The sequence below is a fragment of the Rhizobium sp. AG855 genome (genome assembly GCF_003610655.1).
Taxonomy (GTDB): domain Bacteria; phylum Pseudomonadota; class Alphaproteobacteria; order Rhizobiales; family Rhizobiaceae; genus Allorhizobium; species Allorhizobium wuzhouense.
In genome coordinates this window covers 288,358-344,719 of the sequence record NZ_RAQG01000005.1, presented here as the reverse complement: position 1 = coordinate 344,719, position 56,362 = coordinate 288,358, and the positions used below count along the sequence as shown (strand labels likewise).

At 61.5% G+C, this 56,362-nt stretch carries 54 protein-coding genes and 1 riboswitch (2 of these 55 running past the window's edge); of the genes, 37 read left to right on the top strand and 17 right to left on the bottom strand.

What is annotated here, in order from left to right; genetic code table 11:
* A riboswitch (guanidine-I (ykkC/yxkD leader) is annotated at positions 1 to 72 on the bottom strand; it reaches 36 nt to the left of the window's first position.
* A 340-nt stretch (positions 73 to 412) separates the two neighbouring features.
* From DFO46_RS20830 to DFO46_RS20815, 4 genes are all read right to left on the bottom strand, one after another.
* The gene (locus tag DFO46_RS20830; RefSeq protein ID WP_120278904.1) at positions 413 to 1,372 is read right to left on the bottom strand and encodes an ABC transporter permease; all 960 of its coding nucleotides are present in this window, start codon (positions 1,370 to 1,372) and stop codon (positions 413 to 415) included.
* 8 nt (positions 1,373 to 1,380) lie between these two features.
* Complete coding sequence (locus DFO46_RS20825; protein ID WP_120278903.1) at positions 1,381 to 2,430, bottom strand: ABC transporter permease; 1,050 nt, start codon at positions 2,428 to 2,430, stop codon at positions 1,381 to 1,383.
* An 8-nt stretch (positions 2,431 to 2,438) separates the two neighbouring features.
* Entirely contained in the window at positions 2,439 to 3,935 is a 1,497-nt protein-coding gene (locus DFO46_RS20820; RefSeq protein WP_120278983.1) for a sugar ABC transporter ATP-binding protein, read from the bottom strand.
* A 152-nt stretch (positions 3,936 to 4,087) separates the two neighbouring features.
* Positions 4,088 to 5,224, bottom strand: a complete 1,137-nt coding sequence (locus tag DFO46_RS20815) for a sugar ABC transporter substrate-binding protein (protein ID WP_120278902.1) — start codon at positions 5,222 to 5,224, stop codon at positions 4,088 to 4,090.
* Between the two features lie 660 nt (positions 5,225 to 5,884).
* Between DFO46_RS20815 and DFO46_RS20810 the strand changes: the two genes are divergently transcribed.
* From DFO46_RS20810 to ugpC (DFO46_RS20785), 6 genes are all read left to right on the top strand, one after another.
* Positions 5,885 to 6,616, top strand: coding sequence for a FadR/GntR family transcriptional regulator (locus DFO46_RS20810; RefSeq protein ID WP_120278901.1), 732 nt, complete (start codon positions 5,885 to 5,887; stop codon positions 6,614 to 6,616).
* On the top strand, positions 6,613 to 7,785 hold the full coding sequence (locus DFO46_RS20805; protein ID WP_120278900.1) for a PLP-dependent transferase: 1,173 nt from the start codon (positions 6,613 to 6,615) through the stop codon (positions 7,783 to 7,785). Before DFO46_RS20810 ends, DFO46_RS20805 begins: the two co-directional genes overlap by 4 nt.
* Before the next feature lie 42 nt (positions 7,786 to 7,827).
* Positions 7,828 to 9,087 (top strand): sugar ABC transporter substrate-binding protein, encoded by a 1,260-nt coding sequence (locus DFO46_RS20800; RefSeq protein ID WP_120278899.1) that lies wholly within the window; start codon positions 7,828 to 7,830, stop codon positions 9,085 to 9,087.
* A gap of 73 nt (positions 9,088 to 9,160) precedes the next feature.
* Positions 9,161 to 10,084 (top strand): sugar ABC transporter permease, encoded by a 924-nt coding sequence (locus tag DFO46_RS20795; protein ID WP_120278898.1) that lies wholly within the window; start codon positions 9,161 to 9,163, stop codon positions 10,082 to 10,084.
* A gap of 4 nt (positions 10,085 to 10,088) precedes the next feature.
* On the top strand, positions 10,089 to 10,922 hold the full coding sequence (locus tag DFO46_RS20790; RefSeq protein ID WP_110792857.1) for a carbohydrate ABC transporter permease: 834 nt from the start codon (positions 10,089 to 10,091) through the stop codon (positions 10,920 to 10,922).
* Between the two features lie 13 nt (positions 10,923 to 10,935).
* Complete coding sequence (gene ugpC, locus DFO46_RS20785) at positions 10,936 to 12,003, top strand: sn-glycerol-3-phosphate ABC transporter ATP-binding protein UgpC (RefSeq protein ID WP_120278897.1); 1,068 nt, start codon at positions 10,936 to 10,938, stop codon at positions 12,001 to 12,003.
* 199 nt (positions 12,004 to 12,202) lie between these two features.
* Here the strand turns inward: ugpC (DFO46_RS20785) and DFO46_RS20780 are convergent, their stop codons facing one another.
* Complete coding sequence (locus tag DFO46_RS20780; protein ID WP_120278982.1) at positions 12,203 to 12,982, bottom strand: DeoR/GlpR family DNA-binding transcription regulator; 780 nt, start codon at positions 12,980 to 12,982, stop codon at positions 12,203 to 12,205.
* A 290-nt stretch (positions 12,983 to 13,272) separates the two neighbouring features.
* On the opposite strand from DFO46_RS20780, the gene DFO46_RS20775 reads away from it, so the two are divergent.
* The 16 genes from DFO46_RS20775 (at position 13,273) to DFO46_RS20700 (ending at position 33,709) form a co-directional block, all read left to right on the top strand.
* On the top strand, positions 13,273 to 14,175 hold the full coding sequence (locus DFO46_RS20775; protein ID WP_120278896.1) for a phosphotransferase: 903 nt from the start codon (positions 13,273 to 13,275) through the stop codon (positions 14,173 to 14,175).
* Complete coding sequence (locus DFO46_RS20770) at positions 14,172 to 16,613, top strand: FAD-dependent oxidoreductase (protein WP_120278895.1); 2,442 nt, start codon at positions 14,172 to 14,174, stop codon at positions 16,611 to 16,613. Before DFO46_RS20775 ends, DFO46_RS20770 begins: the two co-directional genes overlap by 4 nt.
* A 146-nt stretch (positions 16,614 to 16,759) precedes the next feature.
* Positions 16,760 to 17,821, top strand: coding sequence for a LacI family DNA-binding transcriptional regulator (locus DFO46_RS20765; protein ID WP_120278894.1), 1,062 nt, complete (start codon positions 16,760 to 16,762; stop codon positions 17,819 to 17,821).
* A gap of 147 nt (positions 17,822 to 17,968) precedes the next feature.
* The gene (locus DFO46_RS20760; protein ID WP_120278893.1) at positions 17,969 to 19,237 is read left to right on the top strand and encodes an extracellular solute-binding protein; all 1,269 of its coding nucleotides are present in this window, start codon (positions 17,969 to 17,971) and stop codon (positions 19,235 to 19,237) included.
* A 129-nt stretch (positions 19,238 to 19,366) separates the two neighbouring features.
* The gene (locus DFO46_RS20755) at positions 19,367 to 20,263 is read left to right on the top strand and encodes a sugar ABC transporter permease (RefSeq protein WP_120278892.1); all 897 of its coding nucleotides are present in this window, start codon (positions 19,367 to 19,369) and stop codon (positions 20,261 to 20,263) included.
* Positions 20,260 to 21,081 (top strand): carbohydrate ABC transporter permease, encoded by an 822-nt coding sequence (locus tag DFO46_RS20750; protein ID WP_120278891.1) that lies wholly within the window; start codon positions 20,260 to 20,262, stop codon positions 21,079 to 21,081. Before DFO46_RS20755 ends, DFO46_RS20750 begins: the two co-directional genes overlap by 4 nt.
* A gap of 9 nt (positions 21,082 to 21,090) precedes the next feature.
* A complete protein-coding gene (locus tag DFO46_RS20745; RefSeq protein ID WP_120278890.1) occupies positions 21,091 to 23,334 on the top strand; it encodes a glycoside hydrolase family 2 TIM barrel-domain containing protein in 2,244 nt (747 codons plus the stop codon).
* An 11-nt stretch (positions 23,335 to 23,345) separates the two neighbouring features.
* Positions 23,346 to 24,434: a sn-glycerol-3-phosphate ABC transporter ATP-binding protein UgpC gene (gene ugpC, locus DFO46_RS20740; RefSeq protein WP_120278889.1), complete on the top strand. Its 1,089-nt coding sequence runs from the start codon at positions 23,346 to 23,348 to the stop codon at positions 24,432 to 24,434.
* A gap of 250 nt (positions 24,435 to 24,684) precedes the next feature.
* Positions 24,685 to 25,821, top strand: coding sequence for a transporter substrate-binding protein (locus DFO46_RS20735; protein WP_120278888.1), 1,137 nt, complete (start codon positions 24,685 to 24,687; stop codon positions 25,819 to 25,821).
* On the top strand, positions 25,821 to 26,402 hold the full coding sequence (locus tag DFO46_RS20730; RefSeq protein ID WP_120278981.1) for an ANTAR domain-containing protein: 582 nt from the start codon (positions 25,821 to 25,823) through the stop codon (positions 26,400 to 26,402). The genes DFO46_RS20735 and DFO46_RS20730 overlap by 1 nt, the downstream gene beginning before the upstream one ends.
* A complete protein-coding gene (locus DFO46_RS20725) occupies positions 26,402 to 27,250 on the top strand; it encodes an ABC transporter permease (RefSeq protein ID WP_110792845.1) in 849 nt (282 codons plus the stop codon). Before DFO46_RS20730 ends, DFO46_RS20725 begins: the two co-directional genes overlap by 1 nt.
* Positions 27,250 to 28,170 carry an ABC transporter permease gene (locus DFO46_RS20720; protein ID WP_120278887.1) on the top strand — a complete coding sequence of 307 codons (921 nt, stop codon included), beginning with the start codon at positions 27,250 to 27,252 and terminating at the stop codon, positions 28,168 to 28,170. Before DFO46_RS20725 ends, DFO46_RS20720 begins: the two co-directional genes overlap by 1 nt.
* A gap of 24 nt (positions 28,171 to 28,194) precedes the next feature.
* A complete protein-coding gene (locus tag DFO46_RS20715; protein ID WP_120278886.1) occupies positions 28,195 to 29,814 on the top strand; it encodes an ABC transporter substrate-binding protein in 1,620 nt (539 codons plus the stop codon).
* Between the two features lie 86 nt (positions 29,815 to 29,900).
* Positions 29,901 to 30,845 carry an acetamidase/formamidase family protein gene (locus DFO46_RS20710; protein ID WP_110792842.1) on the top strand — a complete coding sequence of 315 codons (945 nt, stop codon included), beginning with the start codon at positions 29,901 to 29,903 and terminating at the stop codon, positions 30,843 to 30,845.
* Positions 30,842 to 32,527, top strand: coding sequence for an ABC transporter ATP-binding protein (locus DFO46_RS20705; RefSeq protein ID WP_120278885.1), 1,686 nt, complete (start codon positions 30,842 to 30,844; stop codon positions 32,525 to 32,527). The genes DFO46_RS20710 and DFO46_RS20705 overlap by 4 nt, the downstream gene beginning before the upstream one ends.
* A 69-nt stretch (positions 32,528 to 32,596) precedes the next feature.
* Complete coding sequence (locus tag DFO46_RS20700; RefSeq protein ID WP_120278884.1) at positions 32,597 to 33,709, top strand: Fic family protein; 1,113 nt, start codon at positions 32,597 to 32,599, stop codon at positions 33,707 to 33,709.
* Between the two features lie 45 nt (positions 33,710 to 33,754).
* On the opposite strand, the gene DFO46_RS20695 is transcribed toward DFO46_RS20700, so the two are convergent.
* The 3 genes from DFO46_RS20695 to DFO46_RS20685 form a co-directional block, all read right to left on the bottom strand.
* On the bottom strand, positions 33,755 to 34,846 hold the full coding sequence (locus DFO46_RS20695) for a metallophosphoesterase (RefSeq protein ID WP_348627763.1): 1,092 nt from the start codon (positions 34,844 to 34,846) through the stop codon (positions 33,755 to 33,757).
* A 137-nt stretch (positions 34,847 to 34,983) separates the two neighbouring features.
* On the bottom strand, positions 34,984 to 36,324 hold the full coding sequence (locus DFO46_RS20690; protein WP_120278882.1) for a HAMP domain-containing sensor histidine kinase: 1,341 nt from the start codon (positions 36,322 to 36,324) through the stop codon (positions 34,984 to 34,986).
* 1 nt (position 36,325) lies between these two features.
* Positions 36,326 to 36,982 carry a response regulator transcription factor gene (locus DFO46_RS20685; protein WP_120278881.1) on the bottom strand — a complete coding sequence of 219 codons (657 nt, stop codon included), beginning with the start codon at positions 36,980 to 36,982 and terminating at the stop codon, positions 36,326 to 36,328.
* Between the two features lie 177 nt (positions 36,983 to 37,159).
* Here DFO46_RS20685 and DFO46_RS20680 point away from each other — a divergent pair, with 177 nt between their 5' ends.
* Entirely contained in the window at positions 37,160 to 37,456 is a 297-nt protein-coding gene (locus tag DFO46_RS20680; RefSeq protein ID WP_110792836.1) for a PRC-barrel domain-containing protein, read from the top strand.
* A gap of 194 nt (positions 37,457 to 37,650) precedes the next feature.
* Here the strand turns inward: DFO46_RS20680 and DFO46_RS20675 are convergent, their stop codons facing one another.
* A complete protein-coding gene (locus DFO46_RS20675) occupies positions 37,651 to 38,550 on the bottom strand; it encodes an SDR family oxidoreductase (protein ID WP_120278880.1) in 900 nt (299 codons plus the stop codon).
* 197 nt (positions 38,551 to 38,747) lie between these two features.
* Between DFO46_RS20675 and DFO46_RS20670 the strand changes: the two genes are divergently transcribed.
* Positions 38,748 to 39,140: a helix-turn-helix domain-containing protein gene (locus DFO46_RS20670; protein ID WP_120278980.1), complete on the top strand. Its 393-nt coding sequence runs from the start codon at positions 38,748 to 38,750 to the stop codon at positions 39,138 to 39,140.
* 63 nt (positions 39,141 to 39,203) lie between these two features.
* Here the strand turns inward: DFO46_RS20670 and DFO46_RS20665 are convergent, their stop codons facing one another.
* The 6 genes from DFO46_RS20665 to DFO46_RS20640 all read right to left on the bottom strand — a co-directional run bounded on the left by DFO46_RS20665 (position 39,204) and on the right by DFO46_RS20640 (position 44,702).
* Positions 39,204 to 40,850 carry a phosphoethanolamine--lipid A transferase gene (locus DFO46_RS20665; RefSeq protein ID WP_183041986.1) on the bottom strand — a complete coding sequence of 549 codons (1,647 nt, stop codon included), beginning with the start codon at positions 40,848 to 40,850 and terminating at the stop codon, positions 39,204 to 39,206.
* Between the two features lie 240 nt (positions 40,851 to 41,090).
* Complete coding sequence (locus tag DFO46_RS20660) at positions 41,091 to 42,104, bottom strand: LacI family DNA-binding transcriptional regulator (RefSeq protein WP_120278878.1); 1,014 nt, start codon at positions 42,102 to 42,104, stop codon at positions 41,091 to 41,093.
* A 115-nt stretch (positions 42,105 to 42,219) separates the two neighbouring features.
* A complete protein-coding gene (locus tag DFO46_RS20655; RefSeq protein ID WP_120278877.1) occupies positions 42,220 to 42,552 on the bottom strand; it encodes a hypothetical protein in 333 nt (110 codons plus the stop codon).
* The gene (locus tag DFO46_RS20650) at positions 42,549 to 43,436 is read right to left on the bottom strand and encodes an NAD(P)-dependent oxidoreductase (RefSeq protein WP_120278876.1); all 888 of its coding nucleotides are present in this window, start codon (positions 43,434 to 43,436) and stop codon (positions 42,549 to 42,551) included. Before DFO46_RS20650 ends, DFO46_RS20655 begins: the two co-directional genes overlap by 4 nt.
* Positions 43,433 to 43,942, bottom strand: coding sequence for a gluconokinase (locus DFO46_RS20645; protein ID WP_245422668.1), 510 nt, complete (start codon positions 43,940 to 43,942; stop codon positions 43,433 to 43,435). The genes DFO46_RS20650 and DFO46_RS20645 overlap by 4 nt, the downstream gene beginning before the upstream one ends.
* A 1-nt stretch (position 43,943) precedes the next feature.
* Positions 43,944 to 44,702: an SDR family oxidoreductase gene (locus tag DFO46_RS20640; RefSeq protein WP_120278874.1), complete on the bottom strand. Its 759-nt coding sequence runs from the start codon at positions 44,700 to 44,702 to the stop codon at positions 43,944 to 43,946.
* A gap of 96 nt (positions 44,703 to 44,798) precedes the next feature.
* Between DFO46_RS20640 and DFO46_RS20635 the strand changes: the two genes are divergently transcribed.
* Positions 44,799 to 45,746, top strand: a complete 948-nt coding sequence (locus DFO46_RS20635; RefSeq protein WP_120278873.1) for a 2-hydroxyacid dehydrogenase — start codon at positions 44,799 to 44,801, stop codon at positions 45,744 to 45,746.
* 11 nt (positions 45,747 to 45,757) lie between these two features.
* Positions 45,758 to 46,795, top strand: a complete 1,038-nt coding sequence (locus DFO46_RS20630) for an L-idonate 5-dehydrogenase (RefSeq protein WP_120278872.1) — start codon at positions 45,758 to 45,760, stop codon at positions 46,793 to 46,795.
* Between the two features lie 70 nt (positions 46,796 to 46,865).
* Here the strand turns inward: DFO46_RS20630 and DFO46_RS20625 are convergent, their stop codons facing one another.
* Positions 46,866 to 47,285 (bottom strand): heme-binding protein, encoded by a 420-nt coding sequence (locus tag DFO46_RS20625; RefSeq protein WP_120278871.1) that lies wholly within the window; start codon positions 47,283 to 47,285, stop codon positions 46,866 to 46,868.
* Between the two features lie 80 nt (positions 47,286 to 47,365).
* Between DFO46_RS20625 and DFO46_RS20620 the strand changes: the two genes are divergently transcribed.
* Complete coding sequence (locus DFO46_RS20620) at positions 47,366 to 48,253, top strand: SMP-30/gluconolactonase/LRE family protein (protein ID WP_120278870.1); 888 nt, start codon at positions 47,366 to 47,368, stop codon at positions 48,251 to 48,253.
* Between the two features lie 36 nt (positions 48,254 to 48,289).
* Here DFO46_RS20620 and phnF read toward each other — a convergent pair whose 3' ends face one another.
* The gene (gene phnF / locus DFO46_RS20615) at positions 48,290 to 49,012 is read right to left on the bottom strand and encodes a phosphonate metabolism transcriptional regulator PhnF (protein ID WP_120278869.1); all 723 of its coding nucleotides are present in this window, start codon (positions 49,010 to 49,012) and stop codon (positions 48,290 to 48,292) included.
* Positions 49,013 to 49,112: 100 nt separating this feature from the next.
* Between phnF and phnG the strand changes: the two genes are divergently transcribed.
* The 10 genes from phnG to phnE form a co-directional block, all read left to right on the top strand.
* Entirely contained in the window at positions 49,113 to 49,583 is a 471-nt protein-coding gene (phnG, locus tag DFO46_RS20610; protein WP_120278868.1) for a phosphonate C-P lyase system protein PhnG, read from the top strand.
* Complete coding sequence (phnH, locus tag DFO46_RS20605) at positions 49,583 to 50,191, top strand: phosphonate C-P lyase system protein PhnH (RefSeq protein WP_120278867.1); 609 nt, start codon at positions 49,583 to 49,585, stop codon at positions 50,189 to 50,191. The genes phnG and phnH overlap by 1 nt, the downstream gene beginning before the upstream one ends.
* Before the next feature lie 3 nt (positions 50,192 to 50,194).
* The gene (locus DFO46_RS20600) at positions 50,195 to 51,301 is read left to right on the top strand and encodes a carbon-phosphorus lyase complex subunit PhnI (protein ID WP_120278866.1); all 1,107 of its coding nucleotides are present in this window, start codon (positions 50,195 to 50,197) and stop codon (positions 51,299 to 51,301) included.
* A complete protein-coding gene (locus DFO46_RS20595) occupies positions 51,298 to 52,200 on the top strand; it encodes an alpha-D-ribose 1-methylphosphonate 5-phosphate C-P-lyase PhnJ (RefSeq protein ID WP_110792820.1) in 903 nt (300 codons plus the stop codon). Before DFO46_RS20600 ends, DFO46_RS20595 begins: the two co-directional genes overlap by 4 nt.
* A complete protein-coding gene (gene phnK / locus DFO46_RS20590) occupies positions 52,197 to 52,973 on the top strand; it encodes a phosphonate C-P lyase system protein PhnK (protein ID WP_110792819.1) in 777 nt (258 codons plus the stop codon). The genes DFO46_RS20595 and phnK overlap by 4 nt, the downstream gene beginning before the upstream one ends.
* 11 nt (positions 52,974 to 52,984) lie before the next feature.
* The gene (gene phnL, locus DFO46_RS20585) at positions 52,985 to 53,692 is read left to right on the top strand and encodes a phosphonate C-P lyase system protein PhnL (RefSeq protein ID WP_110792818.1); all 708 of its coding nucleotides are present in this window, start codon (positions 52,985 to 52,987) and stop codon (positions 53,690 to 53,692) included.
* A complete protein-coding gene (locus tag DFO46_RS20580; protein WP_120278865.1) occupies positions 53,689 to 54,306 on the top strand; it encodes a DapH/DapD/GlmU-related protein in 618 nt (205 codons plus the stop codon). Before phnL ends, DFO46_RS20580 begins: the two co-directional genes overlap by 4 nt.
* A gap of 120 nt (positions 54,307 to 54,426) precedes the next feature.
* Positions 54,427 to 55,287, top strand: a complete 861-nt coding sequence (phnC, locus tag DFO46_RS20575) for a phosphonate ABC transporter ATP-binding protein (protein ID WP_110792816.1) — start codon at positions 54,427 to 54,429, stop codon at positions 55,285 to 55,287.
* Positions 55,288 to 55,368: 81 nt separating this feature from the next.
* Complete coding sequence (phnD, locus tag DFO46_RS20570; RefSeq protein WP_110792815.1) at positions 55,369 to 56,274, top strand: phosphonate ABC transporter substrate-binding protein; 906 nt, start codon at positions 55,369 to 55,371, stop codon at positions 56,272 to 56,274.
* Positions 56,275 to 56,353: 79 nt separating this feature from the next.
* Positions 56,354 to 56,362 carry the beginning of a phosphonate ABC transporter, permease protein PhnE gene (gene phnE, locus DFO46_RS20565; RefSeq protein WP_120278864.1) on the top strand. It continues 951 nt past the right edge of the window, so only the first 9 of its 960 coding nucleotides appear in the window; it begins with the start codon at positions 56,354 to 56,356; its stop codon lies beyond the right edge, outside the window.

Sequence of the window (56,362 nt, the reverse complement as noted above, 5' to 3'; positions counted from 1 at the left end):
GATGTCTCTCCATCGGGAGCCGCTCTCGGACCAGCCGCGCCCTGCGGCGCCGGAACCCTAGCGGCTAACTCGATTGAGAGAAAGCAAATGGCGTGCCAGACGCCAAAACGCCGGAAAACCTGATGATCCGATTAAAAACAACCAAAAAGTGCATACATTTGAAGCAAGGATGCCCGCAAAAAAGGCATCGATCGCCCCTGATCGAAGAGGGGGCGACTGGGGTTCATTCCCGATCGCTGAATCACGGACACGGCGCTGGCTGGTGGCCAGAGGTAAGCAGGCGAACGAGAGGCGACGGGACGCCGGCGTTGTTGGCGCTTTCCGGCGCAGAAGTACGACATTGAGCAGACAACCCATGGGTGGCCAGAGTGCTACCGAAAACTGGGGCGCCTTCGAGGCTCGTGTCTCCGCCTCAGGACGTCACCTTTGCGGTCCTGCCATAGGCTAACAGCATGCCAATGATGACAGTGCCGTAGATGATCTGCCGGCCGGCCTCGGGCATCTGCATGATGGAGAGCACCGAGTTCAGGAGAACGATCAGCACCACGCCGACAAGCGTGCCGATGTAGCGACCCTGCCCGCCGAGAATGCGCGTTCCGCCAAGAACAACGGCTGCAATGGCCGGCAGCAGATAGGGAAGCCCCATGCCTTGATAGGCCTTCGCCGAATACCCGGCCAGAAGCACGCCGGCGATCGCCGCGCAGATGCCGGAAACCATGAATGTGCCGACGATGACCAGCCGGGTACGAATGCCGGAGAGATAAGCTGCGCCTTCGCGATTGCCCGTTGCGTAAATTGACCGTCCGAAGCTGGTCCGGGTCAAGATCACCGCTATACACACCGACACCATCGCCCAGACGAAGATCGCAACGGGTATACCAAGGATATGATCGGCCGCGAGAAACCGCATAAGCGGCGTTGCCTGATCTTGCGGTGCAAATCCACCGGTATGGGCAACCATGAGGCCCCGAAGAACCGAATCCACGCCCAGTGTGAAGATCATGGAGGGAATGCGCAGATAGGCAACCCCCAGTCCGTTCAGGAGCCCCACTATCAGCCCGACCGCGATGCCGGTGGGCAAAGCCATGTTGCCACCGACGCTCGCCGCCATCATCGCCGAGGCCGTCAGTGTCCACGGCACGGAAAGGTCGATATGGCCAAGCAGAATTACCATCATCATACCCGCCGCAACGATGCCGAGGAATGATCCTGTCTGCAGTTGCTGCAGGAGATAATGCGGCGAAAGGAGGGGCGCCGTCCCCTGCATAGTCAGCGTATAACCTGTGCCGATCAGCAGGATGACAATGATGCAAAGCGAGGCAGCGATGATCGGCTTGTTTTCGGGCTGGATACTGGAAAGGAATTTGGTCATCACATCTCCTAGCGAAAGAGGTCCAGTCTGTTCTTGACTCGAAGCGTACGCAGGGCGCCGAGGCTGACCGCTGCCAGCAGCACGATGCCTTCCATCAACGGCTGCAGGAGCGGGTCAATCGAAACGATGCGGAAATAGAAGGAGATGACGCGAAGGATACAGGCCCCGATAAGCGAGGCGATTGCACCGCCGACGCCACCCAGCAAGGATGTGCCGCCAAGCACCACCGCTGCGATGGAATTGAGAGTATAGGCGCCAGCCTGCATCACGTCGGCATTGCCGGAGGACGTCTGGATCGCCAGATAAAGGCCGCCGCAGGCGGAAAAGAAACCCGCCAAGGCGAAGGCAGCAATCTTGGCCCGGTTGATGGGAAGTCCGGACATGTAGGCCGCGCCCTCTGCTGACCCGATGGCATAGACGGTGCGCCCGGTAACCGACTTGCGGAAGGGCATCCAGACAGCAAAGGCCACGAGAATCAGAATGACGAGCGGTGTCGGGATCCACGCGAAGGGGGCAAACCATGCGGCATCCGGATCGAAGACCTGATACGTATCAACAAAGTCCCATAGGCTGTTGGTGACAGCCCAGTTCAGGTCTCCGTCGATTTCGCCGCCCGGCTTTGGCCGGATGAAAAGGGCCAAGCCAATGGCAATGGCGCCCGTCGCCAGCGTGACGATAATCGGCTGCAGCCTCCCGTAGACGACGATGATGCCGTTGATCAGGCCGAATGCCGTGCCCGCGAGCAGAGTGATGACCATGCCGAACAGGATTTCGGCGGGTGAACCGTTGACCAGTTCTGACGCAAGACATGAGGTCAGCGTCATCACTGCACCGACGCTCAAATCCAGGCCTCCAAGCAGAACCGGCACGGTTTGAGCCATGGCGAGAAATGCTATTGCGACTGTTTCATTCGCATTCTGGACCAATACGGCTGACGAGAATCCGCGAGGGTGGAGGATATTGTAGACAAGATAGATGACCAGCAGCAGGGCGAGTGCACCATAGAAGGCTCGGCTTTGCCGAACGCTGTTAGCCAGATTGCTCTTGAAGCTTTCCATGCCAGCCCTCATGCTGCCGTCTGCGCGCTGATGTTGAGAGACGCGGCGACAATGGTTTCCTCGTTGATCGCCTCGCCGCTAAGTTCCCTTGTGATCACGCCGTCATACATGATGGCGACACGGTCACAGCAGCCGACCAGCTCGGCATAATCGGTCGAATAAAACAGGATCGCCTTGCCCGCATCGGCGAGTTCGCGCATCAGTTTGTAGATCTCCTGCTTCGTGCCGACATCAATGCCGCGGGTCGGATCGTTCAAAAGGATGACGTCCGGCTGGGTCATCAACCATTTTGCGATGACGACCTTCTGCTGGTTGCCCCCAGACAGCGTTGCCACGGCGTCGGACGCCTTGTTGACCTTGATCTGCAGTTTGCGGATGCCATCCTCGACCGCTGCCTTTTCCTTGATCCCGTTGATGAAGGGGCCGCTGCAAACCTTGTCGAAAGAGGCAGCAAGCAAGTTGTCTGCGATCGACATGGGCAGCATCAGCCCTTCAGTTTTCCGGTCTTCCGGAACCAGGGCTATACGTGTCCTACCGGTTTTGGCTTTATACGGCGAGGAAGCCGCAACAGGGCTTCCGCTGGCTTTCACGGCGCCGCCGACGCCTCTCAAGACGCCGAAAAGGGCGAGCAGCAATTCCTTCTGCCCCTGACCGTCCAGCCCGCCGAGCCCGACGATTTCACCCTTGCCCAGGTGCAGATTGACACCTTTCAGCCGGTTCTCCCAGGAGAGGTTTTCGATCTCGAAGAAGGGCAAGGCCTGGCGCGGCGGCTTGGGCGGAAAATGCGCCTCCACATTTCTCCCGATCATCATGCGCACGATCTCTTGAGAGGAGCGCTCACCTTTTGCGAAGGTGTCGACGTGACTCCCGTTTCGAAAGACAGACAGCGTATCGCAGAGCCGATCCACCTCATGCATGCGATGAGAGATGAACAGCGATGCGACATTCTCGTTCTTCAAGTCACCCAGCAGCCCGTAGACGGTCTCCACATCGCGGCTCGTCAGCGCCGAGGTCGCTTCGTCCAGGATCAGCACCTTTGGCTGCATGCCCAATGCCTTGGCAATTTCCACCATCTGCCGGCGCGAAAGAGACAGGTCGCGCACAAGCGTATTGGGGTTCACGTCTTCGCATTTGATGCGGGCGAGAAGCGCCTCGGCACGGCGTTTCTGTTCGCGCCCATTGATCAGACCGAAGCGGCGCGGTGGATCGGAAATGGAAATATTGTCCGCGACAGTGAGGTCCGGCATCAGCGACAGTTCCTGGAAAACACAGACAATCCCGCATTTCGCAGCCTCTGCAGGCGACCAAAATCGCATCGGATGGCCGTTGAGGTGCATCTCGCCCCTGTCGGGCTGGAGCACCCCGGACATGATCTTGATCAGCGTCGATTTGCCTGCGCCGTTCTCGCCCAGGATGGCGTGAGTGCTGCCGGTGCGGCAGGAAAAGTCGACGCCGTTCAGCGCAATGGTGCCCGAGAACGACTTCGAAATTCCGCGCAAGTCCATGATCGGAATACCCGCATGGCTATTGTCGGTCACGATTTTCACTCCTCCCAATCCCCACCATGAAAAGCTCATTCAGCCGGCCCGCGGCACATAGACGGGAAACCGGATAAGCATGCCGGCCAGAGCCGGCATGCCTTGCCTGATGTCTGGATTTAATTCGTGTCGGACTCGTCCTGCGCCATAATGGCCGGACCCGAGATATTCACGCCGCAGGGTGGGAACTCGTTGACCGTGAAAAAATTGTCCGGAAGGTTGGACCAGTAGTTCTCGCCATCTTTGAGTTCCTTGTAGGTCGCAACCGGCAGCGGAACCGAGATCAACTGCGGCATCACGTTACCCTCGAGCGCCGAGATCGCCGCCTTCATCGCGATCGCCACGAGACCGGGTGACTGGCCAATGGAAATGCCCTTGAGACCGTCAGCGGAATGCTCGGCAATGGCCTTGCGGAAGCCGTTCTCCGATTCACCGGCGATCGGCACCCAGGGATGACCTGCATCCTTCAGCGCCTGGATAACGCCGTTGGAACCGCCCTGCCCCACAACGGCATTGAACTGCCCGTGCACGGCAATCGCGTCTGCGACAACCTTCTGGGTGGTGCCGTCGTCCCAGTTGCCGACGACGGAGACCATCTCCCACTTGCCACCATCCTTGGTAAACACCTCGTTGATGCCGATCGAACGGTCGCGATCCACGGAGTTTCCGGGCAGGCCTCTCACCTCAAGGATCTTGCCTTCCTTGACGCCCTTGGCGTGCAGTTCATCAAGCGCGAACTGACCCCACATGCGGCCCATTTCGAGTTGGTTCTCGTTCACCTGCATGACCTTGTCGGTGTCGAGGACATTGTCGAACGGAACCAGGACGACATTGTTCTTGTCGGCAAGCCGGATCACGCGATCGAAACCGTCTGGCGCAACCGCAATCGTGACGATGGCGTCATAGCCCTGATTGATGAAATCCTCGATGGCCCCAAGCTGGGCGGGCGCGTCCGTTCCCGTCGAGACGACCTTGAACTCGGCAATTTTATCCTTCACGGCCGGGTCCTGAGCATAGGCCTTGGCGGTCTTGATCATCTGAATCCGCCAGGTATTGCCGACGAACCCATTGACGATGGCGACCTTGTAGGGGCCATCCTTCTTCGGCCATTGCATATATTTGGTGTCAGCGCTCCACGGCGCGAAGCAACCAGGTTCTGCGCCGGGACCCGACACGACTTCGGGGCCAGCGAATGATGTGGCCGCGCTCAACAGCAGCGAAGCTGTGGATGCGATCAATAAAGCCTTCAGTTTCATGCTCCTCCTCCTTGGTACCTTCTCTGGCACCCTTGTTGGTAGACGCCACCCCATGTGTGCGTCTCACGTCGCGGCCGGAAAGCCTCCTCCCTCCGGCAGCATCCCCGACCGCCAAGCCCCGAACTGCGGCAAGCCTGCATGCAGGCGCCCCTCCATTCTGACCTCAGAAGCGATGCGATCATCGGCCGGCGACCCGCGAAGTCGGGCGCGCAAGTGCTCGACACACACGCACCGCGACTTGCGCCTCGTCATCTCCGGACAGTTTCTGTGCCTTACCCCCTGCAACCGCAGCTGCAGGGGCATTAACAGCCCGGACCGCCTCTGAGTCAATAATAATATTAATTATTATTAAGAATAATATTACTAATCGTGTAGCTTGGCATTACCCCCACCGAAGCCATCCGACAACAGCGATCCACGCGCCGTACAAACGCCGCCCGGACCTTCATCACGCTTGATCTTCAAGGGGCCGGAACCGCGCCCGTTGCTGCGGGACCAATGTCCGTCAAATCGAGTTCGCTTGCGCGCTTTGCACCTGACGGATGGGATCAGACCCTCTGTCCCGATTCAGACAGCGCAAGCAAACACCACAGGAAAAACACCGTCTGTGCCAGACCGACCGCCGCGCACCGTTGACAATCACCAGGCCCACTGATTGATATGATGTCAGACCAATTTGAGGTGACGATGAAGTCCGCCCTTACCCCTCTACCGCCTGCAGATCGCGGCCGACAGGTGACGGATTCGCTGGCGGCGTATATCCAGCAATCGGCGCTCGCTGCAGGCGACCGACTGCCAGCAGAGCGGGAATTGATGGCAGCGCTCGGTGTCGGTCGCTCGACCATCCGCGAGGTCATCCGCCAATTCCAGGCACTCGGCGTCATGGAAACCCGCAAGGGCAGCGGCACCTATCTGTTGAAGCCGATCACATCGGCGACGATCCATATGCCGCTCTCGGTCAACATGGGCAGCCTGCGCGATGCGCTATTGCAGACGCTCGAAGTTCGCCGGGGCATCGAATGCGAGGCTTGCATGGCGGCGGCCCGCCGCCGCACCAAGGATGATCTTCGCCGCATCAGCGAGACGCTGGTCGAAATGGAACGCGTGCATCTGGAAAAGGGCACCGCCGGCAAGGAAGATTTGGCCTTCCACCTCGCCATTTACGACGCCACCCACAATCCGCTGTTCCGCCAACTGCTCGAACAGATGCGCGAAGCTTTCGAGCGCTTCTGGGACACACCTTTCGACCGGCCGGACTTTGCCTTCAGGTCCTTCCCCTATCACCGCACCCTCTACAACGCGATCGTCGCCCAGGACACCGAGGCGGCACGGCGCGAGACCATCAAGATCCTCGACATCGTTGAGGAAGACATCAAGGAAATGTCCAAATGATCAACGGCTCCGACCCGTTCGAGCTTGCCTCCCTCATCGTCGCCCATGACGAAACCAATGCTTTTGAGGCGGTCGTTCCGCCGATCGTGCAGACCTCCCTCTTTACGTTTGAGACCTACGACGAGATGGTTGCGACCTATCGCGGCGAGCGCAATCGCCCGGTCTATTCGCGCGGCCTCAATCCGACGGTGCGTCATTTCGAGGAGATGCTGGCCAAGCTCGAAGGCGGCGAGGATGCGCTCGGTTTCGGCAGCGGCATGGCGGCGATCTCCTCGACTGTCATCACCTTCGTCGAGCCCGGCGACCGGATCGTTGCGGTGAAAAACCTTTACCCCGATGCCTTCCGCCTGTTCGGCACGCTTTTGAAACGGATGAAGGTTGAAGTCACCTATATCGACGGCACCGACCTCGACGCAGTGGACGCGGCCATGGCCGGTGCCCGCCTGCTCTATCTCGAAAGCCCGACCAGCTGGATCATGGAGACCCACGACGTCGCGGCACTCGCGGCTATCGCCAGGAAACACGGTGCCGTCAGCGTCATCGACAACAGCTGGGCAAGCCCGATCTTCCAGCGCCCGCTGTCGCTCGGTGTCGATATCGTCCTGCATTCGGCCTCGAAATATCTCGGCGGCCACAGCGATGTCGTGGCCGGCGTCGTGACGGGCTCGAAGACCCTGATCGACCGCATCCGCGGCGAGGCCCTGCCCTATCTCGGCGGAAAGATGTCACCCTTCGATGCCTGGCTGCTGATCCGCGGCTTGCGGACGCTTCCGATCCGGATGAAGGCGCATGAGGCGTCGGCGCTCGACATCGCCCGCCGGCTGAAGGCGCTCGATGTGGTCGAGCAAGTCAACCATCCGGGCCTTGCCAATCAACTGCCGCCGGGCCTTTCCGGCACCTCCGGCCTCTTCTCCTTCGTCTTCCGCGAGGGCGTCGATATCAGGGCCTTCTGCGACCAGCTGCAACTCTTCAAACTCGGCGTCAGCTGGGGCGGCCACGAAAGCCTCGTGGTGCCGGGCGAAGTCGTGCTGCAGCAGAAAGCCCAACCGAATTCCGCGCATGCCTTCGGCATGAACCCGCGGTCCGTGCGCCTCCATGTCGGCCTCGAGGGAACCGAGGTCTTGTGGAGGGATCTGGAGACGGCCATCGCCGCCGCCCGACTACCCTGAGCCTGTCGAACCAAACCCAAAAAGCAGTGGAGGAACTGTATAATGAAAGCCCTTTTGACAGCAGCCCTGATGAGCGCGCTGATGGCGGGGACCGCCCTTGCCGACACCACGCTCAAGCTCGTGGAAGTGATCACGAGCCCCGAACGCACTGAAACTCTGAAATCGATCGTCTCGAAATTCGAGGCAGAGAATCCGGGCACCAAGGTGGAGATCATCTCGCTCCCCTGGGGCGAAGCCTTCCAGAAATTTGCCACCATGGTCTCGGCCGGCGAAATTCCTGATGTCATGGAAATGCCCGACACCTGGCTGTCGCTCTACGCCAATAACGGCATTGTCGAGAGCCTTGAGCCCTATCTCAAGACCTGGGACCAGACGGCTGATCTCTCGGATCGCGCGCTCGAACTCGGCCGCGATGTCAAGGACACAGCCTATATGCTGCCTTACGGCTTCTATCTGCGGGCGATGTTCTACAACAAGAAGCTGCTAGCGGAAGCCGGCGTCTCCGAACCGCCGAAGACCATGGAAGACTTTGCCGAGGCGTCCAAGAAGGTTTCGGCTCTGCCCGGCAAATACGGCTATTGCCTGCGTGGCGGACCGGGCGGCCTGAACGGCTGGGTGATGTTCGGCGCTTCCATGGCCGGCTCGAACGCCTTTTTCACGGAAGACGGCACCTCCACCTTCAATTCCGAAGGTTGGGTCAAAGGTCTCACCTGGCTGATCGATCTCTACAAGAACGGTTATGCGCCGAAGGATTCGGTCAACTGGGGCTTCAACGAGATCGTCGCCGGCTTCTACAGCGGCACCTGCGCCTTCCTCGATCAGGATCCCGATGCCCTGATCGCGATCGCCGAACACATGGGTGAGGACGACTACGGCGTGATGACCATGCCGAAGGGACCGGATGGCAAGACCTTCCCGACCATCGGTTATGCCGGCTGGTCGATGATGTCGGCCAGCGCCAACAAGGATTTGTCCTGGAAGCTGATCGCCACGCTGGAAGGCAAGGAAGGCAATATTGCCTGGAACAAGCGCACCGGGGCGCTTCCGGCGCTGAAGTCCGCCGAAAGCGATCCCTTCTATGCAAGCCCGCAGTTCAAGGGCTGGTTCGAGGAGCTTTCGGACAAGGATGCGGTCCCAACCGTGATGCCGACGCATCTCGAGGAATTTGCGTTCTTCAAGGATTCGCTCGTCATCAAGACCTCGCAGCAGGCCCTGCTTGGGGACATTACCCCGCAGGAACTGGCCGACCAGTGGGCCGACTACCTGACCAAGGCGCAGCAGAAGCACCTGGCCAAGAAATAAGCCATTGACGACCGGGCGGAGCATTCCAACTTCGCCCGGTCGATTGATGCCCAACCAGAAGAAGGCCTGAACGATGACATCGACCCTCCACCGGGGTGATCGGCGGACGCTGCTCAAGCGAATAGCCGATGCATCGGACCCGTATCTCTACAGTGCGCCGGCGCTGGTCCTGATCATTGCGGTCATGCTGGTGCCGCTGGTGCTGGGCATTTCCTATGCCTTTCGCGACATCCAGTTGCTCAACCCCTTTTCCGGCGGCTTTGTCGGCCTCGACCACTTTCGCGCCCTCGGACAGGATGCCGATTTCTATCGGGCGCTGAAGAACACGCTTTGGTGGACAGGCGCATCGGTCGCCCTGCAATTCATCTTTGGGCTGATCTTGGCCCTTCTGCTCGACAAACCGTTTTACGGCAGAGGTCTCGCCCAGGCGCTCGTCTTCCTGCCCTGGGCAGTCCCGAGTTTTCTCGCTGGCCTCAACTGGGCATGGCTGTTCAATCCGGTCATCGGCCCCCTGCCCCATTGGCTCTTTGCCATGGGCATCCTTTCCGAACCCAACAACATCCTGTCGGATCCAGCACTTGCCATGTGGGGGCCGATCGTCGCCAATGTCTGGTGGGGCATCCCTTTCTTCGCCATCACGCTGCTCGCCGCCCTGCAGGCGATCCCCCGCGACCTCTATGAGGCCGCTTCCATCGATGGTGCCGGCCCCGTGCAACGCTTCTGGTCGATCACGCTTCCCTTCCTCGCCCCGACCATCGCCATCACCGTGCTTCTGCGCACGGTCTGGATCTCGAACTTCGCCGACCTGATCATCGTCATGACCAATGGCGGGCCGGCCGATCGCACCCAGATCGTCGCCTCCTACATCTTCACCCAGGCCTTCAAGCGGCTCGATTTCGGTTATGCCTCGGCGATCGCGCTGGTGCTGCTCGTCCTGCTGCTCGCCTATTCCATGCTGATCGTGCTGCTCAGGCAGTCGCTGTTGAACAAGGATTGAGCGCATGAGGCCGTCCCGCATTGCCCTGACCGTCGCGCACCGATTGGCGATCCTCGCCTATATCGTCGTCGCCCTCTTTCCGCTCTACTGGCTCTTGAAGGTCGCGGTCACGCCGAACGATCTGCTCTACAGCGAGGGGGTCAGGATGTGGCCGTCGCGCACGACCTTCGAGCACTTCACCTATGTGATCGCGCACAGCGCCTTCCCGACATTCTTCAAGAACAGTCTCATTGTGGCCGGTTCGACCGCCTTCGTCGTCACGATCATCGCCTCCCTGTCCGGCTATGCGCTGTCGCGCTTCAACTTCCGCGCCAAATACTGGATCGTGGCGCTGATGCTTTTGACCCAGATGTTTCCGCTGGTCATGCTGGTGGCGCCGATCTTCAAGATCCTCTCGCCGCTCGGCCTCACCAACAGTCTGACCGGCCTCGTCGTCGTCTATTCCGCCTTCAACGTGCCCTTTGCCACGTTCCTGATGCAGTCCTTCTTCGACGGCATCCCGAAGGATCTGGAGGAAGCGGCGATGATCGATGGCGCGACCCAGTTCGTCGCCTTCCGCCAGATCATCCTGCCGCTGACACTGCCGGGGATCGCCGCCACGCTCGGTTTCGTCTTCACCGCGGCCTGGTCGGAACTGCTCTTCGCCCTGATGCTGATCTCGGGCAATGACGCGGCCACCTTCCCCGTCGGGCTCCTGTCCTTCGTGTCGAAATTCTCGGTCAATTTCGGGCAGATGATGGCAGCCGGCGTGCTTGCCCTCATCCCCGCCTGCCTCTTCTTCCTCCTCATCCAGCGCTATCTCGTGCAGGGCCTGACGGCCGGCGCGGTCAAAGGCTGAAAGGTCTTACCCCATGGCTTCCATCGACATTTCCGCCATCCGCAAGAGTTACGGCCATTTCCCGGTTCTGCACGGCGTGGATCTCACCATTCGTGACGGCGAGTTCATCGTTCTGGTCGGCCCCTCCGGCTGCGGCAAGTCCACACTGCTCAGGATGATTGCGGGGCTTGAAGAGGTAACCTCGGGTGAAATCTCGATTGAAGGCCGACGGGTCAACGACCTGCCGCCAAAAGACCGCGACATCGCTATGGTGTTCCAGTCCTATGCGCTCTATCCGCACATGACGGTTGCCGACAACATGAGCTACAGCCTGAGGCTCAGAAAAACAGGCAAGGAACGGATCGCCGAAATCGTCGCCGGTGCCTCGGCGAAACTTGGGCTCGACGCTCTTTTGCAACGCCGTCCCAAGGCGCTTTCCGGCGGCCAACGCCAGCGCGTTGCGATGGGCCGCGCCATCGTGCGCCAGCCCAAGGCCTTCCTGTTCGACGAGCCGCTCTCCAATCTCGATGCGCGACTGCGCGAGCAGATGCGCGCCGAGATCAAGAAGCTGCACAAGGAACTGGGCGCAACCTCGATCTACGTGACCCACGACCAGATCGAGGCCATGACGCTCGCCGACCGGATCGTCGCCATGCATGGCGGCGTGGTCCAGCAGGTCGGCGCGCCGCTCGACCTCTATGACCGCCCTGCCAATCTCTTCGTTGCCGGCTTCATCGGCTCGCCTGGAATGAACTTCCTTGAGGGCCACTATGTCCTGGAGGGCGGTCAGGCCTCTGTCCGCTTTGCCAACGGGACCTCCGTTGCAGTCGAACCGCGCAAGGCTTTGGCATCCAATAGCAAGGTCACGCTCGGCATTCGGCCGGAGCATGTGGTGATCTCTTCTGCGGGGGCAATCGAAGCAGGCGTCGACCTCGTCGAGCCGACAGGTTTTGGCATCATCATGCACCTTTCGGTCCACGGCCTGCCGTTCAAGATCTTCACCCTCGACCGGAGTGTCCTGAGCGCCGACCGCACCATCCGCGTCGACTTCCCGATCTCCCGACTGCACCTGTTCGACGGCGAGGGACAACGGGTCGACTAATTCGCGTGCTGGACCTCGGACGTCGTATGCCGAGCACGTGTTCCGGATGGCCCGAGTGAGCGACCGCTCATCACCGCCGAATGATGCCGCCTGATTGCGACGCTGATCAGCCATGCCGACGCGCCCGCGCTTTGATCTGCCTTTGCGGCTTCGGCTTACCCGCCCACCGAAGAGCATGTCGTAAAGGTCTCGACAGGGTTTATCGCCGTGCTACCGCAACGCCCTGGACGAGCTGAAGCTCGACACCGGCCCCATCCAGTGCCTTGGCGACATCCTCCGGCGGCGCGCGATCGGTGACGAAGTCGGTGATGGCATCGAACCCGCAGACGCGCACCAGGCCCTCACGGCCGAATTTCGACACGTCGGTGACCACCATGGCGTGCCGTCCTCGACTGAGAACCATGCGAGCGAATTCTGCCTCTTCGAGATCATAGTCCATGATCCCCTGCGCATTGACGGCTCCGGCAGAGATGACCGCATGGGTCACGGAAAAGCGGCTGACAAAATCGATTGCCGTCGAGCCGAAAGCGGCGCCATTGTCGCTGCGCAGTTCCCCGCCCGCCATGTAGACCTTGTTGTCGTTGACCGTCGCAAGCGTGCGGGCGATGTCGGAGGAATTGGTCACGACGGTCAGGCGGCGATGCTTCAGAAGCTCGCGCGCAAGAAAACTGGTGGTCGTGCCGGTATCCAGCATGATCGAATCCCCGTCGCGGATCGTGGATGCCGCCTTGGCCGCGATCGCCCGCTTGGCCTCGGCATTCTCGCGAATTCGCTTTTCGAACGGTGCCTCGCCGATGATCGACGGGAGGCTGACCGCACCATGCATCTTGATCAAAGCGCCATCGCGATCGAGCGGCTTCAGATCGCGCCGCACCGTTTCAAGGGAAACGCCAAGTGCCGCCGCAAGATCGGCAATCGTGATCGTGCCCTCACGTTCGACGAGACGCAGGATGTCGCGATGTCGTTTCGATGGCGTCATGGCTGCAGCTTCCTCTTCCCCAAATCCGCCACCCAAAGCGGCGTATTCGGGCATAAAAACACAAAATACCACAAATGAACATTGACATTTCCCTGTGCCCCATCTGACATTGCGTCCAGCACCGGCGGCACAAGATAGGAAAACCACAGGGAACGTTGCCGAGGCTGAAACCGCGCCCGAACGGGCGATCACAGGTTCACTGGGAGACGTCGCATGCGTGAGGCTGAACCGGCTGTCAGAACTGTGGAGCCCGACGAAATCAGGCGGGCCGCAGCTGTGAGAAAAGCGCCATGACCTCCATCGACCGCCGCACAGAGGACCGCATTTACCACCTCTCCTGCTGGAACGGGCCGGTCTCGATAGAAGCCCTGCATGGGGGCTTGAGCAATGAAAGCTATCTGGTGAGTGACGCGTCCGGGCGCCATGTCGTGCGGCTCGGGGTCGATTATCCCTTCCACCATGTCTCGCGCGACCGCGAAACCATGACGGCGAGGGCCGCCCATGCCGCCGGCTTCGCACCGAAGGTGGAGCATTCCGAGCCCGGCATCATGGTGACGCAGTTTCTGACCGCGCAGACGCTGGCCGGCGCCGACATCGCTACCCGCAGCGATCAGATCGCGTTGATGCTCAAGCGTTTCCACCAGGAAATGCCGCATCACGTGACCGGCCCTGGCTTCATGTTCTGGGCCTTCCACGTCATTCGCGACTATGCCCGCACGCTTGACGCGGGCAACAGCCGGATGCGGGCGGAACTGCCCCGGTATCTTTCGCTTGCCGCAGAACTGGAAGCAGCTCAGGCCCCACTTCCCATCGTCTTCGGCCACAACGATCTCCTGCCGTCGAACATTCTCGATGACGGCGATCGCCTCTGGCTGATCGACTTCGAATATGCAGGCTTCTCGACCGCCATGTTCGACCTCGCCGGCGCGACCTCGAATGCCGGCCTGTCGCCGGATCAATCTGAGGCCTTCTTCAACGCCTATCTGGGTTCGGAACCATCAGCTGAACTGCGTCGCGCCATGGCCGCCATGCAATGCGCCTCCCTGCTGCGTGAGGCCATGTGGAGCATGGTGTCCGAACTTTACCTCGATGCGCCGGGTGCCGACTATGTCGGCTACACGGCCGATAACCTGAAGCGTCTCGATGAAGCGCTCGACCACTATTATTCCATCTATGGGAAACAGACATCATGACGCTGCCCACCCACGCCCAGATCGTCGTCATCGGCGGCGGCATCATCGGCTGCTCGACGGCCTATCACCTTGCCCGCGATCACAAGGCGGATGTGATCCTGCTCGAACAGGGCAGCCTCACCTCCGGCTCGACCTGGCACGCGGCCGGCCTCGTCGGCCAGTTGCGCTCGTCGGCGTCGATCACCCGCGTGCTCAAATATTCGGTCGATCTCTACAAGGGGCTAGAGGCCGAGACTGGCCTTGCCACAGGCTGGAAGATGACGGGGTGCCTGAGGCTCGCGACCAATCAGGACCGCTGGACAGAGTTCAAACGGCTGGCGACCACCGCCGGCAGCTTCGGCATGGAGATGCATCTTGTCTCTCCGGAAGAGGTGAAGCGCATGTGGCCGCTGATGAATGTCGACGATCTCGTCGGCGCCAGCTGGCTGCCGACCGATGGCCAGGCGAGCCCCTCCGACATCACCCAGTCGCTGGCCCGCGGTGCGCGCATGCATGGTGCGAAGATCGTCGAGAATGTCCGCGTCACCGGCTTTGAGATGAAGGACGGCCGGATCCTGAACGTGAAGACCACACTTGGCGACATCGCCTGCGAAAAGGTGGTCAATTGCTGCGGCCAGTGGGCCCGCCAGATCGGCGCCATGGCCGGCATCAATGTGCCGCTGCAGCCGGTCAAACACCAGTATATCATCACCGAGAAGATCGAGGGCCTGTCGACAGATGCGCCGACCATCCGCGACCCGGATCGCCGCACCTATTTCAAGGAAGAGGTCGGCGGCCTCGTCATGGGCGGCTATGAGCCCAACCCACAGCCTTGGACGACGGGTGACGTGCCGGACGAATGGGCCTTCCGCCTGTTCGACGACGACTTCGATCATTTCGAACAGCATATGATGCAGGCGATCGACCGCATCCCGGCGCTGGAAAAGGCCGGCGTCAAGCAGATGATCAACGGGCCTGAGAGCTTCACCCCCGACGGCAATTTCATTCTGGGGGCAGCGCCCGAATGCAAGAACATGTTCGTCGGCGCCGGCTTCAACGCCTTCGGCATCGCCTCGGGTGGCGGCGCCGGCTGGGTGCTGGCGCAATGGGTTATCGATGGCGAGGCACCGCTCGACCTCTGGGTGGTTGACATCAAGCGCTTTGCCGGCATGCATCGCGATCGGCAATGGGTGCTCGACCGGACGCTTGAGGCCTATGGCAAACACTACACCATCGGATTTCCGCATGAAGAATATGAAAGCGGACGGCCGCGTCTCGTCTCGCCCCTCTACGAGCGGCTGAAGAGCCATGGGGCGGTGTTCGGCTCGAAGCTCGGCTGGGAACGGCCGAACTGGTTTGCGCCTGCCGGTGTCGAACCGAAGGACGTCTACTCGATGGGGCGGCAGAACTGGTTCGCACCCGTCGGCGATGAGCATGCCCATGTCCGGGACGCAGTCGGCGTCTTCGACCAGTCTTCCTTTGCCAAATTCGAGCTGTCGGGTCCCGATGCACTGAAGGCGCTCGACTGGATCTGCGCCAATGACGTGACAAAGCCGGTCGGGCGACTGACCTATACGCAGCTTCTCAACACGCGTGGCGGCATCGAGGCGGACCTGACCGTGGCCCGCATCGCCGAGGACCGCTTCTATATCGTCACCGGCACGGGCTTCCGTACCCATGACTTCGGCTGGATCGCGGATCACATTCCCGCAGGCCTTAACTGCCATTTCTCGGACATCACCGAGGAGTGGGGCACGCTCTCCCTGATGGGACCAAAGGCGCGAGACGTGCTGGCGAAGGTGACGACGGCTGATGTCTCCAATGCAGGCTTCCCGTTCGGGCAGGTTCGTGATCTCCAGATCGGCGGCGTTGGCATCCGGGCCCTGCGCATCACCTATGTCGGCGAACTGGGCTGGGAACTGCATGTGCCGATCCACGCCCTCGGCGAAGTGTTCGACGCGCTGATGGCAGCCGGTCGGGCTCATGCGATCAGACCGGTTGGCTACCGTGCGCTGGAATCGCTGCGGCTGGAGAAAGGATACCGCGCCTGGGGTGCGGATATCACGCCGAACGACACCCCCCTGGAAGCTGGCCTCGGCTGGGCGGTCAAGCTTGCCAAGGGCAGTGATTTCCTCGGCAGGGCCGCACTTGAACGGCAAAAAAGCGAGCCTTTGAAAAAGAGACTGATGGGGTTCACCGTAGCGGACAAGGATATCGTGCTGGTCGGTCGCGAAACGATCATGCGCAATGGCGAGCCGGTCGGCTACCTCACCAGCGGTGGTTACGGCTACACGATCGGCAAGAATGTCGGCTATGGCTATGTTCGCAATGCCGAGGGCGTGTCTGACGACTTCCTCCGAAGCGGCACATATGAACTCGTGGTCGCGGCCGACAGGACGCCCGCAGAAATCGCCTTCGGCCCGCTGGTCGATCCTGCCATGGCCCGCGTCAAGGCCTGATCCGCTCGAACGTGGTGTCCTTCCGGGCGCTCACCTTCCGGCCAGCGCTCTGAAGCTTGGAAAATTTCCGAAGCGGCCCAGGTAAATATTTTCTTGAGATTTCCTCGCCAGGCTTCCATAAGCTGATGGCGAGGAGTTGTCGTGCCATGGTCACAATCAAAGAAATCGCCAAGGCGGTGGGCGTGTCGTCCGGCACGGTGTCGCGCGTCCTGAACTATGACCAGACGCTCTCGATCTCCGAGCCGAAGCGGCAGGCGATCATCGAGACGGCCGAAGCGTTGAATTATGCGACACCTCGGGCGCGGCGCAATGCACAGCTTCCACCGCTGCAGATCGCCATGGCAAACCATGCGGATGTCTCCGCCCGGATCGCCGTCATCCACTTTCTCGCCCCGAACGAGGAACTCGTCGACCCCTATTATGTCGGCGTTCGCCTCGCGATCGAGGCGCGCTGCCGCGAGTACAAGATCGAGATTGCCAAGGTCTTCAATCCGGATGTGCCTGTCGACCTCTCTTTGCTGGCCGGGCTTTCTGCGGCCATCATCGTCGGCCACCACCCCCGCGCGGAAATCGAGGCCATGGCCCGGATCTGCCCGCAGCTGATCATGGCCGACTACAATCCCCGTATGCCGCAATTCGACTGTGTGCGTGCCGATCTGGGCGAGGCAACCGTCAACATCCTCGACAGTCTCGATCAGGCCGGCTACCGCCGGATCGGCTTTGTCGGCGGCTACGAACTGATGGACAATGATGCCCTGATGCATGGCGAGCAGCGGTGCAAGGCCTTCATCGAATGGCACGAGGCGCGCGGGCGCTATCGCCCCGACCTGCTGGCGCTTGGCCAGAGCGAACGTTTCGGGCAGAACCTGCGCCTGGAAACGGGTTACCAACAGGCCCGGACCCTGTTGGCGCTGCCCGAGCGCCCCGATGCCATCGTCGCGGCCAACGACAACATGGCGATCGGAACCTATCGGGCAATCCAAGAAGCCGGGCTGTCGATCCCGAATGATATCGCCGTCGTCGCCTTCAACGACATTCCCGTTGCCCAGTTTCTGGTGCCGCCACTGTCCACCATGCGCATTCCGGGAGAACTGATCGGAGAGGCCGCCGTCGACCTGATGGTCGAGCGGTTGAACGGCCGTGACTATTCCAAACATGTCACGATCCCGACGCAGATGGTGTGGCGCGGCAGCACCCGCAAACCCTGATCGAAGGATTAGGTTCGATTCCAGCCACTTACCGCACTGCAAAAAATATTTAGTAAAAATTTTCTTGGCTGCCCCCGGTTTTTCGGGAATAGTGACGGCGAGGCAGGGGATGAGGCTGCCGCGTTCAACGTCATAAGGGAGGAACACATGGATTATTCTCGCGTGCTCAAGCGCTCCGTCTCGGCCGCGCTGACGGGTGCAGCACTTCTGTGCAGCACGGCCGCCTTTGCCGGCGAAGTCACCGTCTGGTGCTGGGACCCGAACTTCAACGTCGCGATCATGAAGGAAGCGGCAGCCCGCTATACCGCCAAACATCCGGAAACGACCTTCAACATCGTCGACTTCGCCAAGACCGACGTCGAGCAGAAACTGCAGACGGGCCTTGCCTCCGGCATGACCGACACGCTGCCGGATATCGTCCTGATCGAGGATTACGGCGCACAGAAATACCTGCAGTCCTTCCCCGGCTCCTTTGCCGCGCTGACCGACAAGATCGACTACTCCGGCTTTGCCAAATACAAGGTCGACCTGATGACCCTCGAAGGCCAGGTCTACGGCGTGCCCTTCGATTCCGGTGTCACCGGCCTTTACTATCGCAAGGACTATCTCGAGCAGGCCGGCTACAAGGCCGCCGATATGGAGAACCTGACCTGGGACCGCTTCATCGAGATCGGCAAGGACGTCAAGGCCAAGACCGGCCACGAAATGATGGCGCTCGACACCAATGACGGCGGCCTGATCCGCATCATGATGCAGTCCGCCGGCCAGTGGTATTTCAATGCCGATGGCAGCCTCAACATCACGGGCAATGCAGCACTCAAGGCAGCCCTCGAAACCCAGGCGCGGATCGTCAAGGAAGGCGTTGCCAAGCCGACAAGCGGCTGGAACGACGGCATCAATGCCTTGACCTCCGGCGACGTCGCCTCGGTCCTGATGGGTGTCTGGATCACCGGCACGGTCAAGTCCCAGGCCGACCAGTCCGGCAAATGGGCGCTGACTGCCATCCCGAAACTGTCGATCGACGGCGCAACTGCCGCCTCCAACCTCGGCGGCTCCAGCTGGTATGTTCTCGACGCTTCCGCTGAAAAGGATGAGGCGATCGACTTCCTCAACGAGATCTATGCCAAGGATCTGGACTTCTACCAGAAGATCCTCACCGAGCGCGGCGCCGTCGGATCGCTTCTTGGAGCCCGCACCGGCGAAGCCTACCAGAAGGCCGATGAATTCTTCGGCGGCCAGACGGTTTGGCAGAACTTCTCCGACTGGCTCGTCCAGGTGCCGGCCGTCAACTACGGCATCTTCACCAACGAACTGGATACGGCCGTGACGGCCAACTTCCCGGCGCTGGTCAAAGGTACGTCCGTTGATGACGTCCTGAAGGCGATTGAAAGCCAGGCTGCCGGCCAGATCCAGTAATCCGATCCCACAGGGGCTCTTTCCTGTGATCGAGCCCCTGTCCTCCCGGAGACGTGCGGCGCAAGCGCCGCGCGCCTTCGCGTCGCACAACAAGGTTCAGTGACCGCTGATCGGGGTCGGAAACACCGCATGGCCAGCACATCCAGATCCAGCCTGAGGCGCTATTACGACGTGAACGGATGGCTGTTCGTGGCGCCTGCCATCGTGCTCATCTCGCTGTTCATGCTCTATCCGATCCTGCGTTCGCTTGCGCTGTCCTTCTATTCGGGCCGCGGGATGATGCTGAAATTCTCTGGCACCGGCAACCTGGCACGGCTCTGGAACGACCCGGTCTTCTGGCAGGCTCTGGAAAACACGGTCATCTTCTTCATCGTGCAGGTGCCGATCATGATCACCATGGCGCTGATCCTGGCAGCCATGCTGAACAATCCCAAGCTGCGTTATTCCGGCCTCTTCCGGACGATGATCTTCCTGCCCTGCGTTTCCTCGCTGGTTGCCTATTCCATCCTGTTCAAGAGCATGTTCTCGCTCGATGGCGTCGTGAACAATGTGCTCCTGACGATCGGCATCATCGGACAGCCGATCGAATGGCTCACCGATCCCTTCTGGGCCAAGGTCCTGATCATCATCGCGATCACCTGGCGCTGGACCGGCTATAACATGATCTTCTACCTGGCCGCCCTGCAGAACATCGACCGTTCAATTTACGAGGCAGCGAAGATCGACGGCGTTCCGTCCTGGGGTCGCTTTGCCTTCCTGACGATCCCGATGCTGAAACCGGTGATCCTGTTCACCACGATCACCTCGACGATCGGAACGCTGCAGCTGTTCGATGAGGTCTATAACCTGACCGAGGGTAAGGGCGGGCCGGCCAATGCAACGCTGACCCTTTCGCTCTACATCTACAATCTCACCTTCCGCTTCATGCCGAATTTCGGTTATGCGGCGACCGTCTCCTATGTCATCGTGCTGATGGTGGCGGTTCTCTCCTTCGTGCAATTCTACGCCGCGAGGGAACGCACATGATCTCGACGCTTCGCCGCCGCCTGCCTGACATCGTGCAATATGCCGTGCTGTCGCTCGCCGCCTTCCTATCCGTCTTCCCGTTCATCTGGATGGTGATCGGTGCGACCAATACGACGAGCCAGATCGTGCGGGGCAAGGTGACCTTCGGCACCGCGCTCTTCGACAACATCGCGTCTTTCTTCGCTCAGGTGGACGTGCCGCTGGTCTTCTGGAATTCGGTGAAGATCGCGATGGTGGGCACCGCGCTGACGCTGCTCGTTTCCTCGCTTGCCGGCTACGGCTTCGAGATGTTCCGCTCCAAGCTCCGCGACCGCGTCTACACCGTGATCCTGCTGACCCTGATGGTGCCTTTTGCGGCCCTGATGATCCCGCTCTTCATGATGATGGGTAAAGCGGGGCTGATCAACACGCATGTGGCAATCATGCTGCCGATGATAGCGTCTGCCTTCATCATCTTCTACTTCCGTCAGGCCTCGAAAGCCTTCCCCACCGAGCTTCGCGATGCGGCCAAGGTGGATGGGCTGAAGGAGTGGCAGATCTTCTTCTACATCTATGTGCCGGTGATGCGCTCGACCTATGCGGCGGCCTTCGTCATCGTCTTCATGCTGAACTGGAACAACTATCTCTGGCCGCTGATCGTCCTGCAATCGAACGACACCAAGACGATCACACTCGTCGTCTCGTCGCTCGCCTCGGCTTACGCGCCCGAATACGGGACTGTCATGATCGGCACAGTCCTCGCCACCCTTCCCACCCTTCTCGTCTTCTTCGCCATGCAACGACAATTCGTGCAGGGCATGCTCGGCTCCGTGAAATAGGATTTATCAATGCGCATTATCGAGACCCTCAACAGGAACTGGACCTTCCTGGCCGGCTTCGAACCATCCTTCGCCGCAACCCGCCAGCCGGGCGAAAGCGTCCAGCTTCCCCATACGGCGGTCGAGCTGCCCTACAACTACTTCGACGAGAAGAGCTATCAGAAGGCTTTTACATACCAGAAGGTAATCGCCTGGGATCAGCGTTTCGAGGGACGCGAAGTCTCGCTGGTATTCGATGGGGCCATGGCGGACAGCGTGGTCTACCTCAACGGCGTGGAGATCACCGCGCACAAGGATGGCTACACGCCCTTCGAAGCGCGGCTCACGCCGCATCTTAAAGCCGGCGACAACCTGCTCACCGTGAAGATCGACGGATCCGAGAACCCGGAGATTCCGCCCTTCGGCGGCGTGATCGATTATCTGACTTATGCCGGGATCTATCGTGATGTCTGGCTCAAGGTGACGGCGCCCGTATCGATCGCCAACGTCAAGATCGAGACGCCGGACGTGCTGGCCGAGACGAAGCAAATGACGGCACGGGTGTGGATCTCCAATCAGACGAACCAGACGCTGTCCGGCAAGGTCACCGCAGTTCTCAAAAACAATGCGGGCGCGGAAATCGCAAGAACGGAGGCGGCCGTTTCCGGAGCAGAGGCCACGCTCGGCTTTTCCGGCCTTCAGGGCATCACGCTCTGGGATATCGACAATCCCGCGCTCTATCACCTCTCGGTGACGCTTGAGACAGCAGCCGGGACCGATGCAGTCACAAACCGCTTCGGCTTCCGCGCGGCGGAATACACCATCGAGGGCTTCAAGCTGAACGGCCGTGTGGTCAAGCTTCGCGGCCTCAACCGGCACCAGGCCTGGCCGCATCTGGGTTACGCCATGGGTCGGCGGGGCCAGGAGAAGGATGCCGATATCCTCAAGTTCGATCTCGCCTGCAACATCGCCCGCACCTCGCATTACCCGCAGTCGAGTATTTTCCTCGACCGCTGCGATGAGATCGGCCTGCTTGTCTTCGAAGAAATCCCAGGCTGGCAGCATATCGGCGGCGACGCTTGGAAGGCGGAGAGCGTTCAGAACGTGCGCCGGATGATCGAGCGCGACTGGAACCACCCCTCGATCATCATCTGGGGTGTGCGCATCAATGAGAGCCAGGATTCCCACGATTTCTATGTCGAGACGAATGCCATGGCGCGTTCGCTCGACACCACCCGCCAGACCGGCGGCGTACGCTACATCACCGATAGCGAACTGCTCGAAGACGTCTATACGATGAACGACTTCATTCTCGGCATGGAAGAGCTGCCGGGACACAATCGCGAACGGATGGCACTGCGCGACCAGCGCGAGGTGACCGGGCTCGACCGCAAGGTGCCTTACATGATCACCGAATATGGCGGCCACATGTATCCGACCAAGCGCTTCGACCAGGAACAGCGGCAGGCGGAACATGTCGGCCGGCATCTGGCGATCCTGAACGCGGCCGCTGGCGATCCCTCGATCTCCGGCTCCACCGGCTGGTGCATGTTCGACTACAACACCCACAAGGATTTCGGCTCGGGTGACCGCATCTGCTACCATGGCGTCACCGACATGTATCGCGAGCCGAAATTTGCGGCTTATGCCTATGCCTCGCAGGGCGATCCGAAGGACGGGGTCGTGATGCAGCCGGTGAGCTTCTGGGCACGCGGCGAGCGCAATATCGGCGGCGTGCTGCCGCTGATCGTGCTCACCAATTGCGATTATGTCGAGATCCGCATGGGCCAGATCGTCAAGCGGATCGAGCCCGACATCAAGACCTACCCGCACCTGCCACATCCGCCCTGCGTTCTCGATCGCAGCATGGTGACGCCGGAAGAATTTGGCGAATGGGGCATGACCTGGCGGGATGGCGAACTCGTGGGCTTTCTTGATGGCAAGGAAGTGATCCGCCGCCACCTGCCGGCAGATCCGGTTCCGACAGTGCTCGACATCGCTGCTGACGATACGGAACTGAGGGCCGGTGAGAAGGATACGGTCCGCGTGATCCTTCGGGCTCTCGACCAGGGCGGCAACGTGTTGGGCTTCTTCGATGATCCGGTCGAGATCTCGCTCGAAGGTCCGGGCCGGATCGTCGGGCCCACGCTTCTCTCCTTCAAAGGCGGCGCCGTCGGTGTTTATGTCGAAGCCGGAAATGATGCCGGAAGCTTGACCCTGTCGGCGACTTGCCGTCCCTTCGGGACCAAGCGCATCACCTTCAACGTCGGCTGATCGAGGACAAGATGGCAGAGGTCAGGCTCACCGATATCCGCAAGTCCTACGGCTCGCTTGAGGTCATCAAGGGCGTGGACCTCGACGTCTCCGCGGGAGAATTCGTCGTCTTCGTCGGCCCCTCCGGCTGTGGCAAGTCCACCCTGCTCCGGATGATCGCGGGACTTGAAGACATCACCTCCGGCGAGCTGACGATCGGCGGCAGCGTGATGAACGATGTCGATCCTTCCAAGCGCGGGATCGCCATGGTGTTCCAGACCTATGCCCTCTATCCGCACATGACCGTGCGGGAAAACATGGGCTTTGCCCTGCGCTTTGCCGGCATGGCGAAGGGCGAGATCGAAACCCGCGTCAACGCGGCGGCGAAAATTCTCGAGCTCGGCCCGCTGATGGACCGCAAGCCGAAAGCCCTGTCCGGCGGTCAGCGCCAGCGCGTGGCCATCGGCCGGGCAATCGTGCGCCAGCCGGATGTGTTCCTGTTCGACGAACCGCTCTCCAACCTCGATGCGGAACTGCGCGTGCATATGCGTGTCGAGATCGCCCGGCTGCACAAGGAGCTGAACGCCACCATCATCTATGTCACGCATGACCAGGTGGAGGCGATGACGCTCGCCGACAAGATCGTCGTCCTGCGCGGTGGCCGCGTCGAGCAGGTTGGAGCGCCCCTTGCGCTTTATGACGACCCAGACAATGCCTTCGTCGCCGGCTTCATCGGCTCGCCGCGGATGAACTTCCTGCCGGCCAAGGTGACCGCCATCGGCAGCGGTTCGGTCACCGTCGCACTTACCGCGCAGCCGGAAACCGTGCTGACGCTCCCTGTGACACAGGCCTGCAAAATCGGCGACCTCGTGCAACTCGGCGTTCGGCCGGAGCATTTCCTCGGCGAAGGCCAGGGAGACACACAGCTGACGGCCCGGGTCGACGTGATCGAACATCTCGGCAATACGAGCTATGTCTATTCGCACATCACGCCAGGCGAACAGATCATCATCGAAAGGGAAGAACGACGCGGCGTCGACCGGAAGACAGACCAGATCACCGTCGGACTGTCAGCCGCCCATTGCCTGCTGTTTGATGACAAGGACCAGCGGATACGTTGACAGCCGAGATGCACCGAGCGAGCATCAAACGAAGCGGCGAAACCCGTTTCCCATGTCGTTGCGCAGAGGATCGTGATTTGACGATCGGGCCGCTTGACAAAGTCGACGTGAGCAGATTTTAATCAAGCCCAGAAAGTAAGCACTTCTCGCTTCCACCTTACATTTGGCGCTCAGCGCCACCGGGCAACAAAGCCCACAACGCCCCGCCATCGGGATCTGCGTTGTGGGCTTTTTCGTATTTGGAAAACGCATGCAGCAGACGGCAAAAATCGGCGTCCTCTATTCGACCACCGGCCCTTACGGGGCCATGGGGCGGGATGCTCATGGCGGCGTCGCCTTTGCGTTTCACGAATACAGGGCTCGCGGCGGAAACAAGATCGAGCCGGTCTTCTATGATCCGCAGGGCGATCTTGCCGCCTATCTCGAAGGTGCGCGCAGCCTGACACGCGATAGCGGCTGCCGGCACATCATCGGCACCATCACGTCTGCCGCCCGCAAGGAAGTGCTGCCGCTCGTCGAAAAACACGACAGCCTGCTCTGGTATGCCTGCCCTTACGAGGGCTTCGAGGCCAACGAGAACGCGCTTTACATCGGCGGCTGCCCGAACCAGCACCTGATCCCGCTTTTTGAGCACCTGATCCCGCGCCATGGCGCACGGCCGTATCTTGTGGGCGCCAATTATGTCTGGGGCTGGGAAATGAACCGGCTGGCGCGCGAACTGATCGCCAATGCCGGCGGCTCGGTGCTCGGGGAGCGGTATCTGCCGATCGAGGAAACCGGCGTCGAGCGGATCATCGCCGACATCGCCGAAAAACGGCCGAGCTTCATTCTCAACAACCTGATCGGCCCTTCGAGTTATGCCTTTCTCGAAGCGATGAGAGAGCTCGGCAGTCGCGATCCAGCCTTCCTGCCGGAAAACTGCCCGGTCGCCAGCTGCGACCTGCAGGAATCCGAACTCGATGAAGTCGCAGACGGTGCCGCGGTCGGCCAGCTCTGTGCTGCCTCCTATTTCAACACCTTCAACAGCACCGAGAACCGCGATTTTCAGGCGCGGCTGCGCGATTTCGCTCCTGAGATCGGCGCGGTTTCCAGCATTTTTGCCAGTGCCTATACGGCAGCAACGCTCTGCATCGCCGCGATTGAGGCAACAACGACCGACGAGCCGGCCGGTGTGCGCGAGCACATCCTGTCCCGGACATGGCCGGGCCTCTTCGGCGACATGGTCTTCGATAACAAGACCAATCATGCAAGCCTCCCCTTCCTGCTCGGCCGGGTGAATGCGGAGCGCGGCTTCGACGTGATCGCCTCGCGCCTACCGCTTGCCGCCGACCCCTATCTCACGGCCGCGACCAGCCGTGCGCAACCTTGGCTCAGGGTGGCGAAATGATCTCGAAGACGCCCAATTTCACCGGCTGGAAAGCGGTGATCCTCGCAGAAGAGGACGGCAATGTTGAAAGACTGCGCCGCCAGCTCTCGTTGCTCGGCTTTGCCTCCTCGGTGCAATGGCTGCCGCTTTCGGGTGGCGACCTGCCGGATCTCGTCATTGTCGATGCTGACAGAGGCTGGGACGAGTTGCTGCCCTGGCCAACCCAGCGCCCGGCCCGCCCGGTGGTGGCGCTTCTCGGCTCCGAAGCGCCGGGTCGCATCGCCTGGGCGATCGGCTGCGGGGCCGGCGCCATCATTCCCAAGCCCGTGACGTCGGCATCCGTCTATCCGGCACTCGTTCTGGCCGTCAGCGGCCATGAACAGCGCAAAGAGGAGGAAGCCCGCATCGCGCATCTGGAAGAACGGCTTCGCCTTCGTCCGGTGGTCTTTGCCGCCATCGAGCGCCTCAAGGCCAGCAAATCCATCGACGAGGAAGCCGCTTATGCCCTGCTCAGGGACCATGCCATGCGCCAGCGCATGCCGATCGAACGACTTGCCGCCCTCTTCCTCGGCGGGGCTGACGTGATGCGGGAGGTCGGTTGATGCGTGTGCTTCGCGAAATGCTCCGCCAGCCGGCGGCTCTGTTCGGTTTGGCGATCATCCTCATCGTCGTGATCGGCGCCCTCGGCGCGCCGCTCTTCGCCCCCTTCAATCCGGATGAACAGATGTTCGACGGATTGACGCTGGAAGGGGCCCCCATGCCCCCGGGTGGCCCCTTCCTGCTGGGAACCGACACGCTCGGCCGTGATCTGCTGTCGCGCATGCTGTTCGGCGCGCGCACCTCGCTTTTGATCGGGCTCGTTGCCAATGGCGTGGCCGTCGCGATCGGCCTCCTCGTTGGCATCACCGCCGGCTATATGCGCGGATTTGCCGGTAACGTTTTGATGCGGTTCACCGACCTGATGATGGCCTTCCCGGCCCTGCTTCTGGCCATCGTGCTGGCGGCCCTGTTGAAACCCAGCCTCTGGATCGTCGCCATGGTGATCGCGCTGGTCAACTGGGTGCAGGTGGCGCGTATTGTCTATACGGAAACGCGCGGCCTGGTGGAGCGTGACTTCATCCTGGCCGAGCGCTCGCTCGGAGCCGGCCATGGGCGCATTCTCTTCCTGCACATCCTGCCGCATCTCATCCCGACCGCGATCGTCTGGGGCACGCTCGGGATTGCGACGACCGTGCTGCTGGAGGCAACGCTCTCCTTCCTCGGCATCGGCGTCCAACCGCCGAACCCGTCCTGGGGCAATATCATCTTCGAGAGCCAGAGCTATTTCCAGGCCGCCCCCTGGCTGGTCTTCTTCCCGGGCGCCGTGATCCTGCTCACCGCGCTCGCCTTCAACCTGGTCGGAGACGCACTGCGCGATTTGCTCGATCCGACCCAGCGCGGGAGGGGTTGATGCTCCAGCTTCTTGCCAAGCGGCTCGTCCAGTCGGTCCTGATCCTGTTCGGCGTCTCCGCCATCACCTTCGTGCTGCTCTATGCACTGCCAGCCGATCCCGCCCGCATGATTGCGGGGCGCAGCGCAACCGCCAAGACGGTTGAAAACATTCGCCACGAACTCGGCCTCGACAAGCCGCTGGTGGTCCAGTTCGGTCATTATGTCGGCGGCCTCGTGCAGGGCGACCTCGGCCGCTCCTATGCCCAGAAGACGGAAGTCTCGACGCTCATTGCCGCACGCCTGCCGGCAACGCTGACGCTGATGGCAGCCGGGATCGCGCTTGAGGTTTTGTTCGGCATGGTGCTCGGCGTCACGGCCGCGCTTTATCGCGGCAAGCTCGCCGACCGCGTGATCATGATGTCATCCTTTGTCGGCGTCTCCGCCCCGCAATTCGTCGTCGCCCTTCTCCTGCTCTATGTCTTCGCCGCCACCCTCGGCTGGTTTCCGATGTCAGGCTACGGCACCGCCGCCCATGTGATCCTGCCGGCCGCTACCCTCGGACTGCTTGGCGCCGGCTGGTATGCCCGCATGGTCCGCTCGGCAATGATCGACGTTTTGAACCAGGACTATGTGCGCACCGCCCGCGCCAAAGGGCTGTCGCGCGCCCGCGTCGTGCTGCGCCATGCGCTGCCCAATGCGACGCTTCCGATCATCGCCATGATCGGCATCGATATCGGCCAGTTCATGGGCGGCGTGGTCGTGGTCGAAGCCGTCTATGGCTGGCCCGGCATCGGCCAGCTCGCCTGGCAGGCAATCCAGCAGGTCGACATCCCCATCATCATGGGCGTCACCCTGACCTCGGCGCTCGCCATCATCCTCGGCAACCTTCTCGCCGACATCATCGCGCCGGCCATCGACCCGCGCATCCGTTCACACTGAAGCTCGAAACAAAGGGGAACCACAATGTTCAGACGCTTGCTTCTCACCTCCACCGCTGCGGCGATGATGGCATTCCTGCCATCGATTGCCGGTGCGCAGGACACACCTGCTAAGGGCGGCGACATCGTCGTCACCTACAAGGACGACATCACCACGCTCGATCCGGCCATCGGTTACGACTGGGTCAACTGGTCGATGATCAAGAGCCTGTTTTCGCGCCTGATGGACTACGAGCCGGGCACGGCCAATCTCGTGCCGTCGCTGGCCGAAAGCTTCGACGTCTCCGCTGATGGCCTGACCTACACCTTCAAGCTGCGCCCGGGCGTGAAGTTCTCGAACGGCCGCGCGGTCGTCGCCTCGGACGTCAAGTATTCGATCGAACGCGCCGTCAATCCGAAGACGCAAGGCCCCGGCGCCGGCTTCTTCGGCGCGATCGCGGGCTTCGACGCCGTCTCCGGTGGCACCTCGGAAACGCTCTCGGGCATCGAGACGCCTGACGATCAGACCGTGATCTTCAAGCTCTCGCGCCCAGACGCGACCTTCCTCCACGTGCTCGCCATCAACTTCGCCTCGGTCGTACCGAAGGAAGCCGTCGAGGCCGCCAATGGCGACTTCGGCAAGGCGCCAGTGGGCTCGGGCACCTTCATCCTGAAGGACTGGACGATCGGCCAGAAGCTCGTCTTCGACCGCAACCCTGATTACTTCAACAAGGACCTGCCTTACATCGACAAGGTCACCGTCGAAGTCGGCCAAGAGCCGCTGGTGGCGCTGCTGCGTCTGCAGAAGGGTGAAGTCGACATCGCCGGCGACGGCATTCCGCCGGCAAAATTCCTCGAGATCAAGAACTCGCCCGAGGGCGCGCAGATGATCGTCGATGGCGAACAGCTGCATACCGGCTATCTGACGCTCAACACCAAGATCAAGCCGCTCGACGACGTCAAGGTTCGTCAGGCGATCAACATGGCCGTCAACAAGGAGCGCATCACCCGCATCCTGAACGGCCGTGCGACGCCGGCCAACCAGCCCTTGCCACCACTGATGCCGGGATACGACAAGGCCTTCACCGGCTATGCCTTCGACGTCGAAAAGGCGAAGGCCCTGCTGGCAGAAGCCGGGTATCCCGACGGCTTCGAGACCGTTCTCTACTCCACCAACACCGACCCGCAGCCGCGCATCGCCCAGGCAATCCAGCAGGATCTCGCTGCCATCGGCGTCAAGGCGGAAGTGCGCGCGCTTGCGCAGGCCAACGTCATTGCCGCCGGCGGCGCGGAAGGCGAAGCGCCGATGATCTGGTCGGGCGGCATGGCCTGGATCGCCGACTTCCCGGATCCGTCCAACTTCTACGGCCCGATCCTCGGCTGCAGCGGTGCGGTTCAGGGCGGCTGGAACTGGTCGTGGTATTGCAACGAAGCGCTCGACAAGCGCGCGATCGAAGCCGACTCGATGTCCGATCCGGCCAAGGCAACCGAGCGCCAGGCCGTCTGGGGCAAGATCTTCACCGATATCATGGCAGATGCCCCTTGGGTCCCGGTCATCAACGAACGTCGTGTCGTTGCCAAGTCGCTCCGCATGGGCGGCCCGGACAACATCTACATCGATCCGACCCGCGTCATCAATTACGACGCGATCTTCGTGAAGCAGTAAGCCTCTTCCGATGCGTCTCCGTCTCCCCGGCACCACGGGGAGACGGACCAACCGATAAAACCAGCTGAACACCCGGAGGCATTCCCATGTGCGTCGCCTGCAATCACACCATCCACAGGGCTCAACACAATTTCGGCTGGAACCGGGATTTTCCGCCGGCGCTCACGGCAAAGCCCGGTGAAACCATTCTGTTCGAATGCATGGACTCTTCCGGCGGCCAGATCGGCCCGGACGCGACGCTGGAAACGCTTGCCAATCTCGACTTCGGCAAGATCAACCCGGTTTCCGGTCCTGTTTATGTCGAGGGTGCCGGGCCCGGCGATGCGCTCAAAGTCACCATCCGCAAGTTTCATCCGTCCGGCCATGGCTGGACCGCCAATATTCCAGGCTTCGGCCTGCTCGCCGACCAGTTCAAGGATCCGGCCCTGCATGTCTGGTCCTACGACACCGCTTCGATGGCGCCGGCGGCTTACGGCCCGGGCGGCAAGGTGCCGCTAAAACCCTTTACCGGCACCATCGGTGTGGCACCGGCAGAAGCCGGCCTGCATTCGGTCGTCCCCCCACGGCGCGTCGGCGGCAACATGGATATCCGCGACCTGACGGCAGGTGTCACGCTTTATCTGCCGATCGAAGTCGAGGGCGCGCTGTTCTCCGTTGGCGACACCCATGCGGCCCAGGGTGACGGCGAAGTCTGCGGTACGGCCATCGAAAGCCAGATGAACGTCGAGCTCACCCTCGACCTCGTCAAGGGTGCCAATCTCAAGACACCGCGTTTCACCACGACCGAACCCGTCACCCGCCATCTCGATGGCGCCGGCTACGAAGTCACGACCGGGATCGGCCCGGATCTGATGACCGGAGCCCAGGAAGCCGTCATGCGGATGATCGATCTCCTGACCGGCGAACACGGCATGAACCCGGTTGACGCCTATATGCTCTGCTCGGTCTGCGGTGACTTGCGGATCAGCGAGATCGTCGACATGCCGAACTGGGTCGTTTCCTTCTACTTCCCGAGGATCGTCCTCCTGTGACAGGCACAGTTTCTGCATCGACACCGGTCCTGTCGGTCCGCAACCTGACCCTCGACGCACGCACGCCGACGGGTCTGAAGCGCATCCTCGACGATGTCAGCTTCGAGATTGCGGCCGGCGAGACGCTGTGTCTGGCCGGCGAATCCGGCTCCGGCAAGTCGGTGACCTCGCTTGCCATCATGGGCCTGCTACCGAAGGCGGCATTGCGCGTAGCATCCGGCGAGATCCGGCTCGGTGAGACGAGCCTTCTCGGACAAAGCGAACGTGCGATGCGGAGGATCCGCGGCCGCGAGGTCGCGATGATCTTCCAGGAACCGATGACATCGCTCAATCCGGTGATGACCATCGGCGCCCAAATGGAAGAGGCGATCCGCGAGCATCGGTCCGACAGCGCAGAGAGCCCGGAAACCATCGCCCGCCAGATGCTCGATGCCGTCCATATGACGGAGGCTGCGCGCCGCCTCACGCAGTATCCGCATGAGCTTTCCGGCGGCATGCGCCAGCGTGTGATGATCGCCATGGCGCTTTCCTGCCGTCCGAAGGTGCTGATCGCCGACGAGCCGACCACGGCCCTTGATGTGACCGTTCAGGCCCAGATCCTCACGCTGATCCGGGAACTCCGCCGCGAATTCCAGACCTCGATCCTGATGATAACCCATGACATGGGCGTGGTGGCGGAGATGGCCGACCGGGTCGCCGTCATGCAGCAGGGCCGTATCGTCGAACAGGGTGATGCGCTTGAGATTTTCGAACGCCCGACGGCCGCTTATACGCAGCAACTGCTGGCGGCCGTCCCGCGTCTCGGTGCACTTGCCGGGACATCCGAGCCGCCGAAGGTCACGTCTCATCCGCCTTTGCCTGCCTCTTCGTCGCCCGTGCTGGAGGTCGCCGACCTCAGCGTCACCTATGGCGCCAAGACCGGCTGGTTCTCGCGCGGCAAGGCACCTCAGCCGACGGTGAAGAAGATCGGATTCGAGCTGAAAGCCGGCCAGACGCTGGGCCTCGTCGGCGAAAGCGGGTCTGGCAAGTCGACGACCGGCAAAGCCGTGCTCGGCCTCATTTCCTTCGACGGCAGCGTGCGGATTGCCGGACGCGAGGTCTTCCCGTCCTCGCCCTCGATCATGCTACCGATCCGCCGCAGCGCGCAGATGATCTTCCAGGACCCTTACGCCTCGCTCGATCCGCGCATGAGCGTGGGGGCGGCGATTGCCGAACCGCTGGTCATCCACGGCATCGCCAATGCCTCGGAGCGCCAGGACCGGGTTGCAGCCTTGCTGAAGCGGGTCGACTTGCCACCAGAAGCGGCAGACCGCTATCCGCACGAGTTTTCCGGCGGACAGCGGCAGCGTATCTGCATTGCGCGTGCGCTCGCCCTCAAGCCACAGTTGATCGTCGCCGACGAAAGCGTGGCAGCGCTTGATGTCTCGGTCCGCGCCCGCGTGCTCGATCTGATGCTGGAGCTGCAGGAGGAAATGGGGCTCGCCTATCTCTTCATCTCGCATGATATGGCGGTGATCGAGAAGATGGCGCATAATGTCGCAGTCATGCGTGGAGGTGAAATCGTGGAGATAGGATCCCGAGCCCAGGTCTTTGAAGACCCCCGCGACCCCTATACACGCGCCCTCATGGCAGCGGTCCCGATCCCGGATCCACGCCACTATCGCGGACCAATGCCGCAATGAGCGAAACAAACTCCTTTTATCGCCCATAATTATCATGCATTATGGGCGATAAATTGGAATTTATCACTCATGGCTTGGAATTGGGAATTAGAGGGGTGGCCCGCATTCGCTTGGCGCCCCGAGCGGTTGAAGGCAAGGGAGCAGGCATTCATCGAGAATGCGGCCATCGCCGTCGGCACAATGCGGCATCTGGGACAGGGCGACCGCGAGGATCTCGTCATTGAGCTGCTGAGCTCCGATGCCATGAGCACATCCGCCATCGAAGGGGAAGTGCTCGATCGCGAAAGCGTTCAATCCTCTCTGCGCCGGCAGCTTGGTATGTCGGCAGCAAGCCTCCGCAGCCGACCGGCGGAAGCGGGGATTGCCGAAATGATGGCGGATCTTTACCGCCACCCGCTCACCCCAATCACCGAAGAGCGGCTTTTCGAATGGCACCGTATGGTCATGAACGGCCGACGCGACATAACCAGCATCGGTGCCTATCGCGGTCATGACGAACCGATGCAGATCGTTTCCGGTGCCTTCGGCCGCCAGCACGTGCATTTCGAAGCGCCGCCCTCCGAGCGCCTGACCCTTGAGATGGGGCGCCTTCTGGCGTGGCTCGAACGCACTTCGCCCGACGGCGACGAGCCGCTTGCAGCGCTTGCCCGTGCCGGCATTGCCCATCTGTGGTTCGAGAGCATCCATCCCTTCGAGGACGGCAATGGCCGTATCGGCCGCGCGATCGCGGAAAACATCCTTGCGCGCGCCATCTCCACGCCGACCTTCAGCGCATTGTCGAAATCGCTGTTGAAGCATCGCCGGGACTATTATGCCATGCTGGAGGCGGCGAGTACCACGCTCGATATCGACGCCTGGCTCTCATGGTTTGCTGACCGGGCACTCGAAGCACAGAACTCAGCCGATGACCTGGTCCGCTTCCTGATCGAAAAGACAAGACTGATGGACAGGCTGAGAGGCGCGCTGAACGACCGCCAGGAAAAAGTCCTGCTGCGCATGCTGGCGGAAGGACCCGATGGATTCGTCGGGGGTCTCAGCGCCGGCAATTACGCGACGATCACCGGTGCTGCGCCATCCACCATCACCCGCGACCTCTCCGACCTCGTCGAGAAGGGCGCGCTGCTGCGGGACGGCGAGCGCAAGGCAACGCGCTATCGACTGAATCTCGCTATCGATCCCTGAGGGATCGAACATGCACAGCCCGCGATGCATGCTGCCCGGCGTCCGTCAGATCTTCTTGCTGAAGCTCTCGGTGAACTGGACTGAACCATCCTTATGGCTTGCCTCGCACAAGACGACGTCCATCGCGTCTGCCATGACATTGACGACGGCGAACCCGCCCATGAAAGCGGCTTTCGGCTTGAAGATATCGATGCCGTCGCGGTTGTAGATCATGGCAGTCTCGTGCTGGTGCCCGTGGAACAGCCCGATGACATTATAGGGTCTTAGAAGCTCGACCATTTTCTCGCGATCTTCGGCGCTCCACCAATGTGGCGGACCATTGCCCTGCTGATCGAAGGTTTGCTTGTCCGCATCCCAAACCTCGGTCGAGAATGGATCCCAGCCATAATGCTGGAACAGGATGACGGGTTTCCGGTTGGTCGCATAGGTCGCAAGGTCATCGGCCAGCCACTTCAGTCCCGAGACGGCTCCCTTGTTCATATCACCGGCAAAACGCTGTGTTTGCACGAGGTGCACATTGGGCCAGTCCCAGGAATAGCAGTCCGATTCCACATCGTAACTGGTCACCGGGACCGGCGGTTTGAAAAACACGGTCGAGCGGTGATTGAGTTCGACATAGTCGCGAAGTTCACGCCGATACCAGTCGACATGCGGTGCCGGACCATCCTGGTCAAGGTCGTGATTGCCGAGGCCGAGATAGACCGGGAAATGCACCCGGTCCGGCCCTACCCCTTCCTGATATCTCTGGCTGAACTGTCGCAACTGATAGCCTTCGCCGGGGATGGCCCCCTGGCCACCGCCGTCATCGGTCAGATCGCCGCCAATCACGACACCCCTGGGAGTGCCGATCTTCCTGCCGGCCCCGACCAGCGTTGTGGGTTTGCCGGATATCTCAGCCGGCCAAGACAGCTGCGGCACTGTGTTGATGGCGCGGACATGGAGCAGCAGGTTCTCGTCCGTCTTTCCTTCTGCCGCACAGTTTGGCGCCAGACCATTTGCCATGCGGCAGGCATGGATGTCGTTCGTAAATATGAAAGTCGAAGCCTCTTTCTTCTGTGCGGCCAGAAGCCCCGAGGGATACAGCAGGCTGGTTGACACTGCTGCAGAGGCGGAACGCAGAAAATTGCGCCTATTCATAACCGGCAATAGGATGGGGGCCATGTCTTGTTACATTCTCCTGGACGGCAAAGTCGGCATGTGGCGGATGGGGCTGGCAATTACCCAAGGTTACGGTTGCGGGCTGCCCTCGTCCAGAGCTGCCTTATGCGTCATCGTCAGGCAAAATCGAGCACGGCCTCGAAAACAGCCTCTCCGTCGTTGGCGACATGCGATCGCAGCTTCAGCCTGCCGTTCATCTGCGCCATCAATCGATGAACGATTGCCAGCCCGAGGCCGGATCCCGGTTGGTTCGTGCGGCCTCGGCGGTAGCGCTGGCGATACTGTTCGACATCCTCGTCCAGCCGTCCCTCGACCACGTTGACCACACTGATACGGCGTTCTGCCAAGGCACTTACCTTGATCGGCCGAGCCTCGGCGCCATATTTGACTGCGTTTTCGAGCAGGTTCTTGAAGGCAATCCCGAAGGCATCCGGATCGATCGGCAGGAGGACGGCTTCCTGCGGGCGATCCCGTGTCACCTCGATTTCGACCGCCGGGTGAGACCGCACGAAATCCTCGAGCACGAAGTCGAAAAGCGCAAACAGGTCCGACGGTTCGGTGGCGGTGCCAATGCCCGCATCAGCGCGGGCAAGTTGCAGCAGCTTTTCCGCCATGGCAGAGAGCCGCCGCAAGGCTGATTGGACCTGCACGGCGCGCGCTCGGGCAGCGCTGTCGTCGAGCTCCGCCACCAGCAATTCTGTCTGAGCCAGAGCGCCGGCAAGTGGTGTGCGCAATTCATGCGCGCTGTTGGCCGACAGATCCCGCTCGGCCTGCAAGGTCGCGGCCAATCGCTCCAGGAGTGTGTTGATCGAACCCGGGATCGCGGCCAGCTCCGCCGGCAGGTCTGCCATCTCGATCGGTGCCATATTCGCACCGCTGCGCTCAGAAATGGCGTCGCCCAGACGCGCGACAGGTGCCGTGGCACGAGAGACGATCCACCAGATGGCAAGCATGCCCAGCGGCAGTAGAATCATGATCGGAAGCAGCAAGGCCAGAGCACTTTCCAGCGTCGCCTCGCGGCGGTGATCAAGCGAATCCGCGACCTGTACGAACAGGCTGTCGCTCACCGTGGCCACGGTAAAAATTCTCCGGTCGCCATCCCTGAAGAAACCCGGGACGAGGGGTGCCCCATAGGGCTCGGCGGAGACATTGTTCGAATGCAGGAGGACGCGCCCCGAGGCATCACGCACCTGGTATGTGAGGTATTGATCGTGAATGTCGGGCCGGGGATCGACAACACGATATGGCTCTTCGCGCGCTTCGCGACGAAACAGGTCATCGACCACGAGGGGCACCAGCCGCTCCGTGGTTTCCTGCAGGCCACTGTCGAAGACTTCGTCGAATTCGTCGCGCATGATCGAGATCCCGAGCAGCACGGCGATCGTCCAGAAGCCAAACAGGAGGGCGGCAAGCGAGACGGTCAGGGTGCGGGACAGGCTCGCCGGTTTCCTTGCCATCTCAAGCAATCCTGTATCCGAGACCGCGCATCGTCTCGATCACGTCCTTGCCGAGCTTTCTGCGCAGACGGCTGACATAGACTTCCACCGTATTGCTCTCCACTTCGGCACCAAATTCGTAGAGCGCCTCTTCGAGCTGCCCCTTCGAGACGATCGCATGGCGGCGGGCGATCAGGCGGTCGAGCACTGCCCATTCGCGTGACGACAGACTGATATCGACGCCCTCTTCCGAAATGACGCGACGTTCGGCGACAAATATCTTCAGGGTGCCCAGCGTCACCTCCGGCAGTTGCTGGCTTCCATAGCGCCGCGCAACTGCCTGCATGCGCGCCTCAAGCTCGCCCATGTCGACCGGCTTCACCAGATAATCATCTGCGCCAGCATTGAGGCCGGCAATGCGATCCGACACCTGGTCGTGCGCAGTCATGATGATCACCGGCGTTGAGTCCCGCCTTGCGCGCAGTCCTTTCAGGATGTCGATGCCATTTCCGTCAGGCAATCTCAGATCAAGCAGAACGAGATCATAGGGCGCGGCTGCAAGGCTCGCCTCAGCCGCCTCGCGCGTCATGGCCCAGTCGACGGCATGCCCCTGCCGCCGCACATGTGTGCGGACCGCATCCCCCAGCAACTCATCGTCTTCGACCAATAATACGCGCATATATTCGCCCCGTGGAGGCCATGAAACTTGCGGCTAGTTGGTAATCTCCCCGCCTGAAAGGTCAAGGCCGGCGTTTTGGAGACAGATGGGGGAGGCCAAACGGATCCCGTGATCAGAGGGAACTGTTGCAGCGCCGCATGAGTTGTGTGTGGGCTTGCAACACAGGAAGGAGCGACAATGGATCACAGCAATCACGTCCGCCTCACCGCGACCGAACTCACCCCCTCGGTTCTGCAGGGCGCTACCGTTTACGGCGCAGACGACCACAAGGTCGGGAAAGTCGACCACGTGCACGGTGTCGGGGCGATGAGCCATGCCGTCATCGATGTCGGCGGCTTCCTTGGCATTGGTGCAAAACCGGTTTCGGTGCCGCTGAGCGACCTCGACTTCATGCGCGACGAGGATGGCGATGTTCATGCCGTCACGGCCTGGACGAAGGATCAGCTCAAGGACATGCCCGAGCATAAACACTGACCTCGGTCCACAGATTTGCGAAAACCCGGCCTTTGTGCCGGGTTTTTGATTTCCTGGGGCAGCAGGTGCGCGCACAGAATCTTGCCAATCGCCCGGGCGGGAATGCCCGGGCGATGTGCTCAGAAGGTCCGGAAGTGAGACGGCCTCGTGGCGGGCGCGCCGTCTCAGTGCTCCCTGGACGTCTCCGGAACGGCTTAGTTGATCAGCGCCTTCAAGGCTCCGGCCTGGCTCTTGATCCAGCCCTCGAAAGCCTGAGGTTCGAGACCCGTCAGGGTCTTGTAGTCCGTCGTGACCTGGGCCAGGCCGCCGACGCCGACCATGGTATCGATGGAGGCGTAGACGCGTGCGACCGGCTCGGGCAGGCCGGCACCGACCATGCCCTGCACGAGGCCTTCCAGCGGCACCTCGACCACGGCGATCTCCTTGCCGGCAGCAGCGCTGATGAGGGCAGCGATATCAGCGTGGCTATAGGAGTTGGCACCGGTCAGAGTGTAGATCATCTTCGCGTCGCTGGGGGCGATCAGGGCTGCCGCAGCAGCCCGCCCGATGTCGTCACGGGCGATATGCGCGATGCGTCCACCGGCGGCGGCCGAATACCAGTGGCCTGATGCGAGGGCAGGGCCGGCCGACAAGAAGATGTTTTCGAAATACCAGTTGTTGCGCAGGATGGTCCAGCCTGGGATCGAGCTCGCCTTGATCGCTGCCTCCGTTCCTTCGTGGTCGGGCGCAAAGAGCAACGGCGAATTGGCGGGTTCCGGCATGGAGGTGTAAAGCAGGTGCTGGACGCCGGCCTTTTCGGCGGCAGCGATTGCGGCCTTGTGCTGGATGAGACGATGGCCCGGACGATCGAGCGTGTCGGTGCTGATGATCAGGACCCGCCCGACGCCTTCAAAGGCCTTTTCCATCGACGCGATGTCATCGAAATCGACCGCACGTGTCTGGACGCCCTTATCTGCCCAGGTGGCGAGCGCTGCGGGCTTCCGGCTGGCAGCCACGATATCGGCGGGTGCGACCTTGTAGGTTTCCGTCAGATGGTGAAGGACGCTCTGGCCAAGTTTGCCGGAAGCGCCGGTGACGAGATATTTTGCAGTCATGGATCATACATCCTTGCAGCGATGAATTGGGCTCAAAAACAGTGCTGGTCTGTTTTTCAGAGTTGCTGTAGATTGCAGATCCGTGAGACGCCGTAAAGTAGGCAGTTTTTTAGAACCACGTCGGATGGAGAATACCGGTGACCGCACATGTGAAACTGAATCCGGACGTCGATCAGGCGATCGGTGCGATCAAGGCCATGCTGGCCGAGCCGGCAGGCGGCCCTTTCGATCCCAAGAATTGCCCTGTCCGCGACGTGTTCTCGCACATCGGTGACAAATGGGCATCGCTGATCCTGCAGGTCTTGTGCACGCAGAACCATCGCTTCGGAGAGTTACGCCGCGCCATTCCCGACATTTCGCAGGCGATGCTGACAAGCACCCTTCGCACCCTCCAGCGCGACGGCCTCGTGCATCGCGAAGTCTTCCCGACGCAACCGCCAAGCGTGGAATACAGCCTGACAGAATTGGGACAATCCCTGATCGGACCGATCGCCGGCTTGGTCTTCTGGTCGGTGGAGCACCATGGGCGGATTCAACAGTCACGCCGCCAATATGACGTCGACAATCCTCCGGTCCGAAAATTGCGCTAATCGGCGACCCCGGTCCGATCTGAAGGTCAGGCGCTCAGATCGGCAAGGCTTCCCTCATCGCAATCAACTCGTCGCGGCTTTGCAACTGCCAACGATATCGAGTTCCGGATCGCGCACCTCGGTTTGGACATGCATCATGCCGAGCACCGTGTGGAACAGATTGTCATGCGAGGCTGCTTCGGACGTCTTGGCACTCAGGCAGGTGGTGTCGACCTGAGACTTCGCCATCGATCCGAGCCAGAGCACGAAGGGGATATGTGTCTGCTGGCTCGGCGCGAACAAATAGGGCGTGCCATGCAGATACAGCCCGTTTTCACCGAGCGACTCGCCATGGTCTGACATGTAGATCATGGAGGCGTCGATGCTTGTATCGCGTGCCTTCAACTTGTCGATGATCGAGGACAGAATGAAGTCGGTATAGAGCAACGCATTGTCATAGGCGTTGGTAATCGTCTCAGGCGTGCAATCCTTGAATTCGACCGTGCGGCAGTCGGGCGTGAACTTGCGGAAAGCCTCCGGGTAGCGGGCATAATAGGCCGGGCCATGATTGCCGAGCTGGTGCAGAACCAGCACGGAATCGCCCTTCACCCCGTCGAGCCAGCCGTCGACCTTGTCGAGCATGATCTCGTCCAGGCATTCGCCATTCGTGCAGTAGCGAGGATCCTTCATCTTGAAGAAGTCCTGGCTGCCGATACGGTCCGCGACGTTCTTGTCGCCCGTGTTGTTGTCCCACCACTCGGTGCGCACGCCCGCGTGCCCCAGAACGTCCATCAGATTTTCGGTCGCGAGGGCCTTGGCGTGGGAGTATTCACTGCGGGTATAGCGTGAGAACATGCAGGGCACGGAGATGGCGGTCGCCGTTCCGCAGCTGGACGTGTCCTTGAAATAGAAGATATCCCGCTTGGAGAGTTCCGGATTGGTGGCACGCTCATAGCCGCCCAACTGAAAATTCTGCGCCCGCGCCGTTTCGCCCACCACGATGATGGTGACGCGCGGCTTGCGTGCGCCGGGTTGAAGGGCATCCGTCACCTTCGCATCGAGCCCGATCGGTTCGGCCACGATGTTCTTTTCCTCGGTCGACTTGACGGCGTAGCTGATGGCCGCACCGATCGGGAAGATCGGGTTCAGGCTGCGGAACCAGTCACGATGTTCGCGGATATTGAAGATGAAGGTGCCACTGTTGGTGACACCGGCTCCTGCTAGAACCAGCACGGCCGGCCCTATGACGGCGAGATTTCGCACCACCTTTCGCAGCAGCGTGCGGTGCTTGACCTCGACCCAGATCACCAGAAGCGACGGCAGCAGACCGTAAAGCGCGATATGGAAGAGAAATGTCGGCGTGATCAGATGGCCGGCTTCGGGACCGGTGGTCTCTGCGGCGTTGCGGATCATCTCGCTGTCAATGACCACACCGAAGCGGTCCATGAACCAGGCCGAGGCAGTGGCCGACAGGATCAGGAACACCAGGACCGGCTTGATGACGAATTTGGCTGAAAAGGTGACGAGGATCGCCACGAATCCGGCGAACAGCCCGATCGCGAGACACGCAAGCGCGAAGGTTTCACCCGACAGATAGGCTGCGGACTTGTGCCAAAAGGTCGCATTCATGAAGACCAGCAGATAGGCCGAAACGAGGACGCTCAGCCATTCGCTGCTGATGCGGGGTCGAGGAAGAGATCGGAGCAAGGCCGGCAATGCGGTATCCTTCATGGCACTGTAAATTTGCCGGAAGCTCTGAAGGATAAAGCTGACACGCACCTGAACGCGTTTCATGCGGTGAATACGTTCTGTTCCCCTCCCTGTCCAAAGCCGGAACCTCCCGAAGACCTTGGAGCTAATCGGCGTCGCAATGAACTATGTCTTTGTTTTCACGCAATTCCGGACGCAAAACCGCTTCGCACTTTTGCTGGAACTGCTCTATGTCTCACACCGGTAGTGGCGCTCGCCCGGTCAGCGCGTGCTTTCGCGCACGATCAGCTCCGGCTTGATCAAGACGTCACCGACATCTGCGCGACCGTCAAGAATGCCGAGGAGCAGCGCACCGGTGCGGCGACCGATGTCGCGCGCATGGGCATCAATGGTGGTCAGCGTCGGCACGCAGATACTGCCGATTTCATACGCGCCAAAACCGCCGATGGCGATCTGATCGGGGACGGCAATGCCCCGGCGCTGACATTCGGTGAGTGCACCATAAGCCGAGAGGTCGGAGACGCAGATGACGGCGTCCGTATCGGGGTATTCGGCAAGCAGAAGCGCCATGGCGTTCGCGCCCTCGCGCATGGAAATTGGTGGCGGTCCGGCCGCAATCAGCCGCGACGTATCAAGCCCATGCGCCTTCATGGCCTCGAGAAAGCCGAGGCGGCGGTCGCTGCCGCGCGTGTCGCGCCCGACATCACCGCCGATGAAGGCGATTCGGCTGTAACCCGCTCGGACGAAATGGTCGACCATGTCGCGCACCACGCCGGCATTGGAAAAGCCGACGAAATTCCCGATCGGCTCCGCCGGCACATCCCAGGTCTCGATGACGGGGATATGGGCGTTTTCCAGCAGTTTGCGGGCGCGCGGCGTGTGTTTGCCGCCGGTGACCACGATGCCTTGAGGTTTGCGGCGAAGCAGCTGCTCGATCAGCCGTTCCTCTTCCGCCATGTCGTAATTGGTGTAGCCGAGCAGGATCTGCATGTTCCGCTGTGCAAGCGTTTCGGAGAGGCCACCGACGGTATCGGCAAAGTTGGCATTGTTCAGCGAGGGAATGGTGACCGCAACAAAGTCGGTCTTTTGCGAGCGCAGGTTTGATGCGGTGGAATCGAAGACGTAATCGAGATCTTCGGCCGCCTGTAGGATGGCTTCCCGCGTTTCCTTGCTGATCAGACTGTCGGTCTTGAAGGCGCGCGAGACCGTCATGGGCGACACACCGGTCACCCGCGCAATATCCGCCATGGTCGGTGGTTTGCGAATCTGGCTCATATCGGCCCTTTGTTATCGATATCAGGGCACTACAGCGTGTTTGTCTCACCAATGCAAGACGCGAGACAATGTCATCCCCATGCGGCCATTTCTGACGCGCATGGGGACGCGGATTTCAGAGCGAGAACTCGTTGGCGAGCGTCACGTGATGATGGATGCGCCCGTCGAAGAAGCGGGACAGCACGCTTTCCGTCGCAGCCCTGGCTTGGGTGCGCACGGGGCTGGCCAGGGCTGCATCGACGGCGGCCAGATCCGGATAGTTGATCGCAAGGATCATCGGATATTCCGGTGCGCCATCGTGGCGGGCTTCGGCAAAGGAGACCCGGACATCGAGTGCGCCTGGAAACTCTTTCCAGCGCGGCAGGATTTCCGCCATCACGGCAGCCCGGAAGGCCTCCGTCTGGCCTGGTTTGTTTGTCCCTTCGAACAGGGCGTAACGTGTGATCATGGCTCCAACTTGCTCCTCGCTCCCTTGAAATACTCCATCAGTGCCGCCTGGTCCTCGCCGCCGAGGCCGGCCGCCGTCAGCATGCGATGCACCTCGGCGCAGACGGCCGTCAGTGGCATGGCCGTATTGGTGCGGCGCGCCAGATCCTGGGCGCCGTTCAGGTCCTTGACCATGTTGTCGATGCGACCGGTGCGACGATAATCGCGGGCAACGTAACGCGGCATGTATTCCTGCAGGATGGCGCTGTCGGCGCGCCCGCCCTTGAGCGCCTGCGGGATCTTGGCCGCATCGACGCCGGCATCGAGCGCCAGTTGTGTTGCTTCCGCCACCGCGAGGAAGTTCAGCCCGCACAGAACCTGGTTGATCAGCTTGGTGATCTGGCCGGCGCCAACCGGTCCCATATGGGCGTAGTTGCTGGCGACGTGTTTCAGTACGACATGGGCGTCGGCGACGTCCTGCTCGCTGCCGCCAGCCATCAGCGTGAGTTCGCCGGTGAGCGCCTTGGGTGCCCCGCCAGAAAGGGGGCTGTCCACCCAGCGCAGACCACGTTCCGCCGCATCTGCCGCAATCTCCTTCGTCGCCTCCGGATCGATCGAGGACATGTCGATGATCAATGTACCGGGCCGTGCACCATCGGCCACGCCATCTTTGCCGAGCACAGCGGCCCGCACGATTTTCGGGGCGTTGAGGCTGAGAATGACATAATCGGAGACGGCGGCTGCGTCTGCGGCCGAGGCTGCGGATGTCGCACCGAGTGCGGTGAGGGTCGCCACCTTCTCCGGATCGAGATCAAACACGGTCAGGGCATTGCCGGTCTTCACCAGCCGCGTGCCAATGGCGCCGCCCATGGCGCCAGCCCCGATCAGGGCGATCTTCAGGGTCATGTCCGGTCCTCCAAAAATTGTTTCATGGCCTTGGCCACGAGATCGACCAGCGGCATTGCGATATCCAGCGTGATCGCAGCCTCGTAGGCGCCCGGTGGTTCAAGCGCTGCAAACTGGCTGTCGAGCAGTGACGTCGGCATGAAATGGCCCGGCCGTTTCGCCATGCGCTCGGCGATCAGCGCCTGGCTTCCGGCACAATGGATGAAGGTCACCGGGGAGCCGGCAGTCTTGCGAATGAGGTCGTGATACACGCGTTTCAGCGCTGAACAGCCGATCAGGATCGTGCCCGGATGCTGGGCAAGCGTTTCCCCGATACGAGTGAGCCAGGGCCAGCGATCGTCATCGGTCAGTGCAATCCCGGCGCTCATCTTGGCGATGTCGTCGGTCGAATGCAGGTCGTCTCCGTCGATGTCAGGCGCTCCCATCCTGGTGCTGAGGGCCGCCCCAACCGACGACTTTCCGCTTCCGGCCACGCCCATCACGATGACCTTGCGGTTGCCTGTCATCTCACAGCGAGGCCGTGATGCCGCCGTCGACATAGAGGATATGGCCGTTGACGAAGGTGGAGGCATCGGACGACAGGAAGATGCAGGCGCCGACCAGTTCCTCGACCTTGCCCCAGCGTCCGGCAGGTGTGCGCTTTTGCAGCCAGGCGGAGAATTCCGGATCGGCAACGAGGGCGGCATTCAGCGGCGTGTCGAAATAGCCTGGTGCAATGGCATTGCATTGCAGGCCGTATTTTGCCCAGTCGGTCGCCATGCCCTTGGTCAGGTTGCCGACGGCACCCTTGGTCGCCGTATATGGCGCAATCGAAGGGCGGGCGAGTGCGGTCTGGACGCTGGCGATGTTGATGATCTTGCCGCGACCGCGCTTGATCATGTGGCGGGCAGCAGCCTGACCGACATTGAAGACGCTGGAGATATTGGTTTTCAACAGCCGCTCGAATGCATACTCGGGAAACTCTTCGAGCGGTCCGCGATGCTGCATGCCGGCATTGTTGACGAGGATATCGATCGCGCCGTGCTCGGCTTCGAAGCCGTCGATGGCGCTGCGGGCGGCGCCATGATCGGTGACGTCGAAAGTCAGGATCTGGACAGGTTTGGCAAACTGCGAGGTCGCCTCTGCAAGTTTGGCCGGATCGCGACCGTTGAGCACGATCTCGGCGCCGGCATCGCTGAGACCCTTGGCCAGCGCCAGGCCGATGCCCTGTGACGAGCCGGTCACCAGCGCGCGACGACCGTTCAGATCGAAAAGTTTCAGCGACATGGTTTCCTCCACATTTTGTCTCGACAAGCACCTTTGAAGGCGCTTATGTTATCGATAACATAAACTGTCAAGACATTTCCATGGGAGGAGACGAGAATGGCGAAATCCGGCATCCTGCAGGTGGGTCCCTATCCACAATGGGACGAGGAACCGCTGAACGAAGCCTTTGCCGTGCATCGCTATTTCGAGGCCGAAGACAAGGGTGCGTTGCTCGCCAAGGTCGGACCTGAGGTCCGTGGCATTGCGACCCGCGGCGAACTCGGCGCCAACAGAGCGATGATCGAGGCCTGCCCCCATCTCGAGATCATCTCCGTCTATGGCGTGGGCTTCGATGCGGTCGATCTGGCCGCCTGCCGCGAGCGCGGCATCCGCGTCACCAACACGCCTGATGTGCTCACCAATGATGTCGCCGATCTCGGCGTTGCCATGATGCTCTGCCAGTCGCGGGGCATGATTGGTGCCGAAACCTGGGTGAAGGATGGCAGCTGGGCGTCCAAGGGACTCTATCCGCTGAAGCGTCGCGTCTGGGGGCGCCGTGCCGGCGTGCTCGGCCTCGGGCGCATCGGCTTCGAGGTGGCGAAGCGCCTCAAGGGGTTCGACATGGAGATAGCCTATAGCGATGTAGGCCCGAAATCCTTTGCCGAGGGCATGGAGTTCATCGCTGATCCGGTGAAGCTTGCCGAACGCTCGGATTTCCTCTTTGTCACGCTCGCGGCCTCTGCCGACACCCGCCACATCGTTGGACGAGATGTGATTGCGGCGCTTGGGGCCGAGGGCATGCTGATCAACATTTCCCGCGCCTCGAATATCGATGAGGATGCCTTGCTGGAGGCTCTGGAAAGCGGTGCGCTCGGTTCGGCTGCGCTCGATGTCTTCGAAGGCGAGCCAAAGCTCAATCCACGTTTCCTCAAGCTCGACAACGTGCTGGTGCAGCCGCACCACGCCTCCGGCACGATCGAGACTCGCAAGGCGATGGGCAAGCTCGTGCGCGACAACCTGACCGCCCATTTCGCCGGCAATCCCCTGCCGACGCCTGTCTTGTAAGGAGACATCCGATGAAAGCCATCGTCGCCCATGCGGCCAAGGACGTTCGCATCGAAAACACGCCCGATGTCGTGGTTGGCCCCGGAGAAGTGCGTTTACGGCTCGCCACCGGCGGGATCTGCGGCAGTGATCTGCATTACTACAATCATGGCGGCTTCGGTGCGGTGCGTCTGAAGGAGCCGATGATCCTTGGCCATGAGGTCTCGGCCGTGGTTGAGGAGCTGGGCGCCGGCGTGACAGGCCTGGAAGTTGGCCAGCTGGTGGCGGTCTCCCCCTCCCGCCCCTGCCGCAGCTGCCGTTACTGCCAAGAGGGTCTGCACAATCAGTGCCTCAACATGCGCTTCTACGGCAGCGCCATGTCCTTCCCCCACATCCAGGGTGCGTTTCGCGAAAGTCTGGTGGCCGACGCCATCCAGTGCGTCGCGGGCGACGGCCTGTCGGCCGGTGAAGCGGCCATGGCCGAACCACTGGCGGTCACGCTGCATGCAACGCGTCGTGCCGGCGAGATGCTGGGCAAGCGCGTGCTCGTCACCGGCTGCGGGCCGATCGGCGTCTTGTCGATCCTGTCCGCAAGACGGGCAGGTGCGAAGGAAATCGTCGCCACGGATCTTTCAGATTTCACCCTCGCCATGGCGAAAGCCGCCGGGGCCGACCCGGTGATCAATACCAAGGACGAGCCGGAGGCGCTCGCCGCCTATTCAGCCGACAAGGGTACATTCGACGTGCTCTATGAATGCTCGGGCGCCGCTGTGGCGCTTGCCGGCGGCATTGCAGCGCTCCGTCCGCGCGGCGTCATTGTCCAGCTTGGCCTCGGCGGAGACATGAGCCTGCCGATGATGGCGATCACGTCGAAGGAACTGGAGCTGCGTGGCTCCTTCCGCTTCCACGAGGAGTTCGCGACGGGTGTCGAGCTGATGCGCAAGGGCCTGATCGATGTGAAGCCGCTGATCACCCATACCGTGCCGCTGTCTGACGCCATCTCTGCCTTCGAGATCGCCTCGGACCGCAGCCGGGCGATGAAGGCGCAGATCACCTTTTCGACGGCGTAAGCAGGCACGAAGGAGGTTCGAGGCGGCGGGATACTTCCTGTCGCCTCGACCAATGAGGTGGAAAGCTATCTCAGACGGTTTCCGCGTCGATCGCAGCCAGCGCCGCGCGAGCCACGTCTTCGTCCTGTTCGCCCGAGCCGGAACCGACGCCGATCGCACCGACGAGCACGCCCTTGATGCGGATCGGAAGCCCACCTTTCAGGCCCGTCACCTCCCCTTGCGTGGCGCCGGCGATGAGCAGCCGGGCATGCTCGGGGATGCTGGCGCTCGGACCGTTGATCGAGGCGGCGGTGCGGGCCTTGGCAAGCGCGCTCTTCAAGGACAGGAAGCGCGAACCGGCCATTCGGAAGGAACTCAAGACCACCCCGCTTTGGTCGACGATCACGATGCATTGCGGCTGGCCCATGCTGGATGCGGCCTCGATCGCGGCCGACTGCATGGCCAGCACGCCGGCATCCGTCAGGCGGGCGCTTTCCTGTGTAAAGCTCATCTCTGTTTCTCTCCTGCTTGCGACAAAAGCCGTTTATGTTATCGATATCAGACCATGTACGCACGCGGGAGGCAATCGCAATGGCATTCTTCGAAGTCGTCGATCCGATCTTTTCCACCTATGTGCTCGGCAATGCGCCGGTCAAGGAAATCGCGGCCGGCTTCGACTGGGTCGAAGGTCCCGTCTGGTTCGGTGACCTGAATTGCCTCGTCTTTTCCGACATCCCGAACAACCGCATGTATCGCTGGATTCCCGACGTCGGAACGAGCGTCTTCCGCTCGCCCTCCAACTTCTCAAACGGCAATACCCGCGACCGGCAGGGCCGGCTGATCACCTGCGAACATGGCGGGCGGCGGGTGACACGCACCGAGATCGACGGGTCGATCACCGTCATTGCCGACAGTTTCGAAGGCAAGCGACTGAATTCGCCCAATGACGTCATCGTCGCCTCGGATGGTGCGATCTGGTTTTCCGATCCACATTACGGCATCTCGATGGATTATGAGGGGACAAAGTCGGAGCAGGAACTGCCCTGCAATGTCTACCGCGTCGATCCCGATGGCTCGATCAAGGCTGTGTTGACCGACTTCAACGGCCCGAACGGGCTGTGCTTCAGCCCTGACGAAAAGCGGCTTTATGTCGCCGATACCGGGCGCATCTTCACCCAGGATAGCAGGCATATCAGAGCTTTCGATGTCGGCTCCGACTGGTCACTGTTCGGCGGCGACGTGTTCCAGATGATCTCCCCCGGCTGCGCCGACGGCATGCGTGTCGATCAGGACGGCAATCTCTGGTCCTCGGCCGGTGATGGCGTGCATTGCATCGCGCCGGATGGGCGACTGCTCGGCAAGATCCTTGTGCCGCAGACCGTCTCCAATGTCTGTTTCGGCGGACGCCACAAACACGTGCTGTTCATCACCGCCTCGACCAGCGTCTATTCCGTTGCGCTCAACCGTCGCGGCTGCTGAGCGGCGAGGGTCCTTCCCTCGCCCGCTTTTTCGGGATCAGCTGCGGATGGTGAACTGCACCCGGTCGGCCGGAAAGCGGGTGATCGCGTACTGGATCGGTCGGCCCGCCGTGTCGGTGTTCAAGGCGCGGGTGACCAGCACGATGGCGCCGGGTGTGAGCTCCAGGCTCGCCACGTCATCCGGTTCGGCATGGACGGCCGAGATTTCCGTAAAATCACGCAAATAGTCATCAATGCCGAAGCGGGCGAGTGCTTTCGTGATCGAGCCGCTTTCAGCAAAGGCTTCATCGATCCCGGCAAAGCGGTTGGCCGGAAACCACATGGTCGACCGGGAGACGGCGCGACCATCGGCGCGGCGGACGCCGTCGAGCCGCAGCACGGTCTCGCCCGCAGTAAGCCCCAAACGCTTCTGCACCTCCACCGACGCGGCCTCAGTCTGTGAGGCCAAGAGCACGCCCTTCAGATCCCGCGCCTGATCGCCGATGCCCTCGGTGAAGCGCGTCCTGCGGCCGATCGGGAAATCGAACTTGTCGCGCCGCTCGATCATCGTGCCGCGCCCCTGCGATGCCTTGACGATCCCCTCCTGCGCGAGCGCCGAAAGGGCTGCCCGCACCGTATGCCGGTTGACCCCGAATTCCTGCGCCAGCGCCGTCTCCGCCGGCAGCATATCCGTGGCGTCGTAAAGCCCGGCCGCGATGTTGGCGCGGATACGATCGGAAATCTGCCGCCAGAGCGACACTCCCTTCTGTTTTTGAATCATGCTTTTTGCCTGCCCCTGTCACACCCTTGTCACGCCGCACCTCTAATCATACAGTAACTTGTATGGTTGTCTATATTAATAGACATTATGAGGATTGGCGATGAACAGAGCCCTTCAGACTGAAATGGCCGAGATGCCGGCCCGCAAGCGGATCGTCGATCTGCTCGCCCGCGCCACAAGACCGGAACTCAAGACGGCACTCGCCGGCCTCGGTGATGTTCCCGATCACGCCCTGTTGCGCGGCCCTGAAACGGGCCTCGTGATGATCCGTGGCCGGATCGGTGGCGGTGGTGCGCCCTTCAATCTGGGCGAGGCGACGATGAGCCGCGCCAGCATTCGCCTCAGCGACGGCCGGGTCGGTCACGGGTACCGCTTGGGCACCGATCGCAAGGCCGCAACACTCGCAGCATTGATCGATGCGCTGGCACAGGATGCGTCCGCACTCGCCACACTCGAGGCCGGGCTTTTCTCCGAGATCACGGCCCGCCTCGAAGACGAGGCTCGCCAGACGCGCGAGGAAACGGCCGCCACGAAGGTGGATTTTTTCACCATGGTCAGGGGAGAAGACTGATGACCCAGACGACTGAAAGCCTGGTCGGCGGCTTTGCCGATGCCGTCTTCGATGCCCAGACGGTGTTTCGTGCCGTGATGGACGCCATAGCGCGGCCGGGCACAATCGGCTCCGTGCTGCCGCGCGTTGGGCCCCCCTCACCGCTCGGTGCCGCAGCCGGCGCCCTGCTCCTGACGTTGTGCGATCATGACACGCCGGTCTGGCTGACCTCCACGCTGTCGAAGTCCGCCCTGCCTGGCTGGATCGGTTTCCACACCGGAGCGCCCCTGACACCGAAAAAGACCGAAGCGAAATTCGCCTTTGTCGAGGCGGGCGCCCAGCCGCCGTCGCTTGCCCATTTCACCCTCGGCAGCCAGGATTATCCCGACCGGTCGACGACATTGATCCTTGAAGTGCAGAGCCTAGAGGGCGGCCCTCGCCTCGATCTGCGCGGCCCCGGCATTCGCGAGACCGAGACGATCGCGCCGAAGGGTTTGTCGGACACGTTCCTGCGTCAGTGGACCGACAACCGCGCCCAGTTCCCGCGCGGTGTCGATGTCGTTTTGACCTGCGGTCGCCAATTTCTGGCCCTGCCGCGCACCACCAAGATCCGCCATCTGGAGGCCTGAGCCATGTATGTTGCCGTCAAGGGTGGCGAAAAGGCCATCGCCAACGCCCATCGCCTGCTCGCCGACCGTCGTCGCGGCGATCGCAACCTGCCCTCGGTCACCATCGACCAGATCGTTGCCCAGCTCGGCCTCTCCGTCGACCGGGTCATGGCCGAGGCCTCGCTTTATGACGTGAAGCTTGCAGCGCTCTCGCTCAAGCAGGCGCGGGGCGACATGATCGAGGCAATCTTTCTCTTGCGCGCCTACCGCACCACCCTTCCCCGCTTCGGCACCTCGCTGCCGGTCGAGACCGGGGCCATGCGGGTGGAGCGCCGCGTCTCTGCCACCTACAAGGACCTGCCCGGCGGCCAGCTGCTCGGGCCGACCTTCGACTACACGCATCGTCTGCTCGATCCGACGTTGCTGGAAGATGACGAGATTGCCGGTCCGGAACTGCGCGAAGACGCCCACGAGCCGGTCATGCGCGTCTCCGACATCCTCGACGGCGAAGGCCTGATCGAGCCGGATGGCGAGATGCCCGAAGATCATCTAGCCGGCGACATCACCCGCGAGCCGATGGAATTTCCGATGCCGCGTGACCTGCGCCTGCAGTCGCTCGCCCGTGGTGATGAAGGTTTCCTCTTGGCACTCGCCTACTCCACCCAGCGTGGTTATGGCCGCACCCATCCCTTTGTCGGCGAAATCCGCATGGGTCTGGTCGAGGTGGAGTTCGATGTTCCGGAACTCGGCTTTGCCGTCTCGCTCGGCGAAATCCGGGTGACCGAATGCCAGATGGTCAACCAGTTCAAAGGCTCGGCCAAGGCGCCACCGCAGTTTACCCGTGGCTACGGCCTTGTCTTCGGCCAGAGCGAACGCAAGGCCATGTCCATGTCGCTCGTCGACCGGGCGCTTCGCACGGAAGAATTCGGTGAGGATGTCGTCGCCCCAGCCCAGGACGAGGAATTCGTCATCTCCCATTGCGACAACGTGCAGGCGACCGGCTTTGTCGAGCACCTGAAGCTGCCGCATTACGTCGACTTCCAGGCGGAGCTCGATCTTGTGCGCCGGATGCGGGCGAAGCACGAGGCAAGCGCTATCCCCCAGACAGATATGAAGGAGGCCGCAGAATGACCGCGCCGGCAACCGAAGCAACCGAACTTGCATCCTACAACTTCGCCTATCTGGACGAGCAGACGAAACGCATGATCCGCCGGGCGATCCTGAAAGCGATCGCCATTCCCGGCTATCAGGTGCCGTTTGCCAGCCGTGAAATGCCCATGCCCTATGGCTGGGGCACCGGCGGCGTGCAGGTGACCGCCTCGATCATCGGACCTGACGATACGCTGAAAGTCATCGACCAGGGTGCGGATGACACGACCAATGCCGTCTCGATCCGCGCCTTCTTCCAGAAGGTCGCCGAGGTCGCCGTGACCACGAAGACCGGCGACGCGACGATCATCCAGACGCGCCACCGCATTCCCGAGGAGAAGCTGAAGGAAGGCCAGGTGTTGGTCTATCAGGTGCCGATCCCCGAACCCTTGCGCTTCCTCGAGCCGCGCGAAACCGAGACCCGCAAGATGCATGCGCTGGAAGAATACGGCCTCATGCATGTGAAGCTCTATGAGGACATCGCCAAGCACGGCCGCATCGCCACGACATACGCCTATCCGGTGAAGGTCGAGGGGCGTTATGTGATGGACCCCTCCCCGACACCCAAGTTCGACAATCCGAAGATGCACATGTCGGAGGCGCTCCAGCTCTTCGGCGCCGGTCGTGAGAAGCGCATCTATGCCGTTCCACCCTTCACCGACGTCGTCAGCCTCGACTTCGAGGATCACCCCTTCGAGATCCAGACCTTCGACAAACCCTGCGCGCTTTGCGGCGCCACACATGTCTACCTCGACGAGGTCGTGCTCGACGACAAGGGCGGCCGCATGTTCGTCTGCTCGGACACCGATCACTGCGAAACGCGTCAGGCCGAGGGCCATGTCGGCGAGATGCTTGCCCAATCTAAGGAGGCCGCAGAATGAGCGATCAACCGCTTCTCAAGGTTCGCAACCTGTCGAAATTCTACGGCAGCCGCATCGGCTGCACAGAGGTCTCCTTCGACCTCTGGCCGGGTGAGGTTCTGGCCATCGTCGGCGAAAGCGGTTCGGGCAAGACGACACTTCTGAATTGCCTGTCGACCCGATTGATACCGACCGCCGGCAGCGTCGACTACCACATGCGCGACGGTCAATACCGCGAGCTCTACCACATGAGCGAGGCCGAACGCCGTTTCCTGATGCGCACGGACTGGGGATTCGTGCACCAGAACCCGGCCGACGGACTGCGCATGACGGTCTCGGCCGGTGCCAATGTCGGTGAGCGGCTGATGGCGGTCGGCGACCGGCATTACGGCCGCATTCGCCAGACCGCGACGGAATGGCTGGAGCGCGTCGAGATCGGCGTCGACCGTATCGACGACCAGCCGCGCGCCTTTTCCGGCGGCATGCGGCAGCGCCTGCAGATTGCCCGCAACCTCGTCACCGGCCCCCGCCTCGTCTTCATGGACGAGCCAACCGGCGGCCTTGATGTCTCGGTCCAGGCCCGCCTGCTCGATCTGGTGCGTGGCCTCGTCAACGATCTGGGCCTCTCGGCCATCGTCGTCACCCACGACCTTGCGGTGGCCCGACTTCTCTCCCATCGGATGATGGTGATGAAGGACGGACATGTCATCGAACATGGTCTCACCGACCGCGTGCTCGACGACCCGCGCGAACCCTATACGCAGCTGCTCGTATCCTCGATCCTGCAGGTCTGATGGAGAAAATCATGGCCACGCCCCTTATCGTCTCCGACGTCTCGAAAAGCTTCACCATGCATCTGCGCGGCGGACTTCGCCTGCCGGTCGTATCGAATGTATCCTTCTCCGTTGCGTCAGGGGAATGCGTCGTGCTCGGCGGCCCCTCGGGTATCGGCAAGAGTTCGATCCTGAAGATGCTCTACGGCAACTACGCCGTCGATGCCGGCCAGATCCTGATCAATAAGGACGGCCGTATCGTCGATATCGCCTCTGCAGACCCGCGTGCCGTGCTCGATGTCCGGCGCTCGGCGCTGGGTTATGTCAGCCAGTTCCTGCGCACCGTCCCGCGCGTCTCCACCCTTGATGTCGTCGCTGAACCGCTGGTTGCCCGTGGCGTCGCGACCGACGAGGCCCGGGAGCGTGCGGCTGAGCTTCTTGCCCGGCTGAACCTGCCGCGTGATCTCTGGCAGTTGCCGCCCTCCACCTTTTCCGGTGGTGAACAGCAGCGCGTCAACATTGCCCGTGGCTTCATCACCGATCATGCGATCCTTCTCCTGGACGAGCCGACGGCGTCGCTCGATGCGGCCAACCGTGCCGTTGTCGTCGAGATGATCCGCGCCAAGAAGCGCCAAGGTGTCGCACTGCTCGGCATCTTCCACGACGAGGAAGTCCGCGAGGCCGTTGCCGACCGCATTCTCGACGTTATCAAGTTTTCGCCGCGAAAGGCCGCCGCATGACTAAGAAGCTCGGACTTGAACCGCTGGTCCATCCCGGCGCCAGCGTCAACAACTCCACCCTCGGCCGGTATACCGAAGTCGGGGAGCGCTGCCGCCTCGACGAGGTGGAAATGGACGACTATTCCTATATCGAACGTGATGGTGCGGCGTGGTGCGCCACGATCGGCAAGTTTGCCAACATTGCCGCCGCCGTGCGCATCAACGCCACCAATCATCCGATGTGGCGCGCAACGCTGCACCACTTCACCTACCGGGCCGCCAGCTATTTTGACGGCGCGGACAATGACCACGACTTCTTCGCCTGGCGCCGCGAGAACCGCGTGACCATAGGCCATGACGTCTGGATCGGTCATGGCGCGACCCTGCTACCCGGCGTCACCGTCGGCGATGGCGCCGTGATCGGCGCCGGTGCCGTCGTCTCGAAGGATGTCGAGCCCTATACGATTGTCGGCGGCGTGCCGGCAAAGCTTATCCGCGAGCGCTTTCCAAAAGCCGTGGCCGAGCGCATGCAGACGCTCGCCTGGTGGGACTGGGATAACGACCGTCTCTTTGCTGCGCTCGATGATTTTCGGCACCTGGACGCCGAGCAATTCCTGGCGAAATACGCAGCATAAGTTATTATTTTCAATGACTTGTGTAGTTTAACAAATCCTACACAAATCTGACATTCGCGCTTCACGATGAGGCGCTAGTGGATAACCAGCACCGCAATCAATGACGGCGAAGGAACCACAATGCGTTTCCAGTTGGACAACCTCACTCGACAGTTCGGCAGCCACAAGGCCGTCGATTCCGTCAGCATCGAGATCCCGGCTGGCCAGATGGTGGGCGTCATCGGGCGCTCCGGTGCCGGCAAGTCTACACTTCTGCGCATGATCAACCGTCTCGTCGATCCGACGTCCGGGTCCATTCGTTTCGGTGATGTCGAGATCTCGACCCTGCACGGAGCAGCACTCCGCAACTGGCAACGCGACTGCGCGATGATCTTCCAGCAGTTCAATCTGGTTCCGCGCCTCGATGTGCTGACCAATGTTCTTCTTGGTCGCCTCAATCACCGTTCGACCGCGCTGTCCATGCTAAATATCTTTTCCCGCGAAGAGCGCCTGATGGCCATCGCCGCGCTGGAGCGCCTTGGCATCGAGCAGACGGCGTTGCAGGCTGCCGGCACTCTGTCGGGCGGCCAGCAGCAGCGCGTCGCGATTGCTCGTGCCCTGATGCAGTCGCCGAAAATGGTGCTCGCCGACGAACCGATCGCCTCGCTCGATCCGCTCAATGCCAAGATCGTCATGGATGCGCTGCGCGACATCAACGAGCGCGAAGGCATCACCGTCATCACCAATCTCCATACGCTCGATACGGCGCGCAATTACTGCGAACGCATCATCGGCATGGCTCGCGGCCGGGTCGTCTTCGACGGTGCACCGTCGGATCTCACGGCCGATGCCGTGCATGAGATCTACGGTGCCGATAGGCATGGCGCCGGTATCGACGAGACCATGACCTCGACCAGCATCACGATCGCGCATCAGGACAATGATGTCGCGCGCAAGATCCCATCCCCTGGCCTTCGCCCTCTGGCAGCTGCCGAGGCCTGAGCCACGAAGATCGCTGGCCCCGCGTTAAGGGCGAGTATTCCCGACAGTTCCAATCCTTTCCATGAAACAGGAGATAAGCTCATGTTGAAGAAGACCCTGCTTGCCGCCGTGGCTCTTGGCGCTCTTGCCGGTGCCGCCCATGCCGAAGACCTCAAGGAATTCCGCATCGGTATCCTCGGTGGCGAAAACGAAGCCGACCGTCTGCGCAACTACCAGTGCATGACCGAAAAGCTCCCGGCCGTTCTCGGCGTTGAGAAAGTCTCGCTCTTCCCGGCCGCCGACTATGACGGCGTCATCCAGGGTCTGCTCGGCGGCACGCTCGATTATGCCGAACTCGGCGCCTCCGGCTTTGCCAAGATCTACCTCGCCAAGGCCGATGCGGTCGAGCCGATCCTGACCACCGTCCAGACCGACGGTTCGATGGGCTACTATTCGATCATGGTTGCCCGCAAGGATTCGGGCATGACCAAGGTCACCGACATCAAGGGCAAGAAGCTCGGCTTCGCCGATCCGGACTCCACCTCCGGCTATCTCGTTCCTTCGGTCACCCTGCCGGAAGTGCTTGGCGCCCCGGTCAAGGAATATGTCGCTGAAACCGGCTTTGGCGGCGGCCACGAGAACCTAGTTCTCGAAGTGCTCAAGGGCACCTTCGATGCCGGCACGACCTTCGGCTCCGGCGTCGGCGACTTCAAGGACGGCTACACGTCCGGCAACCTGCGCAAGATGGTCGACAAGGGCATCCTCAACATGGACGACCTCGTCGAACTGTGGAAGTCCCCGCTCATCCCGAACGGCCCGGTGGTCGTCCGCACCTCGATGAACGAAGACATGAAGGCGAAGTTCAAGAAGTTCATGATGGACCTGCCGACCTCCGATCCGGCCTGCTTCTCGGCCGTTCAGGGCGGTGATTTCAAGGGCTTCACCGAAGTCAACGTCGACTTCTACAAGCCGATCATCGACGCCCGCAAGTCCACCATCGGCGGCTGATACCAGCATTTGCACAAGGAACCGCCGGTCTTTGCCGACCGGCGGTTCTTTCTTGAACGCAGTCTGAAGGGGATGGTCGATGCGTCTG

Excerpts from the sequence above, each read along its gene's own strand:
- DFO46_RS20830 (WP_120278904.1), bottom strand. The coding sequence starts at position 1,372 with ATGACCAAATTCCTTTCCAGTATCCAGCCCGAAAACAAGCCGATCATC.
- DFO46_RS20825 (WP_120278903.1), bottom strand. The coding sequence starts at position 2,430 with ATGGAAAGCTTCAAGAGCAATCTGGCTAACAGCGTTCGGCAAAGCCGA.
- DFO46_RS20820 (WP_120278983.1), bottom strand. The coding sequence starts at position 3,935 with ATGGACTTGCGCGGAATTTCGAAGTCGTTCTCGGGCACCATTGCGCTG.
- DFO46_RS20815 (WP_120278902.1), bottom strand. The coding sequence starts at position 5,224 with ATGAAACTGAAGGCTTTATTGATCGCATCCACAGCTTCGCTGCTGTTG.
- DFO46_RS20810 (WP_120278901.1), top strand. The coding sequence starts at position 5,885 with ATGATGTCAGACCAATTTGAGGTGACGATGAAGTCCGCCCTTACCCCT.
- DFO46_RS20805 (WP_120278900.1), top strand. The coding sequence starts at position 6,613 with ATGATCAACGGCTCCGACCCGTTCGAGCTTGCCTCCCTCATCGTCGCC.
- DFO46_RS20800 (WP_120278899.1), top strand. The coding sequence starts at position 7,828 with ATGAAAGCCCTTTTGACAGCAGCCCTGATGAGCGCGCTGATGGCGGGG.
- DFO46_RS20795 (WP_120278898.1), top strand. The coding sequence starts at position 9,161 with ATGACATCGACCCTCCACCGGGGTGATCGGCGGACGCTGCTCAAGCGA.
- DFO46_RS20790 (WP_110792857.1), top strand. The coding sequence starts at position 10,089 with ATGAGGCCGTCCCGCATTGCCCTGACCGTCGCGCACCGATTGGCGATC.
- ugpC (WP_120278897.1), top strand. The coding sequence starts at position 10,936 with ATGGCTTCCATCGACATTTCCGCCATCCGCAAGAGTTACGGCCATTTC.
- DFO46_RS20780 (WP_120278982.1), bottom strand. The coding sequence starts at position 12,982 with ATGACGCCATCGAAACGACATCGCGACATCCTGCGTCTCGTCGAACGT.
- DFO46_RS20775 (WP_120278896.1), top strand. The coding sequence starts at position 13,273 with ATGACCTCCATCGACCGCCGCACAGAGGACCGCATTTACCACCTCTCC.
- DFO46_RS20770 (WP_120278895.1), top strand. The coding sequence starts at position 14,172 with ATGACGCTGCCCACCCACGCCCAGATCGTCGTCATCGGCGGCGGCATC.
- DFO46_RS20765 (WP_120278894.1), top strand. The coding sequence starts at position 16,760 with ATGGTCACAATCAAAGAAATCGCCAAGGCGGTGGGCGTGTCGTCCGGC.
- DFO46_RS20760 (WP_120278893.1), top strand. The coding sequence starts at position 17,969 with ATGGATTATTCTCGCGTGCTCAAGCGCTCCGTCTCGGCCGCGCTGACG.
- DFO46_RS20755 (WP_120278892.1), top strand. The coding sequence starts at position 19,367 with ATGGCCAGCACATCCAGATCCAGCCTGAGGCGCTATTACGACGTGAAC.
- DFO46_RS20750 (WP_120278891.1), top strand. The coding sequence starts at position 20,260 with ATGATCTCGACGCTTCGCCGCCGCCTGCCTGACATCGTGCAATATGCC.
- DFO46_RS20745 (WP_120278890.1), top strand. The coding sequence starts at position 21,091 with ATGCGCATTATCGAGACCCTCAACAGGAACTGGACCTTCCTGGCCGGC.
- ugpC (WP_120278889.1), top strand. The coding sequence starts at position 23,346 with ATGGCAGAGGTCAGGCTCACCGATATCCGCAAGTCCTACGGCTCGCTT.
- DFO46_RS20735 (WP_120278888.1), top strand. The coding sequence starts at position 24,685 with ATGCAGCAGACGGCAAAAATCGGCGTCCTCTATTCGACCACCGGCCCT.
- DFO46_RS20725 (WP_110792845.1), top strand. The coding sequence starts at position 26,402 with ATGCGTGTGCTTCGCGAAATGCTCCGCCAGCCGGCGGCTCTGTTCGGT.
- DFO46_RS20720 (WP_120278887.1), top strand. The coding sequence starts at position 27,250 with ATGCTCCAGCTTCTTGCCAAGCGGCTCGTCCAGTCGGTCCTGATCCTG.
- DFO46_RS20715 (WP_120278886.1), top strand. The coding sequence starts at position 28,195 with ATGTTCAGACGCTTGCTTCTCACCTCCACCGCTGCGGCGATGATGGCA.
- DFO46_RS20710 (WP_110792842.1), top strand. The coding sequence starts at position 29,901 with ATGTGCGTCGCCTGCAATCACACCATCCACAGGGCTCAACACAATTTC.
- DFO46_RS20700 (WP_120278884.1), top strand. The coding sequence starts at position 32,597 with ATGGCTTGGAATTGGGAATTAGAGGGGTGGCCCGCATTCGCTTGGCGC.
- DFO46_RS20695 (WP_348627763.1), bottom strand. The coding sequence starts at position 34,846 with ATGAATAGGCGCAATTTTCTGCGTTCCGCCTCTGCAGCAGTGTCAACC.
- DFO46_RS20690 (WP_120278882.1), bottom strand. The coding sequence starts at position 36,324 with ATGGCAAGGAAACCGGCGAGCCTGTCCCGCACCCTGACCGTCTCGCTT.
- DFO46_RS20685 (WP_120278881.1), bottom strand. The coding sequence starts at position 36,982 with ATGCGCGTATTATTGGTCGAAGACGATGAGTTGCTGGGGGATGCGGTC.
- DFO46_RS20680 (WP_110792836.1), top strand. The coding sequence starts at position 37,160 with ATGGATCACAGCAATCACGTCCGCCTCACCGCGACCGAACTCACCCCC.
- DFO46_RS20675 (WP_120278880.1), bottom strand. The coding sequence starts at position 38,550 with ATGACTGCAAAATATCTCGTCACCGGCGCTTCCGGCAAACTTGGCCAG.
- DFO46_RS20670 (WP_120278980.1), top strand. The coding sequence starts at position 38,748 with ATGCTGGCCGAGCCGGCAGGCGGCCCTTTCGATCCCAAGAATTGCCCT.
- DFO46_RS20665 (WP_183041986.1), bottom strand. The coding sequence starts at position 40,850 with ATGAAGGATACCGCATTGCCGGCCTTGCTCCGATCTCTTCCTCGACCC.
- DFO46_RS20660 (WP_120278878.1), bottom strand. The coding sequence starts at position 42,104 with ATGAGCCAGATTCGCAAACCACCGACCATGGCGGATATTGCGCGGGTG.
- DFO46_RS20655 (WP_120278877.1), bottom strand. The coding sequence starts at position 42,552 with ATGATCACACGTTACGCCCTGTTCGAAGGGACAAACAAACCAGGCCAG.
- DFO46_RS20650 (WP_120278876.1), bottom strand. The coding sequence starts at position 43,436 with ATGACCCTGAAGATCGCCCTGATCGGGGCTGGCGCCATGGGCGGCGCC.
- DFO46_RS20645 (WP_245422668.1), bottom strand. The coding sequence starts at position 43,942 with ATGACAGGCAACCGCAAGGTCATCGTGATGGGCGTGGCCGGAAGCGGA.
- DFO46_RS20640 (WP_120278874.1), bottom strand. The coding sequence starts at position 44,702 with ATGTCGCTGAAACTTTTCGATCTGAACGGTCGTCGCGCGCTGGTGACC.
- DFO46_RS20635 (WP_120278873.1), top strand. The coding sequence starts at position 44,799 with ATGGCGAAATCCGGCATCCTGCAGGTGGGTCCCTATCCACAATGGGAC.
- DFO46_RS20630 (WP_120278872.1), top strand. The coding sequence starts at position 45,758 with ATGAAAGCCATCGTCGCCCATGCGGCCAAGGACGTTCGCATCGAAAAC.
- DFO46_RS20625 (WP_120278871.1), bottom strand. The coding sequence starts at position 47,285 with ATGAGCTTTACACAGGAAAGCGCCCGCCTGACGGATGCCGGCGTGCTG.
- DFO46_RS20620 (WP_120278870.1), top strand. The coding sequence starts at position 47,366 with ATGGCATTCTTCGAAGTCGTCGATCCGATCTTTTCCACCTATGTGCTC.
- phnF (WP_120278869.1), bottom strand. The coding sequence starts at position 49,012 with ATGATTCAAAAACAGAAGGGAGTGTCGCTCTGGCGGCAGATTTCCGAT.
- phnG (WP_120278868.1), top strand. The coding sequence starts at position 49,113 with ATGAACAGAGCCCTTCAGACTGAAATGGCCGAGATGCCGGCCCGCAAG.
- phnH (WP_120278867.1), top strand. The coding sequence starts at position 49,583 with ATGACCCAGACGACTGAAAGCCTGGTCGGCGGCTTTGCCGATGCCGTC.
- DFO46_RS20600 (WP_120278866.1), top strand. The coding sequence starts at position 50,195 with ATGTATGTTGCCGTCAAGGGTGGCGAAAAGGCCATCGCCAACGCCCAT.
- DFO46_RS20595 (WP_110792820.1), top strand. The coding sequence starts at position 51,298 with ATGACCGCGCCGGCAACCGAAGCAACCGAACTTGCATCCTACAACTTC.
- phnK (WP_110792819.1), top strand. The coding sequence starts at position 52,197 with ATGAGCGATCAACCGCTTCTCAAGGTTCGCAACCTGTCGAAATTCTAC.
- phnL (WP_110792818.1), top strand. The coding sequence starts at position 52,985 with ATGGCCACGCCCCTTATCGTCTCCGACGTCTCGAAAAGCTTCACCATG.
- DFO46_RS20580 (WP_120278865.1), top strand. The coding sequence starts at position 53,689 with ATGACTAAGAAGCTCGGACTTGAACCGCTGGTCCATCCCGGCGCCAGC.
- phnC (WP_110792816.1), top strand. The coding sequence starts at position 54,427 with ATGCGTTTCCAGTTGGACAACCTCACTCGACAGTTCGGCAGCCACAAG.
- phnD (WP_110792815.1), top strand. The coding sequence starts at position 55,369 with ATGTTGAAGAAGACCCTGCTTGCCGCCGTGGCTCTTGGCGCTCTTGCC.